This window comes from Castellaniella sp. (assembly GCF_034674885.1).
In the GTDB taxonomy this organism is placed as follows: domain Bacteria; phylum Pseudomonadota; class Gammaproteobacteria; order Burkholderiales; family Burkholderiaceae_B; genus Castellaniella.
Genome location: NZ_JAUCDS010000002.1, coordinates 1 through 55,931, shown reverse-complemented (window position 1 = coordinate 55,931; position 55,931 = coordinate 1). Strand labels below are relative to the sequence as shown.

Sequence of the window (55,931 nt, the reverse complement as noted above, 5' to 3'; positions counted from 1 at the left end):
TCGTAGCCGTCGGGTTGCTTCCGGGTAAAGGCATGGGATTTGTCGGCCCGCACGAAATAAGCCAGGTCCAGGCCAGCTTTTTCGGCGGCTTGCAGGAAGGGGACCGGTTCCTTTTGCGGCAACGCCAGCTTGATGGAAGCGGTGAGCCGCTGTTTGTCCTGCACCCACTGGGTGAGTTCACCGGCGTAGGTCCTGGCCAGGCGTTCGGTGCCGGCATCCAGAGAATCCAGCACGATGGACCGGACCACCACAAAAGCAGCGGCCGACAGGATGAGCAAGGACAAGGAAACAATCAGGACACTGACGCCGGTGAGACGGGCGCGCAAGCTGTCGAACATGATGAGGCTGCCTTTGAAAGGTTTTAGCAAGATTCAAAACCATTCTACTGAGCAGCCTAGATGCGAGATCAGGCAAATTGACGCCTGATCCCCCACCAATACACGGTTTTTGCCATCGTTTCCGGACGAAATCAGGCAGGCAGCGCGGCCATGGCCTGGGCGACGGCCGCCGTCAGGCGCTTTGCATAGGGCACGTGCAGGAACTCATTGGGGCCATGGGCGTTGGATTGCGGTCCCAGCACCCCGCACACCATGAACTGCGCCGTCGGAAAGCCCTGCAGCAGCAGATTCATCAGCGGGATGGTGCCGCCCTGCCCGATGTAGCCGCACGGCGCCCCGAAATACTGCTGCGACGCCGCATCCAGCGCCCCCGACAGCCAGGGGGCGGAAGCGGGCGCGTTCCAGCCGCCGGCCACGCCCGGATCAGGGCGAAACAACACCCGCGCCCTATAGGGGGCGTCCTGTTCCAGCAAGGATTTCAGCGCCTGAGCCGCCGCCGCCGCGTCCACCAGCGGCGGCAATCGCAAGGACAGCTTGAAGGCCGTGCGCGGCCGCAGCACATTGCCCGCGCTGGCCAGGGGCGGCAGGCCTTCGGCCCCCGTCACCGACAAGGCGGGCCGCCAGGTGCGATTCAACATCGCCTGCTGCGGGTCACGCGTCATGGGCAGGACAAAGCCCTGATCCGCGCCGCAGGCCCAGGGAAAACGTTTCCAGACCTCGTCCCCCAGAATGCCGGCAGCCAGTCGGGCCTGATCCTGGCGTTCCAGGGGAATCTCGCAATGAAAGCTGTCAGGCAGCACCTGGCCGGTACCGCTGTCTTCCAGGCGATCCAGCAGATGGCGCAATACCCGGAAACTGGACGGCACCACGCCGCTGGCGTCCCCGGAATGCACGCCCTCGTCCAGCACCTGGACTTCCAGCACCCCGGTGACCAGCCCGCGCAAGGAGGTCGTCATCCAGAGCTGATCGTAATTGCCCGCCCCGGAATCCAGGCAGACCACCAGCGCCGCGCGGCCCAGGCGATCCCGCACCGCATCGACATAGGGCAGCAGGTCGTAGCTGCCGGATTCCTCGCAGGTCTCGATCAGGCCCACACAGCGCGGGCGGGGCACACCCTGGCGGTCCAGGGCCTCGATGGCCGTCAGGGACGCATAGGCGGCATAGCCATCATCTGCGCCGCCACGCCCATAGAGCTTGCCGTCTCGCATGACCGGCTGCCAGGGACCCAGGCCCGCGCGCCAGCCAGAGAATTCAGGCTGTTTGTCCAGGTGGCCGTACATCAATACCGCATCGCCCTGATCGCGGCGCGTGGCCGGCGCCTCGAAGAACAATACCGGGGTGCGGCCCGGCAAGCGCAGGATTTCGACCTTCAGCCCCGCGACCGGCCGGGATTCCAGCCACTGCGCGGCATCGCGCACGACCTGGTCGATATGGCCGTGCTGCGCCCAATCCGGGTCGAAGGCCGGGCTTTTGGCCGGTATCTCGATATAGTGTTTCAGGGCGGGGACGATTTCCCGATCCCACTGCGCATCAACAAAATCCTGCAATGCGACAGGATCCAGGCCCAGGCTGACGGGGGCATCCATGACGGCTTCCCAATGATCTCGACAAACCTTCATTCTACGCCGCCCGCCCACGGAGAATGCCCCCACGCGCTGCGGTCCGATCCCTGCAGTCCCCCGGTTTTCGTGCCATCCTTATGGAACCATCACAACAGGAGGACAAGGACATGGCTGACACCTGGCTCACCACACTCATCACCCCCACCCCGCAGGCAGGATTCGAACTGGCCCTCAAACTGGCCCGCATGGGTGTGAAATACACGCAGCCCTCGGCCGAAGTGCGCGACAAACTGCGCCCGGTCTACGGCGAAGACGCCAATGCCCTGATTGCGTCATCTCAGGTTGTGGCCACGAACTTCCAGACGATCGCCGCCGCCAACGGCTACTGGAAATAATGGACGAACGGGTGCTGGCCGCCATGGCCCGCTGGCCCAACGTGCCGGCGGCCCATGGCTGGCTATCCCTGTCCCGGCGGGGACAATGGCTGCTGCACCCGCATGGCCAGGCTTGGGGCGGACCGAGCGAAGAGCCTGGCGAAGCCATCACCAACCCGCAGATCACGGCCTTCATGAGCCGCAACTACCAATCCGACGCGCAGGGCTGCTGGTTCTTCCAGAACGGCCCGCAGCGCGTCTACGTGCGCCTGGACGGCGCCCCCTGGATTCTGCGCACGGTGACCGACGACCGGGGGCGACTGCAACTGCACACGCATACGGACCAGGCCTACGGGCCGGTCACCCACTGGTGGCTGGACGACGATGGCTGCCTGTACACCCAGGCCGGCCAGGGGGCCGGCCTGATCACGGACAGGGACCTGGCCCAGGTGATCGAGGCCTTGCACACGACGGACGGCGAACCGCTCAGCGCCCGGCTGGAAACCTTCGAGACCCCGCGCGACATACAGGGCGCGGCCTTGAGCGTCTACCTGGCTGGCCAGACCGCTACCCCGGATATCCGCCGAACGGTCCCGCCGGACGCGGCGCCCATCGGCTGGCTGCAGTCCGCCGAGACGCATGCTGTCCTGGGCTTCGTCCGAAGCCCCCCGCGCCCCGACCAGCACGCTAAAATCAGCGCATGAACCCGTCCGACCCCGCCTTTTATCACCCTGCGCCCCGCACCCAGCAGTATTGCTCGCAATGCGGCCATGCGCTCACCCGCGACATCCCGCCGGACGACAACCGCATCCGGGATCTCTGCACCCATTGCGGGGCGGTTCATTACCAGAATCCGCGCAACGTGGTGGGGGTCGTGCCGATCCTGGGTGACCAGGTCCTGCTGTGCCGCCGCGCCATCGAACCCAGGCACGGCAAATGGACGCTGCCGGCCGGCTTCATGGAACTGGGCGAAACCACGGAACAGGGCGCCGCCCGCGAAAATCAGGAAGAATCCGGCGCGCGCATCCAGATCCAGTCCCTTTACACGGTGATCGACGTCCCCTCGGTCAACCAGGTCCATCTGTTCTACCTGGCCCAGGCCCTGGACGACCACCTGGCCCCGGGCCCCGAAACACTGGAAGCCGCATTTTTCGACCTGGACCGCATCCCCTGGCACGACCTGGCCTTCCGCACGGTCAGCACGACGCTGGAACACTACCTGAAAGACCGCGACCAGAGCCGGTTTCCTACCCGGCACTACGCCATCGATCTGCGCTTTCCGGACTGACCGGTCCGCCGCCAGCCGACAGCCATGCCGATCGCCTGGGTTGAACCGGACGCGCCCCTGCCCGACATCAGCCGGGCGTCTCCCGAAGGGCTGGTGGCGGCCGGGCTGGACCTGTCGCCCGCGCGGCTGCAGGAAGCCTACCGCAAAAGCCTGTTTCCCTGGTATGGCCCTGGCGACCCGGTGCTCTGGTGGAGTCCGGACCCGCGCATGGTGCTGCGCTGCCGGGACCTGCGTGTCAGCCGGTCCCTGGCCAAACGCATCCGCCAGTTCGACCACCTGCCGCAAACGGGGTCGACGCTGCACCGGGCAGCCGGCGCACTCTGCGTCACCCTGAACCTGGCCTTTCCGGACGTCATGGCCCACTGCGCCCAGCGCGGCACACCCCGGATCGGCCTCGGACAGGCGCGTTCAGGCAAACCATGGGCCGCCCCTGAACACCCGACGGGCCGGGATGCCACCTGGATCACGCCGGACATCGTCCAGGCCTATACGGCCTGGCATCAACGGGGACACGTCCACAGCGTCGAAACCTGGATCAACGGGCGCCTGGCGGGCGGCCTGTACGGCGTCAGCCTGGGGCAGTGTTTTTTCGGCGAATCGATGTTCAGCCTGGCCACCGACGCCAGCAAAGTGGCGTTGGTCTATCTGGTGCGCTACCTGCAGGCCCAGGCCGTCCCCTGGATCGACTGCCAGCAGGAAACCCCGCACCTGGCCAGCCTGGGCGCTCGCCCGATCTCCAGGGGACAGTTCCTGGGATTGCTGGCCGAAGGGCGCGATGCGCCTGCCCCAGCCTGGGGACGGGGGCGCCTGCTGGCCGATGGCCGACTGATTGCCGACGACACGATGCCCCTGGCGTCATCCCCGCCCGGATGAGCATCAGGCCACTGGCGTCAACAAGTGCCGCTGATCCTGCCAGGCAATCAGGTTATCGACCACCAGCTGCGACATTCTGCCGGCGGTGTCCCGGGTGCTGCTGGCCGCATGCGGCGTCAGCGCCACACGATCGACCGCCGCCAGGCCGGCGGGAACACCCGGCTCGTGCTCGAACACGTCCAGGCCGGCGCCTCCCAGGGCCCCTGATTGCAACATGGGGATCAGGGCCGACTCATCCACCACGGAACCCCTGGCGATATTGACCAACAGGCCCTGCGGCCCCAGGGCCTGCAGCACCGGAGCATCCACCAGATGCCGGGTCGCCGCGCCGCCAGGACAGGCGACCACCAGGAAGTCGGCCCACCGCGCCAGTTCGGCCAGAGACGGCTCGTAGCCATAGTCCGGCAGGTCTGTGCGCGGCCGGCGGTTATGGTAGCGCGTCGTCATGCCGAAGCCCTGTCCGCGCCGGGCGATGGCCTCGCCGATCCGGCCCATGCCCAGGATGCCCAACCGCCTGCCCCAGACGCGGGTGCTGAGCGGAAACTTTCCCTGCGCCACCCAGCTGCCCGACCGGGCGTAGCGGTCGCCCGCCGGAATCTGGCGAGCACTGGCCAGCAACAGCCCCCAGGCCATATCCGCCACGCATTCGGTCAGCACATCAGGTGTGTTGCTGACGACGATCTGCCGTTCTCGGGCGGCCTCCAGCGGCAAGGCATCGCACCCCACGCCCCAGCTGCAGATGGCCTGCAGGTGCGGCAACACCTGCAGCGTCTCGGCCCCTACGCCCACCCGGGCGGACGTGACCAGCAAACGGATGCCGGGTGCCAGGGACTTGAGTCGCGCCTCGGGCGCGTCTTCCCGAAACAAGGGCAGCACGCGCCAGCGGGCTGCCAGCTGCGCGTCGTAATCCGCCCCAAGGGACACCAATTGCGCCAGTTCTGCGCCCGCCTGTGTCATACCGTCCTCCGATGATCCGTTTCTCTCCGACCTATGTTGTACGACAACCGGCGCCGGGAACTCAAGCGGCAATCCACCCACTGGCCTTCACCGATGGCTGGTGTCACAATGAACCGACAGGAATCCCGGCCTTCGCCATGAGCAAACCCAGTGAATCGATTTTCCGCCGCCTGCAGTTCTACACCACGGCGGCCTACCCCTGCAGCTACCTGCCGGGGCGCATGGCCCGATCCGAAGTCGCCGCCCCCGCCCACCTGGTGGACGACGCCGCCTACTCACGCCTGATCGAACAGGGTTTTCGCCGCAGCGGCCTGTTCACCTACCGGCCTGCCTGCGACGGCTGCCAGGCCTGCATTCCGCTGCGCGTCGATGTGCGGCGGTTTGAACGCGACCGTACCCAGCGCAAGCTCTGGCAGCGCATGCAGGCAGAGCTGGCCGTTCAACTGTCTCCCCTGCACTGGGACGCCCGGCACTTCGATCTGTACCTGCGCTACCAGCAGCAGCGCCACCCTGGCGCCGGCATGGACCAGGACGATCAGGCGCAGTACACGCAATTCCTGCTGACCAGCCGCGTGCACACTGAAATGGCCGAATTCCACGACGCGCGAGGCGACCTGCGCATGGTGTCCATCATGGACCGCATCGACCAGGGCATCTCGGCGGTGTACACCTTCTACGACCCGGACTGGCATGGCAGCCTGGGCACCTACGGGATCCTGTGGCAGCTGGACTATTGCCTGCGCCTGGGCCTGCCCTGGCTGTACCTGGGCTACTGGATCTCCGAAAGCCGTAAAATGGCCTACAAATCGCGGTTCCGGCCGCATCAGATCCTGCAGAACGGCGCCTGGACCGAACCGGCGCCGCACGCATCCGATTGACTCGCCAGGCTCCACGCCTTCCCGATCCTCACGGAAATCCAGCCCAAGCCATGTCCCTGTTCTTCAACGCCTACCCGTTGGCCCGCGCCGCCTTGTTCTCCATGGACGCCGAACAGGCGCACGAATGGACCTTGAAGACGCTGCAGCGCGGCCACGACTGCACCCTGACGCGGCTGGCCACGGCGACACACCAGCCTACCCTGCCGCGCACCGTCATGGGGCTGCCCCTGCGCAATCCTGTCGGGCTGGCCGCCGGCCTGGACAAGAACGGCGCCCACATCGACGCGCTGGCGGCGCTGGGCTTCGGCTTCATCGAGGTCGGCACCGTCACGCCCCGCGCCCAGCCAGGCAATCCGAAGCCGCGCATGTTTCGCCTGCCCCGCGCCCGCTGCCTGATCAACCGCATGGGTTTCAACAACGAAGGCCTGGACACCTTCATCGCCAACGTGCGGCGCAGCCAATGGCGCCACGAGGGCGGCATCCTGGGGCTGAACATCGGCAAGAACGCCGCCACCCCCATCGAACACGCCGTGGACGACTACCTGCGCTGTCTGGACGGTGTCTATCCGCACGCCGATTACGTCACGGTAAATATCTCCTCGCCGAACACGAAGAACCTGCGCAGCCTGCAAAGCCATGACGCGCTGGACGCCCTGCTGGCCGCCCTGCAGGCTCGCCGCCTGGCGCTGGCCGACCAGTACGGGCGCCGCACTCCGCTGGTGGTGAAGATTGCTCCCGACCTGCAGCCCGAGGAAATCGACGCCGTCGCCGACCTGGTCCCGCGCCACGGCATCGATGGCATCATCGCCACCAACACCACCCTGTCGCGCGATGCCGTGCGCGGCCTGCCCCACGAAGAAGAGGCCGGCGGCCTGTCCGGCCCTCCGGTGCACGAACTGTCGCTGGCCGTGATCCGCCGGCTGCGCGAACACCTGGGCACCGACACGGCCATCATCGGCGTGGGCGGCATCGAATCCGGCCGCCAGGCCCGCGAAAAGATCCAGGCCGGCGCCGACGCCGTCCAGCTCTACACCGGCCTGATCTACCGGGGCCCCGCGCTGATCCGCGAATGCGTCCAGGCGCTGGAATGACGCAAGCCGACGCCCCCCGATCCAGACAGGGCCGGCCGTCTCCGAAAGCCGTCACCGCCAGCCAGACCCTGGTGCGCGGGCTGGACGTCATCGACGCCGTATCGCAGGACGGGGCGACCGACATCGGCGTGATCGCCGCCCGTACTGGCATGACCTACAGCACGGCGCACCGCATCGTGTCCGTGCTGCTGCAGCGCCAATACCTGAAGCGGGTGCCCGGAAAGGGCTACCGCCTGGGCCGGAAGCTGCTAGCCCTGGGCTTTCAGGCCCACAGCCAGATCGAACTGACCGCCATTGCCAGGCCTTTTCTGGAACGCCTGGCCACGCAGACCAGCGACACCGTGCACCTGGCCTGCGAGGAACTGGGCGCCGTCTTCTACCTGGAAAAAATCGCCAGCCGACGCCCTGTGGAAATCAGTTCCCGGGTCGGTGGCATCAAACCCCTGATTTCCACCGGCGTAGGCAAGGCCCTGCTGCTGGACGGCAACGTCGGTTCCTGGGGCACGCTCTACGACCAGCACGCGGCATCCTTGCAGCTGCCCCTGACGCGGGACCAATGGCTGGATCTCATGCAGGGCTACGCGCGCAGCGGCTATGCCTACGACCTGGGTGAAGACGAACCCTCCATCCGCTGTGTCGCCGCCCCGGTCCGGGATGCGCGCCACACCATCGTGGCCGCCATCAGCGTCACCAGCACCAGCGATTACATGTCGCCCAAACGCATGCGCGACCTGGTCCCCGTCGTGCTGGACGCCGCCCGGCGCATCAGCGCAGAAATGGGCAACTGAGTTCCCTCGAACCCTTCCCGCACGGCCGGCTGCATTCCCGCAGTCGGCCGTTTTGCCGCCCGGCGCGGCACGAGACTTCCGACCTTCCAGCAATCCCGACTCTCCAGGGATTCTCCCACCATTTTTAATTTCTCTCAACATATGAGACTAAATCTCATTCGTTGAAAAAAATCCAACACCCTTCTAGAATCTCCCAACGGCCCGCAAGAACAAGACCCGACCAAAACAACGGCTGCGCCACCTGCAGGCCATGACCCTATTTCACGCTCGAATACCAAGGAGTACGCCATGACAAAGAAGTTGCGGGCCGCCATCATCGGCCCTGGAAACATCGGCACCGACCTGCTGGCCAAGCTGATGCGCAGCGACTGGATCGAGCCGGTCTGGATGGTCGGCATCGACCCGGAATCCGACGGCCTGAAGCGCGCCCGCGAACTGGGCCTGAAAACCACCGACCAGGGCGTGGACGGCCTGCTGCCCCACGTACGGGAAGACGACATCCGCTTCGCCTTCGATGCCACCAGCGCCTATGTGCATCCCGCCAATTCAGAAAAACTGACCGCCCTGGGCGTGCGCATGATCGACCTGACCCCGGCGGCCATCGGCCCCTACTGCGTGCCCCCGGTCAACCTGGCGGCCCTGGCAGAACAGGACCAGGCCAACGTCAACATGGTGACCTGCGGCGGTCAGGCCACGATCCCCATGGTCTACGCGGTCTCGCGCGTGCAAGCCGTGTCATACGGTGAAATCGTCGCCACAGTGTCGTCACGGTCCGCCGGACCCGGCACCCGCAAGAACATCGACGAATTCACCCGCACCACATCCGGCGCGGTCGAAAAGATCGGCGGCGCCAAGAAAGGCAAGGCCATCATCATCCTGAATCCGGCGGATCCCCCGATGATCATGCGCGACACCGTGCATTGCCTGACGGAAACAGAACCCGACCAGGCCGCCATCACCGAATCGATCCACCAGATGCTGGAACAGGTGCGCAAATACGTGCCGGGCTACCGCCTCGTCAACGGTCCGGTCTTCGATGGAAAACGGGTTTCCATCTATCTGGAGATCGAGGGTCTGGGCGACTACCTGCCGAAATATTCCGGCAACCTGGACATCATGACGGCCGCCGCCGCCCGGACCGCCGAACTGATGGCAGAACACATGCTGCAACACGCAGCCCGCGCCGAATCGGCAGCCAGCTAAGGACACGACCATGACACAGACATCCCAGAAAATCACGCTGCACGACATGACGCTGCGCGACGGCATGCACCCCAAACAACACCAGATCACCCTGGAACAGATGCGAACCATCGCCCAGGGGCTGGACGAGGCCGGCATGCCCCTGATCGAAGTCACCCACGGCGACGGCCTGGGCGGCGCATCGGTCAACTACGGTTTTTCCGCCCATTCGGACGAGGACTACCTGAACGCCGTCCTGCCGATCCTCAAGCACAGCCGGGTCTCGGCCTTGCTGCTGCCGGGCATCGGCACGACGGACCACCTGCGCATGGCGCACGATCTCGGCGTCCACACCATCCGCGTCGCCACCCACTGCACCGAGGCCGACGTCTCGGAACAGCACATCACCGAAGCGCGGCGCCTGGAGATGGACACGGTCGGCTTCCTGATGATGAGCCACATGAACAGCCCGGCAGGCTTGGCCAAGCAGGCCAAACTGATGGAAGGCTACGGCGCCAACTGCATCTATGTAACGGATTCCGCCGGCCACCTGCTGCCTGCCACCGTGCGCGAACGCCTGCTGGCAGTCCGGGACGCCCTGAAGCCCGAGACCGAACTGGGATTCCACGGCCACCACAACCTGGCGATGGGGGTTGCCAACAGCATCGCCGCCATCGAGGCCGGCGCCACCCGCATCGACGCCGCCTGCGCGGGCCTGGGGGCCGGCGCGGGCAATACGCCCATGGAAGTCCTGGTCGCCGTCCTGGACCTGATGGGCATCGAGACCGGCGTCGACGTCTTCAAGATCCAGGACGTGGCTGAAGACCGGGTCGTACCCATGATGGATTTCCCCATCCGCATCGACCGGGACGCCCTGACCCTGGGCTATGCCGGGGTGTACGGGTCCTTCCTGCTGTTCGCGAAACGCGCCGAGAAAAAGTACGGCATCCCGGCCCGCGAGATCCTGGTGGAAATGGGCCGGCGCGGCATGGTGGGCGGCCAGGAAGACATGATCGAGGATACGGCGCTATCTCTGCTGAGCCAGCGATCCCGCCAAACTATCACGGCCTGAACCGCCGTCAGCGCATGTTCCGGCTGCACCGAGCCACGGTCCGGCCGGAACGGTGAATCTAAGGGTTTACCCTGGTTCACTGCGTCCCTATAAATCAAACGGCGTTACACTGGGCTACGATTTCATCGTGCGTGACGCGCCAGGTAGCCCGCGACCGCTACGCTGCTGCATATCCATTTGTTCAGGGTAGTGCCGCCAGTGAATTAGGTCTGACGACCTGCCCCTCATAGGAGGCAGGTCATGCTGTACACACGCTCCACCCTCACCCCGACTCACACGCTCCCCCGCCGGTCCGACTCCCCCGACTCGCCTACCCGACGCCACATCCTGCAGGCAGGCAGCCTGGCGGGGCTGGCAGTCCTGGGCGTGCCGTTCCTGCCCGCCCGCGCCTTCGCGGCCGACAAGACCCTGAAGATCCTGCAATGGAGCCACTTCGTCCCCAGCTACGACAAATGGTTCGACACCTTTGCCAAGGCCTGGGGCGACGCCCACGGAATACAGGTCACGGTCGATCACATCAACATCGGCGATCTCGTCACTGCCACCACGTCCGAACTCTCGGCCAGTTCGGGGCACGACATCATCGAGCTTGGCCCCGAGGCGGCCCAGTTCACCCCCAACGTGCTGGACATGGCCGACATCAACCAGCAGGCGGCCAAACAATTCGGCGACATCTTCCCCATCACCAAGCGCGTGTCCTACAACCCGGTGGTCAAGACCTGGTATGCCTTCTGTCACGGCTGGACCATCGACTGCGGCGACTACCGCAAATCACTCTGGGACAAGGCCGGCATGGCCAACGGTCCGGATACCTGGCAGCAGTTGCTCGACGTGGGCGAGAAAATCCGCAAGGACCAAGGCGTCCAGGTGGGTATCGGCATGTCCCAGGAACTGGACTCGAACATGGTGGCCCGGTCCATCCTGTGGTCCTGGGGAGCCTCTGTGCAGGACGCCGACGACAACGTCATCCTGGGGCAGGGCAACAACCGCGTCCTGGCCATCGAGGCCGTGAAATACATGGTGGATCTCTACCACCGCACCATGACGCCCGCCGTCTTTGCCTGGAACGCCGCATCCAACAACCAGGATCTCCTGGCCGGCAAGGCATCCTACATCGTCAATTCGATCTCGGCCTACCGTTCGGCTCAGGCCGCCAAGCCCGACATCGCCAAGGACGTGTTCTTCACCGGACCGCTGGCCGGCCCGAAGGGTGACCGCTGGGCCAACGTGCACGTGCTCTACAACTACATCATCCCGAAGTTCGCCAAGGCCCGCGAAGACCTGGCCAAGCAGTTCATCCTGCACCTGGCGGCCAACTATGACCAGGCCATGTACCAGAGCAAGCTCTACAACTCGCCCAGTTTCTTCGGCACGCCCGTGCCCAGCGGCGAACGGGGCTATCCGGCAATCAAGGACGCCAAGACGCTGAAGAACCTGAACGACGCCTGGTTCGCGCACGACCCGTTCAAGCTGGACGGCGAGGCCGACGGCAAGCTGGCGCCCTTGGTGCCGGCCCCCGAATGGACCACCAACCTGGGCCACCCGGGGTATTCCAACCCGGCCGTGGGCGAAGTCTTCAACACCTTCATCCTGCCCAACATGATGGCCAAGGCCGCGCGCGGCGACCTGACCCCGGAACAGGCCGTGGACGAAGCCGCCAAGCAATGCGCAAGCATCTACGCCCAATGGCGCGGTCGCGGCCTGATCGGCGGCAAGAAGGCCTGAACCGGCAAAAGGAAAACATCTCATGGCAAGCCTGAGCATCGAGCACCTGAGCACCACCTACGACCACGGCCGCGTCAAGGCAGTCGATGACGTCAGCCTGGATGTCCCCGACGGGGAATTCCTGGTGCTGCTGGGCGCCTCGGGCTCGGGAAAATCCACCCTGATGCGCACCATCGCGGGGCTGGAACACCCCAGCAGCGGCACCATCCGCATCGACGGGCGCGTGGCCAACGAGGAACCGCCGCGCCTGCGCAACATCGCGATGGTGTTTCAAAGTTACGCGCTCTACCCGCACAAGACGGTCGCCCGCAACATCGCCTTTCCACTGGAAGCCGTCAAGATGCCGGCCGACCAGATTCAGGACAAGGTCCGCTGGGCGGCCGACCTGTTCGGCATCGGCCAGTTGCTGGGCCGCCGCCCTCGGGAACTGTCGGGAGGTGAACGCCAGCGAGTTGCGCTGGCCCGCGCCCTGGTCCGCACGCCCACCCTGTTCCTGATGGACGAGCCTTTGTCCAACCTGGACGCGAAACTGCGCCATTCCGCTCGTCGGGAATTCAAGCGCCTGCACCAGCAAACCGGCATCACCACGCTGTACGTGACACACGACCAGGTCGAAGCCATGGGCCTGGGGCAGCGTATCGCCGTCATGAACCACGGCAAGATCCAGCAGATCGGCACGCCCTACGAGATCTACCACGAACCTGCCAACACCTTCGTGGCGCAATTCATGGGTTCCCCCCCCATGAACCTGATTCCCGCCGGCGACTGGCTGCTGGGCTTCCACCCGGAAGACGCCCGCCTGACCGAACAGGCCGACCTGCCGCAGCACCACATGCTGCCCATCGAGATCCAGCAAGTCGAGAACCTGGGGGCCGACGCCCTGGTCTACGGCATCTTCATACCCAACCGCAGCGACGTCATCCTGAAGTCGCCCGAACGACTGGCCGAAGGCCTGGCGGCGGGCCAGACCCGCACATTCTGCGTGCCCGACGCGCTGATGCGCCGCTTCGATCCGCGCACCGGCCTGCGGGCCCAGGACTGACGCCATGCGCCGCGCATCTACCCTGACACTGCACCAGCGCGACACTCTGCTGGCCATGGGCATGGTCCTGCCCGCCATCCTGTACATCACCCTGCTGCTGGGCATCCCCATCGTACTGGCCGTGATCTACAGCCTGAACGACGTCACCACCGGCAGCCCGGTGATGCGCTTCATCGGCCTGGAGAACTTCAGGGCCCTGCTGGACACGCCCGATTTCCTGCGGGCCATAGGCAACACCTTTCTCATCACGATCAGCACCCTGGTCGGCGTGCTGGTGCTGGGCACCATCCAGGCCGAGCTGCTGATGCGCCCGACGCGCGGCAAATGGCTGATCCGCTTCCTGATCCTGCTGCCCTGGACGGCGCCGGCATCGCTGAGCGCCATCGCCTGGCTGTGGATGCTGGACTCGACCTTCAGTCCGCTGGACTGGGTCCTGCGCGGACTGGGGCTGCTGGGCCACCCCGGCGCCCTGTTCGGGGACTTCGACAACACATTCTGGCTGGGACGCAGCGGCCTGGCTCTGTTTTCCATCATCCTGGTCAACGTCTGGCGCCTGCTGCCGCTGGCCACCGTCATCATCCTGGCAGGGCTGAACGGCGTGCCGCGCGACATCCTGGAACAATCGGAAATCGACGGGGCCGGCTACTTCCGGCGCCTGTTCCACATCGTCCTGCCCATGTTGATCCCGGTGTTCGGGGTCACGATCCTGTTCACCTTCGTCTTTGTATTCACGGACATCGTCACCGTCTTCATCCTGACGCGCGGCGGCCCCGCCAATGCCACCCAGGTCCTGCCGACTCTGGCGTTCTTCACTGGAGTCCAGGGAGGGTCGCTGGGGCGCGGCGCGGCCACGGCGCTATTCCTGCTGCCGGTACTGGCCGCCGTGTCGATCGTGATCCTGTCCATCATTCGCCGCCGGGAGATCTGAACCATGCAGAACGCGTCCCGATCCCCCGCCCGCATCAGCGGCCTCTACATCGCCACGCTGCTGTTCGTGGTGTTTTCCGCCCTGCCGTTCTACGTGATGCTGATCACCAGTTTCAAGACCCAGGGCGATATCTTCTCGCCGGCGGCCAACCCCTTCTGGTTTTCCGCACCGCCCACACTGGCCAACATCAAGCTGCTGTTCTTCCAGACTCAGTTCGTCCAATGGCTGATCAACACCGTCTGGGTGGGGCTGGCGGTGGTCGTCATCACGCTGGCGCTCTCGGTGCCGGCGGCCTACGGGCTGGCCCGCATCGCCGGTGGCTGGGGGGAGACCCTGGGCATCGGCATTTTCCTCAGCTACCTGGTGCCCCCCACTCTGCTGTTCATCCCATTTTCAAAGGTCATCGCCTTTCTGGGCCTGCAGAATTCGCTCTGGGCGCTGATCGTGGCCTACCCGACTTTTACCGTGCCGTTCTGCACCTGGCTGCTGATGGGGTTCTTCAAGGGCATTCCGCGCGACATCGAAGAGCAGGCCATGATCGACGGCCACAACCGCTTCAGCGCCTTTATCCATGTGGTACTGCCCCTGGCCCTGCCCGGCTTGATGACGGTGGTGGTCTTTGCCTTTACCCTGTCAACCAGCGAATTCATCTATGCCCTGGCCTTTGTCACGCACTCGGCCGACAAGACCATCAGCATCGCGGTGCCCACCGAACTGATACGCGGCGACGTCTACCACTGGGGGCCGCTGCTGGCCGGCGCGCTGATCGCCAGCATCCCGATCGCCGTGCTGTATACGTTTTTCATCGACCAGCTGGTGGCGGGGCTGACGTCGGTGGCGCGGAACTGATATCTGCCGCGCGAGCAGCCACCCGACGGCGGCGCAACCGCTGTGCCTGTTTCAGCGCCCGGCCGCGCACATAATGGTGATGCAGGCGATCCAGGTACAGATAGACGACGGGCGTGGTGTACAAGGTCAGGGCCTGCGACAGGATCAGGCCGCCCACCATGGTGTAGCCCAGGGGCTGACGCAGTTCCGAACCCGCCCCCGTGCCCAGCATCAGCGGCAGCCCTGCGAACAGGGCGCACAAGGTCGTCATCAGGATGGGGCGGAAACGCAGCAGACAGGCCTGGTAGATCGCCTCGCGCGATGACAGCCCCTGTTCGCGTTCGGCGACGATGGCGAAGTCGATCAGCAGAATGCCGTTTTTCTTCACGATGCCGATCAGCAGCAGGATGCCGATCAGGGCGATCACACTGAAATCCATGCCGCTGACCATCAGGATCAGCAAGGCGCCTACCCCGGCCGCCGGCAGGGTGGACAGGATCGTCAGCGGGTGGATATAGCTTTCGTACAGCAGGCCCAGCACGATGTAGACCGCCACCAGTGCGGCCGTAATCAGGTAGGGCTGCGTGGCCAGGGATTCCTGGAAGGCCTGGGCCGTGCCCTGGAAGGACCCCTGCACCGAAATCGGCACCGCCATCGCCGCCTGGGCCTGCTGGATGGCATCCACCGCCTGGCCCAGCGAATACCCGTGCGCCAGGTTGAAGGAAATCGTCACGGCGGGGAACTGCCCCTGGTGGTTGATGGACAGGTAGCCGGTCTTGGACGTATCTACCCGCACCAGGCTGGACAGAGGCACCTGCTGCCTCGTCAGCGGCGAGGTGATGTACAGGTGCGAGAACACATCCGGGTCGCGCTGCCATTCCGGCGTGATCTCCAGCACGACGTTGTAGCTGTTGATCTGGGTGAAATACTGGGCGACCTGCCGCTGGCCCAGCGCATCGTAGATGGTGTTGTCGATCATGGCCGGGGAAATGCCGAACATCGCGGCCCGCGCACGGTCGATCGTGACCACCGCCGTGTTGGCGCTGTTCTGCTGGTCGGTGGCCAGGTCGGTCAGGGGCGCCAATGTGCGGAACCGATCCAGCAAACGGGGCGCCCAGACGTTGAGCTCGTCCAGGTCGGCACTGGTCAGGGTGTACTGGTATTGCGTACGCGACAGGCGGCCGCCGACGTTGATGTCCTGGCCCGCCTGCATGAACAGCCGCACACCCGGGACTTTCGCCAGTTGCGGATTCAGGCGCCGGATCACGGCATCGGCCGAGGCCGTACGCCCGTGGTCCCTGGGCCGCAGGCTGATGAAGAAGCGGCCCGTGTTGAAGGTCGGCGCGTTGCTGGTCATGCCAAAGGAGGCGACGTCGGGGTCCTGGCGCAGCACGTCCGCCAAGGCCATCATGCGCTCGTTCATGGCCTCGAACGAGCTGTCCTGGGCGGATTCCGCCAGGCCAAAGATCGCGCCGGTGTCCTGCTGCGGGAAAAACCCCTTGGGAATCACCACCAGCAAAGCGACCGAGGCAGCCAGCGTGGCCAGGAACACGCACAACGTCAGGAAGGAGTGGTTCAGGACCACGTCCAGGCTGCGGCGATAGGCGTTCAACAGGACGTCGAAGCCGCGCTCGAACGCCAGGTAGACGCGTCCATGCCGCACGTGCTGCAGGTCGCGCAGGAATTTCGAACAGAGCATGGGGGTGAGCGTCAGCGTGACCAGGACCGACAGCCCGATGGTCATGACCACCGTCACGGCGAATTCCCGGAACAGGCGCCCCACGATCCCCCCCATCAGCAACAAGGGGATGAACACCGCCATCAGGGATACGGAGATCGACACGATGGTGAAACCGATTTCACGCGCTCCCCGCAGGGCGGCGTCCATGGGCCGCATGCCTTCTTCGACATGACGCCAGATGTTTTCCAGCATCACGACGGCGTCATCGACGATGAAACCGACCGAAATCGTCAGGGCCATCAGCGACAGATTGTCCAGACTGTAGCCCGCCAGGTACATCAGGGCGAACGTCCCCATCAGGGCCAGCGGCACCGTCACGCTGGCAATCAGGGTCCCTGCCACGCTGCGCAGGAACATGAAGATGACCAGGACGACCAGCGCGATGGATAGGACCAGGGTGAACTCGACCTCATGCACGGAGGCCTGGATGTTCTGGGTGCGGTCCATCAGGGTGCTGACGTGCACGCTGGCCGGCATGGCCGCCATCAGCTTGGGCAACTCGGCACGGATGCGGGCCACCGTGTCGATGACGTTGGCTCCCGGCTGCTTGGTGACGCCGACCACCAGGGAACGGCCGTCCAGGGCGACGTCGTGCGGCCCCGCCCCGCGTCCGGCGAACGCCCAGGCCGCCTGCTTGGCGTCCTCGGGCCCCGGCACCGCCTGGCCGATGTCCCGCACCCGCACGGGCGCACCGTTGCGCCAGGCAACGATCGCGTCATTCCACTGATCCACGTCCGTCAGCTGATCGTTGGTATAGATGGTGTAGCTTTGCCGCGATCCATCCACCGAGCCCTTGGGCTGGCTGACGGTGGTGGTGGCGATCACCCCCCTGATGGACTCCAGGTCCAGCCCCAGCGCGGCGATCTTGCGCGGATCGACCTGCACCCGGATGGCGGGTTTCTGCTGTCCGAAGATGTTGACCTGTCCCACGCCGTCCACCCGCGACAACTGCTGCGCCAGGATGTTGTCGGCATAGTCGTTCACGACGGTGATCGGCAGGACATCGGACTGCACGGACAGCAGCAGAATCGAGAAATCGGCGGGATTGACCTTGCGGAAGGTGGGCGGACTGGGCATGTTCGACGGCAGCTGGCGGGCCGCAGCGGCGATCGCCGTCTGCACGTCTAGGGCGGCGCCGTCGATATTGCGATCCAGATCGAACTGCAAGGTGATGCTGGACTGACCCAGGGCATTCTGGGAACTCATCTGCACCAGGCCGGGGATGGTGGAGAACTGCCGTTCCAGCGGCTGAGCCACGCTGGTCGCCATGGTCTCGGGACTGCCACCTGGCAGTTTGGCCGTGACCTGGATGGTGGGAAAGTCCACCTGCGGCAGCGGCGCGACCGGCAAGAGCGGAAACACCGCCAGCCCCACCAGGAACAGGGCCAGGGCCAGCAGCGAGGTGCCGATGGGGCGTTGGATGAAAAGGGTGGAGATATTCAAGATTCAATCTCGGCAATCCGGACGCCGGGCCGCAGACGGTACTGCCCATCCACCACAACCCGATCGCCGGCCGCCAGACCCTGGGAAATCACGCTGAGGCCGTCCTGCGAGACCAATACCTGCACCGGGCGCGGCTGGACGGCGTCGTTCTTGTCCACCACGTAGACGAACAGGCCTTGAGCCCCGCGCTGAACGGCCGAGTCGGGTACTACCAGCGCACCGCGCCGCACTCCCAGGATCAGCCGCACATCCACCGTCTGGCCTGGCCACAGGCTCTGGTCGGGGTTGGCAAATCTGGCCTTCAGCCGCAGCGTTCCGCTGGCGGCGTCGATCTGGTTGTCCACCAACACCAGGCTGCCCTGACCGAGCACCTGGGACTGCCCCTGGGACAGGACCTGGACATGGATCGCATCTGCAGCCGGCCCTGCTGCCTGGGCTCCTGGATATCCGGAGGCGTCGGGCCTGGATGCGTCCTTCCCCGCAGCCTGCAAGGCCGCGTGGATCTGCGCATATGCGGTATCCGGCACGGTAAAGCTGACGGCGATAGGATCGATCTGATTGATGACCACCAGCCCCTGGGCATCGGCGGCCCGCACCAGATTACCGGGGTCCACCAGCCGCGCCCCGGTGCGGCCGGCGAAAGGCGCCACGATCCGGGTGTAGGCCAGTTGCACCTGGGCGGCCTGGATCTGGGCCTCGTCCGATTGCACCGTAGCCTGCAAGGCAGCCACCTGGGCCCGCTGGGTATCGAGTGTCTGTCGATCGATGGCCGCGTGGCGGGCCAGCTCGACGTAACGTTTCAGGTCCTGGCGGGCATTGTCCAACTGCGCCTGATCGCGACTGCGCTGGGCCACGGCCTGCGCCAGCTGGGCCTTTGGTGCCCGGTCATCCAGTTGCGCAATCAGCTGCCCCTGCCGGACCATGTCGCCTTCCCGGAAACCGACGGATTCCAACTGGCCGTCGATGCGGGACCGCACGGTGACGGTTTTCCAGGCCTGCACAGCCCCCAGCCCCGGCAGGCGGACGGGCACATCCTGCGCCCGAACCAAGGTCGTGCGCACCAGAACCGGCCCGCCGGCCACAGCCTGGGGGGCCGGAGCGGCCGTCGAGCGGCTGAACCACCAGACCGCGGCCCCCAGCGCGATCAGGACCGGCAAACCAACCAGCAACAACGAACGACGCACAGCCGACATGCTTTGGGATCCCCGACAGGATGTGACGTAATGGAACAGGCGCCTACGGGCGCCCTGTGCGAGTATACGAGCAAGCCCGCCCGAAATGATGAAGGAATCTTGAAAAAGAAAGAGTGCCCCCACGCTGCGCAGGCTGCGCCCGCTTGCTGCCCCCCAAGGGGGCGCCTTTTGCCTTGGGGCGGCCCGGCGGCAAAAGAGTGCCCCCACGCTGCGCAGGCTGCGCCCGCTTGCTGCCGGGGCAATAAAAAAGCCAGGCGAGTGCCTGGCTTTGAAGACGGGGTCGACCGGCTACGGAACCGGCCGATACCGCTGCTGCAATCAGTTGGCCGAGCGGCGGGCGCGGGCGGGCTTGGAAGCCTTGCTCACGTCGGCGGCGGCCTTCAGGGTAGCGTTGGTCGCGGCGGCGAAGTTGGATTCAGCGGCGCTGGCGGCCTGGCGGGCGGCCTTGGCAGCGGATTCGTAGGCGTTCGTCGCAGTGGCCAGCGAGGACTTCAGCAGCGCCACGGCACCTTCGGAACCGGTGGGGGCGTTGCGGGAGAACTGTTCCACGGCGTCGGCGACGCGTTCCTGGCCCTGGGCCAGCTGGGCTTCAGCCAGCTTGCTCAGTTCGCCCTGCACGTCGGCCAGGATCTCGTAGACGTCCTTGCCGTAGGCCACGGCCTGTTCGGGGCGCACCAGCGCCGAGGTGAAGGCCAGCAGTTCCTGGGCGTCCTTCAGATCGGTGGCTTCTTGAGATTTCTGGGCGACTTCTTCCAGAGCGGCCTTGGTGGCCTTCAGGTTGAGATCGACCAGCTTTTCAAAGCCGCTGAAGAAAGTGCCCTGGACAGCCAGGAAATTGTCGATGACGGCTTTTTGCGAGGCCAGCAGGACTTGGGGGTTTGCGCTCATGATGACTCCTTGTCAGTAGATAGAAGGCTTCCTCAGAGGCATATCGCCCGGCACCTTCCCGGCTGCAACCGAAATGTTGCAGCGCACAATTGAAATTTTAAAGCAACTGATGGGGAAGTCAAGAGATTTTTGTTGCAACGCAACAAATAATTCCGAGCCCGCGTGCAACGCCCGATTCAGTGCGCGGTCGTCTCGTAACCCAGCGCTTCGGAAATGCTGGTAGTGGCCGACAGGAGCAGCGGAATCCAATCGTCGCGCATGCGTTCGGCCGGCGCGGACAGGGACAGCCCCGCCAGCAAGGTGCCGGTGTCGTCGTAGACCCCGGCCGCGATGCAGCGCACGCCCAGTTCCAGTTCCTCGTTGTCGCGCGAATAGCCATGGCGTCGCACCAGGGCCAGTTCACGTTCCAGCTGCTCCAGCTGAGTGATGCTGTTGCGCGTGTTGCCGGCCAGGCCGGTGCGCATGGCATAGCTGCGTACGCTGCGGGCATCCCAGGTCGCCAGGAACAGTTTGCCGGTAGATGTCAGGTGCAGGGGCGCGCGCCCGCCGATGGCCCGCACGACCTGCATGCCGGAGCGTTCGCTCCAGGCGCGTTCGATGTAGACGATTTCGTCTCCCTGGGCCAGGGACAGGTTGACGGTCTGGCCGGTCTGGCGATGCAATTCACGCATGGGCCCCATGGAAGCCGCGCGCACGTCCAGACGCCCCTTGACCAGGGACCCCAGTTCCAGCAGGCGCATGCCCAGGCGGTACAGGCCGCTGTCCACCCGTTCGACATAGCGCCCGACGGCCAGGTCGGCCAGGATGCGGTGGGTGGTCGAAGCATGCAGCCCCGTGGCGGCTGCCAGGTCCTTCAGGGCGACAGGGTCGCGCTGCCCCGCCAGCACGTCGAGGATGCGCATGGCCCGATCCAGCACCTGGATCGTGACGGAACTGTGCTCGGCGACCGTATCCCGCAGCGGCGGCTGGGGTGAGGACAGCAGAGAGGAGGAGTTGGAGGAACGCGCCATAAGGGGAAATTGTTGCAATGCCACAATTCCATACTATGAAAAATCATTCCATCTGGCAAGCCCTGAATTCCCTGAGTTTCCTGAATTCCAGATGGTCGCGATCCGCTGCCACAGGTATTCAGATCGGCGGATTCAGGCTGCCCCCAAGGGACTGGACCTCGGTCCGCAGCCAGGCCAGGGCCTGCGCAGCGGCGTCGGGTTCGCCCTTGACCCCCAGTTCGATGTGCGGGTGGCCGCCCGAGTCCCCGACATTGGGCAGGCTGAAGGCCCGGATCCCCGGCCAGCGCCGTTCCAGGGATTCCAGTGCGGGCGTGATGCGGGATTCGGGCATGCCGAAGACCAGGAAGGAGTGCTCGACCCGGGCTTCCTGGTGATGCCAGCGGGCATAGCGGGTGTCCAGGGTCCAGGCCATCATGGGATGAGCCATGACGGGAAAGCCGGGCATGAAGCTGTGGTTGCGGATGAAGAATCCGGGGATGCGGTTGTAGGTATTGGGGATGATGTCCGCACCCACCGGGAACACCCCCATCTGCAGCCGCTGCTGATTTTCCGGCGTGGACATGTCGGCGCTGCCCTGCCCCTTGGCCGCCATCTCTGCGCAGCGTTCGCCAATCAGCCGGGCCGCTTCCGGATGCAAGGCCAGGCCCACCCCCAGTGCGCGGGCGGCGGACTGTCGAGTCCGGTCGTCGGGCGTGGCCCCAATGCCGCCGCAGCAAAAGACCAGGTCGCTGGTCGCAAAGCTGCGTCGCAGACAGGCGGTGATGTCGTCCTCGTCGTCGGAAATGAATTCCGCCGCCTTGAGCCGCATGCCACGAGCTTGCAGCAATTCGATCAGCGTGGCGAAATGCTTGTCCTGGCGACGACCCGACAGGATTTCGTCGCCGATCGCGATCAGGCGCACCGAAGGCACGGGCTCGCCCGCCGCCCGGGACGGAGAATTGCTCGAGGAGGATGTCATCGCAGAGTTCTCGTTTGAGGATCAGGAATCAGGGGCAAAAGCTGGCGTCAGCGGCTCGGCATGTCGATCACGGTTTCTGCTCGCAGGCGGCCAATGGCGTCCAGGCAGAAATGGGCATAGACCAGCGCCGAGAACACCGGCATCACCAGCCAGAACAAGGGCACCAGATTGACCAGCGCCAGGATGCCGGCGATCAGCCACAACTGCCGGTTGTGGCGGCGCCACAGCAGACGCCGTTCAGCCGGGCTGGCATGCTCGATCATGGCGTCGACCCGCAGCATGCGGTTCAGCGCGAAGGCCCACCAGAAGATCGGCAGGACCAGCGCCATGGGCGGCATCAGCCACAGCGGCATGGTAAATATCCAGCCCAGGCAGAACAGCAACCCCACCCAGACAGCGTTCCAGACGCCCAGCACGGTGGCGTGCTGGCCCTGGCGGCTCAGCCCCGGGTAATCCCGTTTTTCCAGATGCTGCAGCACCAGGGGCATGACGAAGACGGCAGCAATGCCCAGGCCCAGGATGCCCGCCAATGGCAGCAGCAGGCCGGCAGCCATCAGGGGCACCAGCCAGAGTTTGAGCGAAAACAGCCCCACTGCCACCAGCCACCCGTCCACCGTGTTGAACATGCCCCAGGACGTGGCTTCCTGATCCAGCCAACCGGTCAAAGGCGCCCAGAAGAACCACAGCAGCACGACAGCCCCCATCACGGCGATCACGAAGGGCAGCAATAGCGCGACCAGCATGCGCGGATGCAACTGGCTGACCAGGGCGCGGCGAAACGCCTGCCCGACCAGCGATAGACCACGGGCGGACTGCGACCCGCGCAAAGCAAGATTCTGATGTGTCATGCGGCACACTGGGTGTGAAAAGGAAATGGAATTTTCATACTATATTGCCCTCATGAAAGTATTCAACCCCCACACCGACCTGCCCGCCCTGCGCGCGCAACTGGCCCAGGACGACGGGCGTCGTATCGTCTGCTATTGCGCGGCCTGGTGCCGCACCTGCGACGGCTACCAACCTGCCCTGGAAGCGCTGGCAGCGCGACACCCAGGCTGGACGTTCATCTGGGTAGACGTAGAAGACAGCCCCGATTGGCTGGGCGACGAGGACATCGAGAATTTCCCCACCGTGCTGGTGCAGGACCGCGCCGGTACGCGTTTCTGGGGAGTGCAACTGCCCTATGTCGAGCATTTGCAGCGGTTGCTGGAAGGCGCCGAGAGCCTGCCGGTGCTGGCAGGCGGCCCTGGCCGCATCGACGATCTGGCCGGCGCCTGAGGCGGCCGCATCGGGGCCAAGGCCTGCAAAACGGGCTGACGAATCAGTCGGATTTGCGGGTGCCGCCCAGCAGCACGCCCACCGTGCGCCGCGCGGGGGTAACCGACGGCCGGATGTCCTGCTCGGCAGCAGGCTGTTCGCCGGCAGCCGCCGGGACATAGGGTTTGGTGAAGAAATCATCCACCGGGGCCTCGGGCGCATGCCAGCCGGACCCTGAGCTGCGATGCGCCCCGACCGGACGGCGCCGGGACGGGCGCGGCAATTCCAGTTCCCCGCGAGGGATCTTGGTCTTGATGAGTTTTTCGATGTCCAGCAGATAGCGTTCTTCGTCGGGCGCGAACAGGGCGATGGCCTCGCCTTCTGCCCCGGCGCGGCCGGTGCGCCCGATGCGGTGCACGTAGTCTTCGGGATTGCGCGGCAGATCGTAGTTGATGACGCAGGGAATGCCGGCGACGTCCAGCCCCCGGGCGGCCACATCCGTGGCCACCAGGACTTCCAGGGTCCCGGCCTTGAAGGCGTCCAGGGCCTTCATGCGTTCGATCTGGGATTTGTTGCCGTGGATGGATTCGGCCCGGATGCCGTCCTGTTCGAGCTGCCGCGCCAGGCGGCTGCAACCGATTTTCGTGTTGGAGAACACGATCACCTGGTTGAGCTGGCGGGATTTCACCAGATGCACCACGGCGTGGCGTTTGGCGTCGCCTTCCAGGGGGTAGGCGATCTGCGTGACGGTGTCGGCCGTGGCATTGGGTCGGGCGACTTCGACTTCCACGGGAGTGCGTAGGAAGCTGCGGCCCAGCTTGCGGATTTCAGGACTGAACGTCGCGGAAAACAACAGGCCCTGACGCCCGGGGGGCAGCAGACGCATGATGCGGTCCAGATCAGGCAGGAAGCCCATGTCCAGCATACGGTCGGCCTCGTCCAGCACCAGAATGCCTACTTGGCTGAGGTTCACGTTGCGCTGTTCGACGTGATCCAGCAACCGTCCCGGCGTGGCGATCAGGATTTCGCAACCCCGCCGCAGCTGTTCTTTTTGCGGACGGATGTCCACGCCGCCGAAGACCACGGCCGCGCGCAAGGGCACGAACTGGCTGTAGCGCTGCACGTTTTCGTGAATCTGGTCGGCCAGTTCGCGCGTGGGGGTCAGGATCAGCGCCCGCACCGGATGACGGGCGGGTGATGCGCTGTTGCTGGCGAACGGCATCAGGCGATGCAGGATGGGCAGGGAAAACGCGGCGGTCTTGCCGGTGCCCGTCTGGGCAGCCCCCATGACGTCGCGCCCGGTCAGGGCAATCGGGATGGCCTTGGCCTGGATCGGCGTGGCGGACGTATAGCCCGTGGCCTCGATGGCCTGCATGATGCCTGGATGCAGGCCAAACTGGCCAAACGCGACGGGTTGTTCGGCAATGGGATCGGTGGGGGTGGATTCGGTCATTCGCAGCTAGGGGAACACAGGCGCCAGAATCGGCCCTGCGCAATCATGAACAGGCTATTTTAACGTGCATCTCCGAAAGGCGGGCAATTGGTACAATAAAACCCTATTCATCTGGGAGACGGCAATGTCCATGGCTGACCGCGATGGGGTGATCTGGTATGACGGCAAACTCGTGCCCTGGCGCGACGCCACCACCCACGTCCTGACACATTCGCTTCATTACGGCCTGTCCGTCTTCGAGGGCGTGCGCGCCTACAAGACCGACCACGGCACCGCCATCTTCCGCCTGGAAGACCACACCCGCCGCCTGTTCAATTCGGCGCACATCTACCAGATGAAGATCCCCTACACCCGCGAGGCGATCTCCAATGCCCACATCGAGGTCGTGCGCCGCAACGAACTGGAATCCTGCTACATCCGGCCCATCGTGTTCTACGGCTCCGAGAAAATGGGCGTATCGCCCAAGGGCGCGCAGGTGCACGTGGCCATCGCAGCCTGGCCCTGGGGTGCCTACCTGGGCGAAGAAGCCCTGAAACAGGGCATCCGCGTCAAGATCTCCTCCTATGCCCGTCAGCATGTGAACGTCACCATGCCTCGGGCCAAGATCGCCAGCACCTACGCCAATTCCATCCTGGCCAACACCGAGGCCCTGGAACACGGCTACGACGAGGCCATCCTGCTGGACACCAGCGGCTTCGTGGCGGAAGGCTCCGGCGAGAACCTGTTCATCGTGCGCGACGGCGTGCTCTACGAACCGGACATCGCCTGCGCCCTGACCGGCATCACGCGCGCCTCCATCCACCAGATCGCCGCCGACCTGGGCCTGCAGGTCGTGTCCCGCCGACTGACGCGCGACGACCTGTACATCGCCGACGAGGCCTTCTTCACCGGCACGGCCGCCGAAGTCACGCCCATCCGTGAAATCGACGGGCGCCAGATCGGTGCTGGCGAACGCGGCCCCATCACCGCCCAATTGCAAAAAGCCTTCTTCGAGGCCGTCTCGGGCAAGACCCCGAAATACCACCATTGGCTCTCGAAAGTCTGACAGGAACACTCATGAGCAGCACACCCGATTCTTCCCGGAAACCGGAACCCGTAGTCGTCGGCGCAGAAGACCTGCCCGTCTACTGCCCCGGCCCGAAATCCCCCCTCTGGTCCATGCATCCCCGCACCTACATCGAGGTCGTGAAAAATGGGGTTGCCAAATGTCAGTACTGCGGCACCGAATACGTTCTACGCGACGGCGACCACCCGCATGGCCACGAACAGGCCGGCATCCGCATCTGATCCGTCCGCCCGCCTCGACATCGGCCGCTGCCCCGTGCCGGCCTGGTTGCCGGGCGGGCATGCGCAAACGCTGTACGGCGCCTTCTGCGCGCAGCATCCCACGATCCACTTCGTGCGCGAGCGGGCCGACACGCCCGACGGCGACTTCGTGGACCTGGACTGGTGCGGTCCGGGCCTGGATCCGCACATCCGGCCAGACGGACACTCCACCCCTCATGAATCCGGCCTGGTCGGAACCGCAGCCAGCCGCTGGATCGAGCCGGCCGACTGGTTCAGACTGTCCCCGGACGCCCCCGCCCTGATCCTGTTCCACGGCCTGGAAGGCAGCAGCCTGAGCCCCTACATGCAGGCCATCGCCCATGCTTTCCGCAGCCGGGGCTGGACCGTGGTGGCTGCTCATTTCCGCAGCTGCTCAGGGGTGCCCAACCGCATGGCGCGGGCCTACTACAGCGGCGATTCCTCGGAAATCGCCTTCATGCTGGACCACGTCCGATCCCGCCTGCCGCAGGCCGCCTGGCACGCCGCCGGCATATCCCTGGGCGGCAATGCACTGCTGAAACATCTGGGCGAAGCCGGCCACGGCGCCCAGGGCCTGCGCGCTGCCGCCGCCATATCGGTACCCATGGACCTGGCCGCCTGCGGGCGCCGGCTGTCGGAGACCGTCTGGGGGCGACAGCTGTATTCCCGCTATTTCCTGCAAAGCATCCGCCGCAAGATCCTGGACAAAGCGCAGCAATTCCCTGGATCGGTGGACGTGCTGCGCACCCAGCACATGCGAAGCCTGCGCGAGTTCGACGATCTGTACACGGCCCCCATGCACGGCTACCGCAACGCACTGGACTATTGGACACGGGCCGCCAGCCTGCCTCTGCTGCCGGGCATCCGCGTGCCCACCCTGATCCTGAACGCCCGCAACGACCCTTTCGTGCCAGAAGCCTCCCTGCCGGGCAGCCGCAGCACGTCGTCCGACGTTCTGCTGCACCAACCCAGCCAGGGCGGCCACGCCAGCTTTGTCACCGGCATGTTCCCAGGTCATCTGGGCTGGTTGCCCACCCGGCTGCACAGGTTCTTCGACAGCGGGCGATAAGGTCCGGCTGCACCAGGCAGCCGATCATTTCTTATAGGGTTCCAGCAGGGCCCGCTGATTTTCCAGCCGGTCTCGCAGCGTACGGATGCGCATGTCCAGGCGCGACTGTTCGTAGAAATCCCGAGACAGGCTGCGCGCCTGCTGCAGGTGTTCCATGGCGGTCGGCAAGGCGCCGGTCTGCTCGAAGTAGGACGCCATGGCCTCGTGCGCCTGGACCTTGTCACCCAGACGATCCAGGCTGTCGGCCAGCAGGCGCTGGAAGTCCGGTGTGTCAGGCCATTGCGCAACGGCAGCCTTCAGAAAATCCACGGCGGCCGAGTCCTGGCCAGCCGCCTGCAGCGCGCGTGCACGCTCGTCGGCAACGCCCTGGCTGTGCGGCCAGCGTTTCCAGGCCTGGGCGGACGCATCTGCAGCCGCTGCGGGGCTGTGCATCCGCGCCAGACGCACGTCCAGCATGTCCAGCTGGGGAGCCGGCTGCACCGCCCGGGCAGCATCCACCTGCTGCTGGGCGGCCGCAACCTGGCCAGCCTTCCAGTCCATCCAGGCCAGGCCATACAGGGCGGCCGCCTGACGGCTGCCCTGATATTCGCGGGCTTCGCTCTTGAAGGTCTGCCGCAGGCGATCGTCGTTATCGCGCCCCTGGATCAGCGCCAGCCGCGCCCGCACGAACCAGAATTCGGGCTGAGGATGCACGGTGGCCGCCGGCAGTTCGGCAATCCGGTTCTCGATATCGGAAAGACGCCGGATCGACAGCGGGTGGGTCGAGGCATAACCGCCCCCAGTGCCTTCGTTCAGGCGCGAGGCATTCATCAGGCGCCGGAACATGTCCAGCATGCCTCGGGGGTCGAACCCCGCCTGGCGCATCATCTGGAAGCCGGCCCGGTCGGCTTCCTGTTCGGCGCTGCGGGAAAAACCCAGCTGACGATCGATCGTGGCGGCCTGTCCGAAAGTCGCCACCCCCATGGCCAGATCGCCCTGCCCGGCCAGGGCCGCGAGCAAGGCGCCGATCAGGCTGGCCACCATCAGCCCGGTGCCTTGCGACTGCTGGGCGATGCCTCGGGCGATGTGGCGCTGCATGACGTGGCCGATCTCATGCGCCAGCACCCCGGCCAGTTCGGACTCGCTCTGGGCGGCGACGACCAGACCGCTGTTGATGCCGATGTAGCCGCCCGGCAGGGCGAAGGCGTTGATGGCCGGATCACGCACCGCGAAGACGGTGATGGTCTGGGACAGGGCCTGCGGCGCATGCGCGGCGAGCTTGCGCCCCAGATCGGTCAGATACTGGTTGATGTCCAGATCGGCGATGTAGGTCGGGTCGTGGCGACCCTGCTCCATGATGGCCTGGCCCAGCGTGCGCTCCACCATGGGGGACAATTCCGCCGACGACGCGACCCCCATGGAGGGCAGCCCCATGGGCTGGCCCCAGGCCGGGAAGGCGCAGGACAGCGCCGCCGACAGGCAAAGGGCCCGTCCGATCCGATGCAAGCGGGCATTCATGGACATCCTACGAAACCGCAGAGGCCGAAGGGCGCGGCACCCGGCGTTTGGGCTGCGGCAGACGGCCGCGCGCCGACAGGCGCATCAAGGTCCCCAAGGCATACAGGAGGCCGAAGGTCTCGATCAGACCCGCAGGCACCCACATGATCAGCCCGCCGATCACCTGATCGTCCAGCGCGCTGAAACCAGGCAACGCCCGGCCGCACAGATCGAAGACCGGGTACAGATCATGTCCCGTAAAGGCGATGACCGCCCCGGCCACCATCTGTGGAACCATGGTAAACACCGGCGAAAAGATGCGTCCGCCCGCCGACAGGGCCGCAGGCGGATGCGGCCGTCGGTCCAGGATCAGGTTCCAGTAGAGCAGGCCGCTGATGACCACCGACCAGTTCATGAAGCGATAGATGCGCCAGTCCAGCATGGAATAGAACTGGACGGTGGGTTCCAGCCAGATCAGCACCAGCAGGACAAACAGAAAAGGGATCAGGAAGCGGTGCGTGGCCAGGACTTCCAGCTGCCGCACCGGGCCGCGCCGCCGCGCGCCCGCCAGCCACACGCGCCAGCGCAGGGGCAGGCCCGCCCGCATGACCTGGCCAGGATACGCCCCCATGATCAGCAAGGGGCCCAGGTGGTGCAGCACCAGATGCTGCACACGGTGGATGAAGAACATGCGTTCGGCGTAGTAGTCCACGCGGGTATGCAAGGACAGGTACAGCAGCACCATGCCGATCCAGAATAGCGCCTGGCGGACCCGGCCCACGTGATGGACGCGCAGTCCGCGCAGGAACAGCCAGGCCGAGGCCAGAAAGGCCAGCACCAGAGTGGGAGAGAATTCCCAGGGCTGCAGCCAGGCAAGCAGATCCATGAGACGGGACTATGGCTCGGAAAAACGCAACCCGCCTAGTTTAAAGCATTCTGGAATACACCCACACGCCGCGCGGCATGGGTTTTTCAGGCTCGGGGCGGCCCTGAGCCTAAAATGAGCGTTTCCCCATCACCTGCTCCGCCCATGTCCGACCCGACCTACGACATCATGATTCTAGGCTCCGGCCCGGTCGGCTGCGTACTGGCCCTGGACCTGGCCCGCAGCGCACCGCGCCCGGACCGCATCGCCCTGATGGGCCCCGATCCGGCCCCGCACGCGCCCGACCAGGCCATCGATCCCCGCGCACTGGCCTTGAACCACGGCAGCCGCCAGCTGTTGCAGCACCTGGAAGCCTGGCCAAATCACGCTGCCGACATCCTGACCGTGCACGTGTCCCAGGCGGGGCACCTGGGCCGCACCCTGATCGATCAGGCAGAACTGGGCGTGCCCCGCCTGGGCTGTGTCGTTGCCTACGACGCGCTGCTGGAATCCCTGCATGCGGCGGTCGGGCGCAGCGGCGTGCAGCGGATCACCGAACGGCCTGCCCGGCCACGCGCCGGCCAGCCGGTCACCCTGCAGCTGGCCGACGGCCCCGTCACCAGCCGCCTGGCGCTGATGTCCGACGGCGCCCGCCCCCAGGGCCTGCACCGAGAATACGATCAGACTGCCGTGCTGGCCACGGTTCGCGCCGCCCAGCCCATCGCCGGACGGGCCTTTGAACGATTTACCCGCACCGGTCCGCTGGCCCTGCTGCCTCATCCCGCCGGCCGGGATCTGTACAGCCTGGTCTGGTGCGTCCGGCCCGCACAGTCGCGCGCCCTGGCCGATCTGACGCCGGATGCCTTCAACCAGGCCCTGCAGACCGCCTTCGGCGAGCGGCTGGGCGCCCTGGAGCGAACAGGCGGCGTCCATACCTTTCCACTGTCCCTGCATGCGGGCCCCAGCCTGCAGGGCACGGGCATCGTCGCCGTGGGCAACGCAGCCCAGACGCTGCACCCGGTGGCCGGCCAGGGGCTGAACCTGGGGCTGCGCGATGCCGCCCAGCTGGCGCACGCCCTGCTGCCCTGGCTGGCCGATCCCGAACAGCCGCTGCAGCCACTGCTGGAACAGCACGCCCGCCGACGCCGCCTGGATCGGGGGCTGACGCTGGGCATCACCGACCTGCTGCCGCGCGTCTTCGCCACACCCAACCCGGTGCTGCGCCATCTGGCCGGCCTGGGCCTGATCGCGCTGGACGTGCTGCCGGCCCTGCGCAAACCCCTGGCCCGCCATCTGTTGCAGGGCCAGCGCCTGTAGCCGGATGCCTGCTTCTACAATACCGGCCATGCGTATCGGAACCTGGACCCTGCCCCACCCTGTCTGCGCGGCCCCCATGGCGGGGGTCACGGACCGTCCCTACCGGCGCCTGTGCAAGGCGCTGGGAGCAGCCTATGCCGTGTCGGAAATGGCGGCCAGCAACCCGCGCCTGTGGGATAGCGTGAAGACCTCGCGCCGCCTGAACCACGAAGGCGAACCCGATCCCATCGCCATCCAGATCGCCGGGGCCGACCCCGACATGCTGGCCGAGGCCGCCGTGTTCAACATCCGCAAGGGCGCGCGCATCATCGACATCAACATGGGCTGTCCGGTGAAAAAGGTCTGCAACGTCGCCTCGGGCTCAGCCCTGCTGCGCGACGAGGCCCTGGTGGCCCGCATCCTGCAAAGCGTGGTGGACGCCTGCACCCCCCTGGGCGTCCCGGTCACCCTGAAAACCCGCACAGGCTGGGACCGCGACAGCCGCAATGCCGTGCGCATCGCCCGCCTGGCCGAAGACTGCGGCATCGCAGCGCTGACCCTGCACGGCCGCACGCGCTGCGACCTGTACACCGGCCACGCCGAATACGACACCATCCGTGAAGTCCGGCAGGCCATCCGCATCCCCCTGATCGCCAACGGCGACATCGACAGTCCTGAAAAAGCCCGCGCCGTTCTGGACTACACTGGGGCCGATGCGATCATGGTCGGACGCGCTGCCCAAGGCCGCCCCTGGATCTTCCGCGAAATCGCCCACTACCTGGCGCACGGCACCCACCTGCCGCCGCCCACGTACGGTGAACTGCGCGAACATCTGCTCAGCCACCTCGAAGACCATTACAGCTTTTACGGTGAAACCACCGGTGTGCGAACGGCTCGCAAGCACATCGGCTGGTACCTGACGGATCTGCCGGGGGCTGATGCCCTGCTGCCTGCCATCATGACGCTCGACAGCACGGCGCAGCAGTCCCTGGCGCTGCGACGCTGGCTGGACGAGCAGCCTGCCGGCGCGCCCGCCATCCCGGCTCCGGCCCTATTGCACTGACACTTTTCACCCAAGACCTTTTCCTGACTCCTGTTATCCCATGCCTACCACGACGCCCCTGGAACAAGCCGTTCGCGACCAGCTTGATCGCTATTTCGAAGATCTCGGGGATTCCGCGCCCAACGACATGCTGGCCATGGTGAACCTGTGCGTTGAACGCGCCGTGCTGCAGGTGGCGCTGGAGCGCACCGAAGGCAACCAGACACGCGCCGCCGACATGCTGGGCATCACCCGCGGCACTCTGCGCAAGAAACTCCAGGTCCACCAGCTGACCGCCTGATTTCCTTTTCGTCCTTTCCCCGCTGCCATGACCATACAGACTGCTTTGATCTCCGTGTCCGATAAATCGGGCGTCGTCGAATTCGCCCAGGCGCTGTCCCAGCGCGGCGTCGCCCTGCTGTCGACCGGCGGCACCGCCCGCCTGCTGCGCGACGCCGGCCTGACCGTGACGGAAGTCGCCACCCACACGGGGTCCCCCGAAATCCTGGATGGCCGCGTCAAGACCCTGCACCCGCGCATCCACGGCGGCCTGCTGGCCCGGCGCGACGACCCGCAGCACATGCAGACCCTGAAGGACCAGAACATCCCGACCATCGACCTGCTGGTGGTCAATCTGTACCCCTTCCAGCAGACGATCAGCAAACCCGACTGCATCCTGGCCGACGCGATCGAGAACATCGACATCGGCGGCCCGGCCATGCTGCGTTCCGCTGCGAAGAATCACGGTTCGGAACAAGGTGGCGTCACGGTGGTCATCGACCCGGCCGACTATCCCCGTGTGCTGGCCGACATGGACGGCCCGGCACACCAGCCGTCCTACGGCCTGCGGCTGGAACTCGCCGCCAAGGTCTACGCCCACACGGCCGCCTATGACGGCGCCATCGCGGGGTACCTCAGCAGCCTGGCCGACCGCGAACCCGCCCCCGCGCAGGTGCCAGCGCGCGAAGCCTGGCCGCGCGTGCTGACCGTGCAGATGGAACGCCAGCAGGCCCTGCGCTACGGCGAGAACCCGCACCAGGGCGCGGCCTTCTACCACGACAAGCCCATCGGCGAAGGCCTGCTGGCCGGCTACCGCCAGATCCAGGGCAAGGAACTGTCCTACAACAACATCGCCGACGCCGATGCCGCCTGGGAATGCGTGCGCAGCTTCCAGACCGGCGCCTGCGTCATCGTCAAGCACGCCAACCCCTGCGGCGTGGCGCTGGGCGCCGACGCGCTGACGGCCTACCAGCAGGCTTTCAAGACCGATCCGACCTCGGCCTTCGGCGGCATCATCGCCTTCAACACGGCAGTGGACGAAGCGACCGCCCACGCCGTCAGCGAACAGTTCCTGGAAGTCCTGATCGCCCCGGTCTATACCGGCGCGGCGCTGGCCGTACTGGCGACGAAAAAGAACGTGCGGGTGCTGGAAGTCCCGCCGGGCGCCGCCCGCAACCCCTACGACGTCAAACGCGTAGGCGGCGGCTGGCTGGTGCAGGACCCGGACGGCCACCCCGCCGGTGAATCCGACGTCAAGGTCGTCACCCGGCTGGCGCCCACTGCCGACCAGATGCGCGACCTGCTGTTCGCCTGGAACGTGGCCCAATACGTGAAGTCCAACGCCATCGTCTTCTGCGGCCAGGGCATGACCCTGGGCGTGGGCGCGGGCCAGATGAGCCGCATCGATTCGGCCCGCATCGCGTCGATCAAGGCGGAAAAGGCCGGTCTGTCGCTGCAGGGCGCAGCCGTGGCTTCGGATGCCTTCTTTCCGTTCCGCGATGGCCTGGACGTGGTGGCCGATGCGGGCGCGACCTGCGTGATCCAGCCGGGCGGCAGCATCCGCGACGACGAGGTCATCGCGGCCGCCGACGAACGCGGCATCGCCATGGTTCTCACCGGCACCCGCCACTTCCGCCACTGATGCGCATCCTGGGGGTCGATCCGGGCTTGCGCCGCACGGGCTTCGGTGTCATCGAAGTCCACGGCTCCAGCCTGCGCTACGTGGCCAGCGGCACCATCGTCGTGCCGTCCGCCTTGCCCCTGCATGCCCGCCTGAAGGTCATCCTGGACAATCTGCGGGAAGTCGCCCGGGATGCCCATGCCGACCAGGCCGCGCTGGAAAAGGTATTCCTGAACGCCAACCCGGCCTCGACCCTGCTGCTGGGCCAGGCCCGAGGCGCAGCCCTGTGCGCGCTGGCCGACAGCGGCCTGGCCGTGCAGGAATACACGGCGCTGCAGATCAAGAAGGCCGTCGTCGGCACTGGCCGCGCCAGCAAGGAACAGATCCAGGTCATGGTGCGCCACTTGCTGGCGCTGGACGGAGAACCGGCACCGGATGCCGCCGATGCCCTGGCCTGCGCCATCTGCCACGCACACTGCGCGCCGCTGGCGGGCCGATTGCAGGCCCTGGCGCCCGACACCTTATCGTCTCGCAGCCGGCGCCTGCGCACCGGCCGTCTGGTATCCTGAACGCCGGCCACGCCCGTCCCGCACCACCCGCTTTCCAGGAATCCAACATGATTGGCCGCATCACCGGCACCCTGATCGAACTGAGTCCCCCGACCGTCTGCATTCAGACCGGCGGCCTGGGTTACGAACTCGACGTGCCCATGAGCACGCTCTACAAGCTGCCCGCCGTGGGCCAGACCGTCAGCCTGCACACGCATCTGGCGATCCGCGAAGACGCGCACGTCCTGTATGGCTTTGCGACCGCCACCGAACGCAGCGCCTTCAGGGCGCTGATCAAGGTCACGGGCATCGGCGCGCGCACTGCCCTGGCCGTGCTGTCGGGCCTCAGCGTCGAAGACCTGGCCGATGCCGTGGATCGCCAGGAATCCGGCAGGCTCGTCAAAGTCCCCGGCATCGGCAAAAAGACGGCCGAGCGCCTGCTGCTGGAACTGCGCGACAAGCTCACTCCTCTGGCAGGCGCGCCCCGCGCAGACGGCGCCCCGGCGAGCGCCAGCGACAGCGACGTCCTGAATGCCCTGCAGGCCCTGGGCTATTCCAACGCCGAGGCGCGGCGCGCCATCGGCACGCTACCGGATGGCCTGAACGTCTCCGAGAGCATCCGCCAGGCCCTGAAAGCGTTGTCCCGGGGATGAGTCCGGATATTCATACCAACATGCCGATGCACGACGAGGACGGGTTGCGTTTCTGGGACGAGGACGGCGAACCGGTGCAGACCCTGGCCCCGGACGATGTCCCCGCCCCCACCCGCTATGGATCGGCTCTGGAGGCGCTGCGCGAGGTCTTCGGCTACGAGGCCTTCCGGGGTGAACAGCAGGCCATCATCGAGCGCATCATCGCAGGGGGCGACGCCCTGGTGCTGATGCCCACCGGCGGCGGAAAATCGCTGTGCTACCAGATTCCAGCCCTGGTGCGACCCGGCGTCGGCGTAGTGATTTCACCGCTGATCGCCCTGATGCAGGACCAGGTCGACGCCCTGCAGGAACTGGGGGTGCGCGCCGCCTTCCTGAATTCCACCCAGACACCGGGCCAGGCCCGCGAGGTCGAACGCGCCTTCCTGCGCGGTGAACTCGACTTGCTGTATGTCGCCCCGGAACGGCTGCTGGCCCCGCGCTGCCTGGACCTCCTGGACCGGGGCCGCATCGCGCTGTTCGCCATCGACGAAGCCCACTGCGTCTCGCAATGGGGGCACGACTTCCGTCCCGAATACCAGGGCCTGAGCCTGCTGGCCGAGCGCTGGCCCGGCATCCCCAGGGTGGCGCTGACGGCCACCGCCACGGCGGCCACCCGCAGCGACATCGTGGCCTGCCTGTCGCTGGACGAAGCCCCGCAGTTCATCGCCAGCTTCGACCGGCCCAACATCCGCTACAGCATCGTCGAAAAACAGGAAGTCCGCCGTCAACTGCTGGATTTCATCCGCGCGGAACACGCAGGGGAATGCGGCATCGTCTATGCCCTGTCGCGCACCCGCGTAGAACAGACGGCGGAATTCCTGACACGCAACGGCATCGCGGCCCTGCCCTACCATGCGGGACTGGATGCGCGCACCCGCGCCGATCACCAGGCCCGTTTCCTGCGCGAAGACGGCATCGTCATGGTCGCCACCATCGCCTTCGGCATGGGGGTGAACAAACCCGACGTGCGTTTCGTGGCCCACATCGACCTGCCCAAATCCATCGAGGGTTACTACCAGGAAACCGGCCGTGCAGGCCGCGATGGCCTGCCGGCCGATGCCTGGCTGGCCTATGGCCTGCAGGACGTGGTGCAGCAGCGCCGCATGATCGACGATTCGGACGGCGATTCCCTGCACCAGCGGCGCCAGGTCCGACAACTGGACGCCATGCTGGCCCTGTGCGAAACCGTCACCTGCCGGCGCCAGGACCTGCTGGCCTATTTCGGCCAGACCATCAAGCCCTGCGGCAACTGCGACACCTGCCTGGAACCGCCCGCCGCCTGGGACGGCACGGTGGCCGTGCAGAAGCTGCTGTCGGCCGTCTACCGACTGATGCGCGAACGCGGCCAGCGCTTCGGCGGCGGCCACCTGATCGACATCCTGCGCGGCCAGATGACCGACCGGGTGAAACAGCACGGGCACGACACGCTCAGCGTCTTCGGCGTGGGCGCGGACCTGACGGCGGACGCCTGGCGCGGCATCCTGCGCCAGGCCCTGGCCCTGGGCCTGCTGACGGTGGACCTGGAAGGCTACGGCACCCTGGCCCTGACCGAAGCCAGCCGTGCCGTGCTGAAGGGCGAACGCACCCTGATGCTGCGCCCGGTGGCCGTCAAGCGGGCCAAGGCCGGCCGCCAACGCACCACCACGGCGGCACAGCTCGACACCCTGCCGCCCGAGGCTCTGGCGCGCTTCGAACACCTGCGGGCCTGGCGCGCGCGCACTGCGCGCGAACACAATGTGCCCGCCTACGTAATTTTTCACGACGCTACGCTACGCGAAATCGCCCTGCGCAACCCCGACAGCCTGGACGCCCTGGCCGGCGTCAGCGGCGTGGGCGCCCGCAAGCTGGAAACCTACGGCACCGACGTAGTGGCCTGCGTGCAGGAAATCTGCGACTGATTCCCAAGAGACTGGCCGTTCGATGCTCCCGAGCTGCCCAGCGCTGCCTCCGAACCCCCTGGGAAAACCCGCAATTCAAGCAAATTTCCTTCATTCGAAGGATGCGCGGCTTTCCGCTCTTGTCTAGCCTGCAGGCTGGAAGGCGGAACATCCATCCCGCCAACAACAAAAATCGGGGGCATCCATGACATCCATCCGCTTGCGGCCTTGCGCCGCCGCACTAGCCTGCCTGGCCACATCCGCCAGTCCCGCATGGGCGGCCAACAGCGGGGGCAGCACGGGCACCGCGTGCGGTACCACCACCTATATCGGCGCATGCGCCACGCAGGGTGACGCCACCGGTGGCCGGATCACCCTCGATACAGATCCGGGGGCTATCACCGAAGGCGGTAACGCGATCAACGGCACGGCCTACGGCAATATCGTCACAGTGGGCGGCAGCAATACCTTTCCCCAGATAATCTTCGGAGGCCATGGTTATCAGGCCCATTCCAACACCATCACGATCGGCGACAACAGCAATCTGACGGCAAGCAAGCTCTATGGCGGCTACAGCATCGGCGGCAGCGCCAGCGGCAACGCCATTGCCATCCAGGGCAACGCACATGTCGGCAGCACTCTCTACGGCGGCTACAGCAAAGTCAAAGGCGACGCATCGGGCAATCAGCTCACCTTCAGCGGCAACAGCGACACAACACTCTCCAACCCTGGCGGCTTTGGCGGCTACAGTCAGGATGGCAATGCCAACGGCAATACCATCCTAGTCACGGATCAGGCAAGAACCCTTGGATTTCTGACGGGCGGCATGGCAAACACAAACGGCAATGCCAACGGCAATATCATTCTGATCACAGGTCACGCAAGCATCGCTAGCTCTCTGACGGGGGGCAATGTGGTGATGAGCGGCAATGCCATCGGCAATCACATCATCCTCAGCGGCAACATCGTGTTTTCGGCCCCCACCATCACAGCCGGTTCTACGCAGGACGGCAACGCCATGAACAATACGGTCTCCATCCTGGACAAGGCATGGATTGCCTCCGGCAAGATCTATGCCGGCCAGTCCCAACACGGCACCGTCCAAGGCAACCGCATCATCCTGGCCGGCACGCCCAACCTCAGCAATGCAGAACTGTTCGGCGGCTATAGCATCGTCGGCGCCCCCATCGTCATCCGCGACAACACCCTGGAAGTCCGCTCCGCAGGATTGACCGCCAAGAGCGTGGCCGCCTTCGACACCTACCAATTCCTGCTGCCCAAAGGCGTGTCGGCCACCACGACCATGCTGACGATCGGCGGCGGCGCCGCCACGGACCTCGGCAGCGCCGGCACATTGATCGACGTCGCAAACGATGCGGGCATCCTGGCGACGGGCACCCAGGCGACTCTGTTGAGCAATGCAGCAGGCCTGAGCTCCAGCACCTATTCCGCCACCCCTACCCAGGTCATCGGCCATCAGGGTTTCGCCCTGGACTATCAGTTCGACGTGGTGAACGACGGCACGGCCCTGATCGCCACCGTGCAGGGCGCGAACGCCAGCGCAGCCAGCAAGGCCCCCGTCGAGAGCCGCGCAAGCACGCTTGCCCTGGCCAACCAGGGCGCCGATCTGGCCGCAGGACTGGGCATGAGCCGCGCCCGCAGCGCCGCCGCATCGGGCGACTGGGCCGCCTTCGGCGCGATCGCAGGCGGGCATTCGCGCTATGAATCGGGTTCGCACGTCACAGTCGATGGCGTGTCGCTGATGGCCGGGGTCGCCCGGCGCTTCGCCCCCGGTACCGGTGAACTGACGGTCGGCCCCTTCATCGAGGCCGGCTACGGCAGCCACGACAGCGACAACGACTTCTCCGGCCAGTCCGTGCGCGGCAGCGGCAACAGCCATTACGTCGGCGCCGGCGTGCTGGCGCACTACGATTTCGACCGCGCCACTCCCGACCTGGGGGCCTACGCCGAGGCATCCCTGCGCGCCGGCCGGCTGGACAGCGACTGGCGCAGCAACGACCTGGCGGGTGCCAACGGCCAATCGGCGTCCTATGACGGCAACGCCACCTACATCGGCGCGCACCTGGGCGCAGGCTGGCGCCTGCCTCTGGGCGAGCGATCCAGCGCCGACCTCTACGCCCAGTATTTCTGGACCCGCCTGGGCAGCGACAGCGCCGACGTGGCGGGCGCCCCCTATGACTTCAAGGCCACCGATTCCAGCCGCACCCGCCTGGGCGCGCGGTTCATCCACGCCTATAGCGACCAGACCCGCGTCTGGGCCGGCGCTGCCTGGGAACACGAATTCGATAGCGTCGCCCGCGCCACCGTCTACGGCTTCGACACCCCCAGCCCCAGCCTCAAGGGCGACACCGGCGTCTTCGAGCTGGGCGTGACCCTGACTCCCACCAGCCGCAAGGCCCTGAGCATCGATATCGGCCTGCAGGCCTACATCGGCCAGCGCCAGGGCGTCGGCGGCGGGGCAGCGCTGAAGTACGCGTTTTGAGAATACAGCGTCCAGACAGGCCCCATTGATGCCACGCCCGGATCCTCACCCGTTCGTCTCCGCGCCGGCCAGCCTGCTGGCGGCCGCGTGGCTCGCCCTGCTGCCCGGCCCGGCCCTGGCGACCTTGATGCAAGTGGACACGCCCCAAGGCAGGTTCACATGCGAATCCAGCGCGGACACGGACTACCGCCAGGTGCTGAAACTGGGCGACAAGATCCTGTACCGACAGCCCCGTGGCCCCGACGCCCCCCAGGAAACCGACCTGCTGAAGGACGGCATCATCGACCGCGACCTGGGCTGCCCGTCGGTGGTGGGCCACAACGGCGGCCACATCGTCCTGCGTCGCGCCCTGCAGCCCCCCCAATACCAAGTGGACGGATACCTGCTCGTCGACTTCACGCAGGACGATCCGGCCTTGATCGACCTGGGCACCGGCCACCGACCCGCCAGGAACGAAGACGTCCCCGCAGACCAAGGACTGCGCATCACCGACGGCGGCCTGGTGCTGCGCTACTACGGCGATCTGCCCGACATGCTGATCCAGGGCGACCCACCGGTCGACCCGGCGCCTGCCGCGCGCGCCGTCCTGTACAGCTTTTCATCAGGCGCGCTGCAGGACCTGAACACCTGCCTGCCCTTGAAAGAAGTTCCCCTGTTTGGCGATCTGGGTTTTCTGGCTGACGCGCCGGATCCGGCACGCTACCTGCCTGCAGGCGTCAGGATCGGCGTGCCCAGGGCCGATGTCGTGGCGACGCTGCGGCGCTACGGCACGCTCTACGATCCCGACGACACCGACGGCGGTTCGACGCAGACGTCGCCGCAACTGACCATTCCCCTGTGCGGCGACGCCAACAGTGCCGTCATGCCGCTGTTCCTGTTTGAATCGGACCGCCTGAAGACCGTCCGGTTCGAGGGGCTTGAAGGCTGAGCCCGAACTTGGACGGCGAGACAGCCTGCATGACGGCCAATCAGTGGTGCTGCCAGAGTGTGCCCTGCACGTAGGTCGGCGCCTGCGAATAAGGCGCGGGCGGTTCCCAGTCCACGGCCACATACCAGACGGACCAGGCGACAATCACCAGAGACAGCACCCAGAGCCAGACGGGAATGGGGGATGGCGACTCGGCCCGGTGCGGTTCGAACGGCTCTTCAGCCCCAAAGGCGTTGACCGTGAAATTCACACTGCCGTGCACGATGGCATCCGCCCGAATCCCGGTCAGCGTGATGCCCGGCCCGTTGCGCACCTGGAACGGAACTTCGCGCACGCCCACCTGGCCATCGTGGCCACGCGCCTCGATACGCAGGCGGTGCCGGCCATCGGGCAAGGCCCGCGTGTCGAGGTTCACTGCCACCGGCGGTGCATACTCCACGAGTGGCTCGAGTTGCTCGTCGAGATAGATGCGGATACGCGATTCGTCTCCCATGCCCCTGGCTCCTTTACCGATCATCCCGCAAGATCCCATATTTGGGATGATGCGCTTCCTGTTCGCCCGGATGAATCAGCATCCGCAGCGCTACGACGAAACAAGCGATGGTTCCCAGGCCGAACACCACCAGAATCACCAGATTGCCCACCCAATGGTCAGTCCAGGCTTCCATCATCATGGCTGTTCTCCCTTGGCCCGGATCGCCGCCACCTGTTTGGCCGTCACGGTAGGCGCGTGATTGCCCCACGACGTTCGTTCATGGCCGATGATGTCGGCAACCTGGGCATCACTCAGTTGTCCCGCAAAGGACGGCATCTGCGCGGCGTAGGTCGTGCCGTCAATGGTCTTGCCGTGCAGGCCGTGCAGCACCACACGGACGTGTTCGCTGGGGTCCTTGTCGTTCACCACGGGATTGCCGGCCAGCGGCGGAAAGACACCCGGAACCCCCGCGCCCTGGGCGCCATGACAGGCCGCGCAGGTCGACGCAAAGAGCCGGGCCCCGTCCGCCGCATCAAACGCAAGGGCCGCTCCCGCCGAGGTCGCGCCGCCGCCCGCAGGAGCCGCACCACCGCCCGCAGACGCCGAGGTCGCCGACGGCGCGGCGGCCGGCGCCGCCATCGGCGAGCCCCCGGATTCTCCCTTGGGCAACGCAGGCTGCTTCAGCGACAGCAGATAGGCCACGAGGGCCTTGGCATCGGCGCTTGGCACCACCACGCCGTGCGCGGGGGCATAGGCCTTGGGGACAGGCACCGCCTGCTCTCCTGCAGGAGCTTGGTCCCGAACCTCGAACAATGCCCTGAACGAGGGCATGACCGACTGCGGCACCACCGCGCGCGGATCGTACAGGTGGATGTACTGCCAGATGGCGCTGGACTGGCGCTGGCCCACATTGGTCAGGTCGGGTCCGGTTCGTTCCGACCCCAGCAGTTCCGGCGTCTGGTAGGCAAAGTCCCCAGGTGCGGACGGACGCCCGAAGATCTGATCCACCGGCAAAGGCCGGACCTGCTGGGTATGGCAGTAAGCACACCCTTCACTGACATAGACATCCCGACCATGCTGCTGCAGCAGGGTCAATTGATCCACCCCGGCGCCAGGCGGCACCGCCGCCAGCTCGAAACCGGGCAAGACCGCCATCATGGCAGACCAGACGGCATACATCAGGGCGGAACCCCCGGCAATCGCCAACAACTTGACCATGATTCACGCTCCCGTCCCGACCACCGCAGGCATCGGCACCGCTCTCGGCGCATGACGATAGGTCATGTCCCATACGTTCCAGGCGAATACCAGGTGGCTCAGGAACATCAGCAGGCCGCCCACGGACCGCCACAACCAATACGGCGCCATGTCCACCACCGACTGGATGAAGGGCTTGCCGGTCACCCAGTCAAAACCCTGAATCGTGCCGCCGATGGACAGCGCCATCACATAGACCACGATGCCCACCGTGGCCAGCCAGAAATGGATGCCCAACAGCAGATTGTTGGGCTTGTGGCCCGTCGCGCGCGGCAACAGCTCATAGATGCCGCCCCAGATCGCGAAGGTCACGAAACCGTACATGGTCAGGTGCGAGTGTCCCACCGCATAATTGGTGAAGTGCCAGATGGCCTGCATGGAGCGGAAGGCCTCGAACGTGCCCTGAGTGGAGCCGATCAGGTAGCCCAGCACACCCACCAGGATGAACATGGCCGGCGCCCGATACAGGCGCTCTGGTCGCCCGCGCATGGTCAGCAGGTAATTGGCGCTGCCCCCCCAGACAGGGACGAACATGGCCACGCTTGCAATGATGGCCGTCGTCTGCAGCCACCAGGGCAGCGGACTGAACAGGAAATGATGCGCTCCCAGCAACGGATAGAACGCCAGGTTGGTCCAGAACGCGAAAATGCCCAGCGAATATGAATAGATGGGCCGGTTCATGGCCTTGGGCAGCGCGTAGTAGAAAATCCCCAGGCACAGCGGCGTGAACCACATGCCCACGGCATTGTGCATGTAGTAGCCCTGCACGGCGACCTGCCCGAGGCCGCGCTGGTACCAGGGCGCGAGCGTGACGAGCACGATGATGATCGTCCACAAGGTCCCGCCGATGGTGTACCAGTTGGACAGGTAGATGTCCTTGCCGGTCCGGCGGGCCACCGTGCCGATCAGGTTCCACGCGGTCAGCACCAGCGCCGCCCCCAGGATCACACGGATCCACCACAGCCATTCGCGGTATTCCTGGGCGCCATTGTTGAAGCCCAAGTCCAGCGCCACCGTGCCGGCCAGCGCTGCGACGTTCAGCAGGATCAGGGCGATCCAGGCAAGACGCGCGCTGTACAACCGCGCCCCGGAGCTTTTTGCCGCGATGTAGAGCGCCAGCCCGATCATCGCCGGGCTGGCCCAGGCGTAGAAGGTGTCATTGGTATGAATCGGCCTCAAGCGCCCGAACGTCAGCGGCAGGGCTGTACCGGCCAATTCCGGATAGACCAGCTTGAAGGCCAGGAGCACGCCAACCGCCGTTGCAAACACCAGCCAGATCGTCGCGCAGACGGTGTAGACGCTGAAGATGCGCGTCAGTTCGGCATCCGGCCCGACAGGTGCCGCCGCACGCGACGCCACAGCGAGGTTTTCTTCAATCACGGTCTACCTCCACCAGGAAATCACTTTCATGGTACGCCGCTGAAATCCCCCAAAGCGCCAATTCATGCAAAACCGATAGTGTTTAAAGGAAAATGTCAAGTATTTTTCAGATATGTGTAAGAGGTGGCTTATACACTGAAAAGTATCTGCCTTCCGCGACAGCTCCGTCGCGGTGGTGGGGATTTTCGAGAGCGAAGTGGGACTCGCCCTGATGCCCTGGGCTTCCCGCCTGAAGACTCCACTGCTGGTGACTGCCACGGCCTCACCCGAAATCCCAGGCCGCACGCACGCACAGCCGGACCGCTTCAAGTACACGTTCTCGTTCTGGTTCAACTCCGAGATCCAGGCTCGGCAGATCTGCCAGATCGGCCACGACACGCTGACCCAGAACCCGCAACTGGCGGGCTTCAACCGCGCCGCTATCCTGAGCGAGGATGCCGACTGGACCACTGATTTCACCCCGATCTACAGCAAGATCAAGAACGACAAGGCCAACGTCATCATGGCGGGGGTCGCCCACGTGAGCGTGCCGCCCGTCGTGCAATGGCATCAGCAGCAAGTACCCGCGCTCTTCGACGGCATCAATGCGTCGGCAAGCTCGTCTGACTTCTGGTCAGCCACCAATGGGGCCAAAGCGCTGGAAGGCACCCACATCGAAGGCGTGATGGGCCAGATCCGCTTCTACGGCCTCGACAGCCCGTTCGCCCACGAACTGGTGGCCGACCCCGATCCGGCCAAGGGCGCATCGGTCGTGGCCTTTCAGTGGCAGAACGGCAAGCAGATGATCATCTGGCCATCACGGCTGGCAACCGGAAAGATCGAAGTCCCGAGCTTCGTCCCCCCCCCAAGTCCTGATGGCAGGCTGCCACGCTCTGGGCCATGGATCTTCTCATCCAAATCCTGATCAGCGGCTTCATCATCGGTGCGATCTACGCACTGGGGGCCGCCGGCGAGATCCTGGGCCTGATCGGACCCAATGGCTCGGGGAAGTCCACGACACTCCTGCTCAACATGGGCATCACGCACCCGGACAGTGGCATGATCCGGCTGTGCGGGCTCGACCTCTCGGGGCTGCCGACCCATGCCATCACCAAGGCAGGCATGACCATGGTCTTCCAGCACTCGCGTCCACTGCGGCGCCAGACGGTACTGGAGAACATCCAACTGGCGCTGCTGCCCGACTCGCTCCTGCAGTGGCGCATCCCGCCGCAACTCGACCAGAGGGCCCACGAGGTGGCGCACCAAGTGGGCCTGAGCCAGGCCCTGCACCAGCATCCGGACTCCCTGCCCTTTGCCGACCTGCGCAGGCTCGAGATCGCCAAGGCCCTGGCCTCCAGTCCGCGCGTGCTGCTACTGGACGAGCCATTTGCCGGGCTCGCTCCGCGCGAAACCGGTGAATTCTCGGAACTGTTCCTGGCCATGCGCGACGCGGGATGCGCCATCGTGCTGGTGGATCACAACGTCAAGGCCGTCGCACGGCTGGTGGACCGGATCGCCGTCATGCACGCGGGCAGCAAGATCTTCGAAGGCTCTTCGTCCGAAGCCACAGGCAATCAACGGGTCAAGGAAGTCTACTTCGGAAAATCCCTGGATGCGGCCCAGCCGCCCCGAGGCGCGACCACGCGCACCGCACCGTCGGGGAACCTGCTGTAGGACGGAGCGCCTAGTCCTGAAACAGGTCTGGCCCTGCCCTGTCCCCTGCGGTGGGGGCCTTCAGCCCCAGGTGTTCCCAGCAGCGGCGCGTGGCCATGCGGCCCCGGGGGGTGCGCTGCAGGTAGCCGTGCTGGATCAGGTAGGGTTCGATGACGTCTTCGATGGTGTCGCGTTCCTCGCCGATGGCAGCCGCCAGGCTGTCTACCCCCACGGGGCCGCCGTCGAATTTGTGGATGATGGCTTCCAGCAGTTTGCGGTCCATCAGGTCCAGGCCCTGGGGGTCGACCTCGAGCATGGCCAGGGCCGCCTGCGCGGTGGCGGTGTCGATGCGCCCGTGAGCGCGGACCTCGGCGTAGTCGCGCACGCGGCGCAACAGGCGATTGGCGATGCGCGGCGTGCCCCGCGACCGGCAGGCGATTTCAGCGGCGCCGTCAGGGGTGGCATCCGCCCCCAGCAGGCCGGCGCTGCGCCGCACGATGTGGGTGAGGTCTTCGGCCGAATAGAATTCCAGCCGCGAGACGATGCCGAAGCGGTCGCGCAGCGGATTGGTCAGCATGCCGGCGCGGGTGGTCGCCCCCACCAGGGTGAACGGCTGAAGATCGATTTTCACGCTGCGGGCGGCCGGGCCTTCGCCGATCAGGATGTCGATCTGGAAATCTTCCAGGGCGGGATAGAGGATTTCTTCCACCACGGGCGACAGGCGGTGGATTTCGTCGATGAACAGGACGTCGTTGCGTTCCAGGTTGGTCAGCATCGCAGCCAGGTCGCCGGGACGTTCCAGCACCGGGCCGGAGGTCTGCCGCAGTTGCACGCCCATTTCATGGGCCACGATGTGCGCCAGGGTGGTCTTGCCCAGCCCCGGCGGGCCGAACAGCAGCACGTGGTCCAGCGATTCGCCGCGCTTGCGGGCCGCAGCGATGAAAATATCCAGCTGTTCGCGCACCCGCTGCTGGCCCACGTAATCGCCCAATGATTTGGGCCGCAGGGCGCGTTCGATGGAGTCTTCGGCGTGCGAAGCCACGTCGGGCGCCACCAGCCGGGGTTCGGGGGCGCCGGAAGACAGGGAATCGGGTTGTATCGCCATGAAATGCTATGCCGCAAAAAGCCTGCGTTGAACAGAAGGTCTGCTGTGCAAAACCACAGTATATCGTAAGGGCCGTCACCATCCGCCGGGAAGGACGTGCGGCATCAACGGCGCCGGGGCGTCAGCACGAAGGCGTCTTCGCTGTCCACGGCCCGCTTCAACTGCGAATAGCGTTCCAGAAGATCCGATTTGTAGACCACTCCCAGCAGGCGCGCCGGCCGGTCGCGGCTGACGACGGGCAAGCGCTCGCCCTGGAAGGCGCTGAACCGCGTCTGGGCCTCGTCCAGGCTCAGGTCCGGATACAGGGGCGTGACGAAATCCAGGCGCAGCACCTCGCCGCAGGTCTTGGCCGCCACGTCGATTTCCCCCAGCATCATGCGAGTCAGGTCCTGCTGGGCGATCACGCCCTGCCAGCTGTTTTCCTCGTCCACCACGTACAGATACTTGACCGGATAATCCAGAAACATCTCCTGGGCCTGGCGCACCGGCTGGGTCGTGCGCACCACGGTTTCCGCCGGCCGCAGCAGGCTGTCCAGCCGCGCCTGACGCAGGCGCTGGCGCAGCGCCTGATTGTCCTCGTGGTGCAGCGTGACCTCGTACATGACGGCCTGCGCCAGTCCGCGCGAAACGAAATACGCCACGACGCAGGCCAGCACCAGCGGCAGCACGACCTGGTAGCTGAGCGTCATTTCGAAGATCATCAGGATCGCCATGAAAGGCGCGCTGGTGGCCGCTGCCAGAAAGGCCCCCATGCCCACCAGGGCGAAGACCGCCCCATGCCCGGCCAGCAGCGGCCAGACATCGCCCAGCGCCTGGCCGAACAGCACTCCCAGTGCGCCGCCTACGAACAATGTCGGGGTGAAGACCCCGCCCACGGCCCCCGACCCGGCCGTCAGCGCGGTTGCCAGCACCTTGCACAGCAGCATCAGCAGCACGGTCTGCCAGGCCCAGTCGTCGTGCAGCAAGGACAGCACCACCCGGTTGCCGTTGCCCGCCATGTCGGGCAACTGGGTCAGCAGGGCCCCCAGCAGCAGGCCGCCCAGCGCCAGGCGCCAGGGCAGGCCCAGCCCGGTGCGGGCGAACAGGGTCTTGACCCCATGGATGCACCGCAGGAACTGGGCGGCACCTACACCGGCCAGCACTCCCAGGGCCAGGCAAGGCAGCAGCAACTCGACAGGCGCCGCCTGCAGATCCGGCAACGGATAACGGGGTTCGTAGTGGCCGGTCAGGTGCATGACCAGGCTGGAGACCGCTGCCGCCACCAGCAGCGGGCCGAAATTCTGGAACGACATCGAACCCAGGATGATCTCGCCGACGAAGACGGCTCCCGCCAATGGCGCCCCGTACGCGGCCGACACCCCGGCGGCCGCGCCGCAGGCCGCCAGCAGCCTCAGGTGCGCTGCGTCCACGCGCAGCAAGCGCCCCAGTCCCGAGGACCAGAGGGCCGCCAGATGCACCATGGCGCCTTCGCGGCCGATCGAACCACCCGTAGCCACCGTGCACAGGGACGACAGCGAGCGCAGCAACCCCTGCCCCAGGGACATGCGGCCATCGCCGATCGCCACGGCCTCCATGTAGCTGGAATGCTTGTCGCGCGACACCCGGCGGGCCGCCACCAGCAAGGCGCCTGCGCACAGGCCGCCCACGGCGGGCACCAGCAGGCGCAAGGGCCAGGACAGACTGCCCATGACCTGCGTGATCAGGCCCGGCTGTTCGGCGAACAGTCGCTGGATGGCATGGATGCCGGCATGAAAGGCGATCGTGACGAGCGCCCCGCCCAGGCCGGCCAGCGCGGCCCAGCACAACATGGCCGTCACGCCGTCCGCTTGAATGCGCAGATCAGGTCCCCGCATGATTCAGGCGCGAAAATCCGGCTGACTGGGGGGACGCGAGCGTCCCAACATGCGCCAGTACACCCAGAGATTGAAGATCAGCGCCACGGGGAAGGCAATGACCGTGGCCGACAGGACCAGGCGCAGCGTCGCCGCCGGCGCCGCCGCATCCCATAACGTGACCTCGTCGAGCACCACGTAAGGGAAGAAGCTGTAGGCCAGCCCGCCCAGCAACACCAGCACGATCATCAGCACCAGCGCATACGGCAGCGCAGAGGCCCGGTAGCTGTGCGCGATCATGCGCTGCAGGGTCATTTCCGTCAGTACGAAACACAGCAGCAGCCCCCCCCACACCAGGCTGACAATCCACCAGTGGTCGCCATCGCCCCACTTCAGGAAGACGCCGGCATTGGAAAAATCCAGCACGACCGAAATGCCGACCGCGCCCACGACGCTCCAGCGTAGAGTACGCCGCGCCCAGCCGACCGCCCGTGCCCGCAGTTCTCCCGCCTCGCGCATCATCAGCCAGGCTGCGCCGAGCAGGCTGTAGATGGCCACGGAACAGATGCCCATGAGCACGGCAAAACCGGTGTAGCCCGCCCCGGCCTCGTAGGCGACCACCACCCGGGCCAGCAGATAGCCGTGGGAAAACGCCACCAGCACCGCGCCCGCCCCAAAGCCGAATTGCCACCGCCCCTGCTGCTCTTCCGGTGCCCGCAAACGCCATTCGAAGCAGACCGAACGCAGCAGCGTCCCCAGGCCCAGCAGGGACAGGGGCAGGTACAGGCGTCCCAGGGTCTGCGACCAGGCATAAGGAAACGCCGCAGCCAGCAGGCCGATGCCCAGGAACAGCCAGAACTCATTGGCATCCCGCCAGGGGCCCAGCAAAGACAGCATGCGCGGCCGCAGGGGAGCCGGCGCCACCAGGGACACGCAGCCCACGCCGATGTCGAAGCCATCGAGCAGCACGCCGGCCACCAGCACCGCGAAAAAGATGCCCATCAGGGCCAGGGGCATCCAGAAGGCGGGGTCCTGCGCCCCCAGGCCCACCAAAGCAGCGAGAGAATCGATCATGCACGCCCCCGATGACGGCCCACCGGCACCACGCCGTAACGCAAGGTATGGCCCAGCAGCTGGCGAAACCCCAGAGCCAGACCGCCGTACACCAGAATCTGCAATCCCAGGACCAGCCACAACGTGTCCAGCGCCTGAACGGTACCGATCTCCCGGAGCGTCACCGTACCGTAGACGGCATACGGCAGGCTGCCCACCAACAGGTGGCCCCATCCCGCAACCTGCAACCCCAGCGCCACCCAGGCCATCGTGCGCAGCCCGATCCGGCCGGAGGCGCTGAGGCCGTCAGGTTCGAAGCCCAAACGCCGACCCCGCCACCAGGCGGCCAGCGCCATCACGGCCAGCAAGCCTGCCAACAGGATCGCCAGGCGCGAACTGGCGTAGGTCAGCCATACGGGCGGGCGCATGCCCATCAGATCATTCAAGCCCTGGACCTCGTTCGCCGTGCCGCCCGCAGCGGACGGCGCCTTGGGCAGCCAATCCCGAGGCATGGGCGGACCGGTCAGCACCCAGGCGTTGCGGCTTGCGGACACGTCCAGCCAGGCCAGCAGCGACAGACGTTCGGCCGGGCCGCTGTGCCACTGCGGCATCACGGCGGCTGCCCGGGCCGGCTGGACCGGCAGCAACTGGCGCCCCAGCCAGCCAGCCATGCCGATCTGCAGGATCAACGCCACCAGCAGCAGCCAGGCGCCGCCCGAGTACACCGTGCGATCGCCCTCGTCGCTGGGCCGCGCGCGCGTGCGCTGGGCGGTGATCGACAGCATCAGCGTGGCCGCCAGCATCAGACCGCCGGACACCAGCACCCCGAACAGCGCCGGCGCGACCCCGCCCAGCAGTTCTGGCCAGCTGGTGATCTGATAATGGTTGTCGGTCAGCGTCGTGCCTACCGGCCACTGCAGCCAGGCCAGCAACACCACGATCCACCAGGCCGTCAGGGACGTGCCCAGCGCGACCATGCCCACGACCGCCGTATGCGCCCGATCGGACAGCGAACGCTGACCATACAGCATGGCCCCCAGGAAACAGGATTTGAAGAGGAAGGTGGTCAGGATGGCCATGGCCAGCAGCGGCCCGGCGACTTCGCCGGCGCGGTCCATGAAGCCCGGCCAGAGCGTGCCCAACTGCAGCAGCAGCGGCAGGCTGGCTGCAAAACCGATGATCAGGGCCAGCGCATAGATGCGCGCCCAGAACCGATAGGCCAGCAGCGGAGCGCCTGCGCGACGGGCGCGCAGGCGCAGGACGAACAGCACCCACGCCAGGCCAAGTTCCAGCGCCAGGAAGAACAACATGAAACCCAGCCCAAGATAGAACTGGGTCAGCGACAGAACCCATGCGGTTTGAGTCATAATGTGCGCTAGTTTATTATGCACCGGACAGTATGACCACCGACGCCGCGCCTGTTTCCAATTTTCTGCGCACCATCATCGACAACGACCTGAAATCAGGCCGCTATCAAGACCGGCGCTGGGCGCTTCCGCCCAGCACTGCCAGCAAGCGCCTCGCCGGGGCAGTCGATCCCGCTCGCATCCGCACCCGTTTTCCGCCCGAACCCAATGGCTATCTGCACATCGGCCACGCCAAAAGCATCTGCCTGAATTTCGGGCTGGCGCGCGACTACCAGGGCATCTGCCACCTGCGTTTCGACGACACCAACCCCGAAAAGGAAGAAGACGAATACGTCCAGGCCATCATAGAAATGGTCCGCTGGCTGGGCTTCGACTGGTCGGCCGACGGCACCGAACACTGCTTCTACGCCAGCGACTATTTCGAAACGCTCTATCAGTTCGCCGAGGCCCTGATCCAGGCCGGGCACGCCTACGTCGACCAGCAATCGGCCGACGACATGCGCGCCACCCGAGGCACCCTGACCGAACCCGGCACGGATTCCCCCTGGCGCAACCGCCCGGCGGCCGAATCCCTGGCCCTGCTGCGCGACATGCGCGACGGCAAATATCCGGACGGCGCCATGGCCCTGCGGGCGCGCATCGACATGGCGTCGCCCAACATCAACCTGCGCGATCCGGTGCTCTACCGCATTCGCCACGCCAGCCACCACCGCACTGGCGACACCTGGTGCATCTACCCCATGTATACCTGGGCGCACCCTGTGGAAGACGCCCTGGAAGGCATCACGCACAGCATCTGCACCCTGGAATTCGAAGACCAGCGCCCGTTCTACGACTGGATCCTCGAACGCCTGGCCGAACTGGGCCAGCTGGCGGCGCCGCTGCCACGCCAGTATGAATTCGCCCGGCTGAACCTCAGCTACGTCGTGACCAGCAAACGCAAGCTACGCCAGCTGGTCGTCGAAAATCACGTGCATGGCTGGGACGACCCGCGCCTGCCCACCCTGGCGGGCCTGCGCCGGCGCGGCTACACCCCCGGCGCCATCCGCCTGTTCTGCGACCGCATCGGCGTGTCCAAGGCCGACTCCCGCATCGACTACAGCGTGCTGGAACAGGCCCTGCGCGACGACCTGGACCCGATCGCCGCACGCGCCGTGGCGGTGCTGGACCCGGTGAAGCTCGTCATCACGAACTTCCCCGCCGACCATGCCGAACCCTGCTCCGCCCCCGTGAACCCCCACGAACCGGACGGCGCGCGGCGGGAATTCCCGCTGACCCGCGAACTCTGGATCGAACGCGACGACTTCCGCGAAGACCCCCCGAAGAAATACTTCCGCCTGTTCCCCGGCAACCTGGTGCGCCTGAAATACGGCTATGTAGTGCGCTGCACCGGCTGCGTGAAGAACGATCACGGCGACGTCGTCGAAGTCCATTGCGAATACCTGCCCGACACGCGCAGCGGCACCCCGGGCGCAGATGCCGTCAAGGTCAAGGGCGCCATCACCTGGGTCAGCGCCGCCCATGCCGTCGCGGCCGAGATCCGTCTGTACGACCGGCTGTTCCGCGAGGCTCACCCCGATCGCGGCGACCAGGACTTCCTGCAAGCCATCAATCCCGATTCCTGCCATGTCACGCAGGCCTGGCTGGAACCGGGCACCCGTGCCGAACCCGGCGCCTGCTGGCAGTTCGAGCGCCTGGGTTATTTCGTGGCCGACCGCCACGACTCCACCCCGGACCACCCCGTGATCAACCGCACCGTGACGCTGCGCGACACCTGGGCCTGACACAGACCATGGCTACCCGACCCAACTCGCTGGACTTCAAGAGCGCGACCCTCTACACCCTGCGCGCCGTGCTGCACACGGCCGACACCAGCGCCCTGCTGCAGGCGCTGGACGACCGCATGCGCGAGGCAGGCGCCTTCTACGAAAACGAACCCGTCATCCTGGACGCGATGGGCCTGGATCAGGCCCCGGACTGGAAGGTCCTCACGGCCGCCCTGCGCAAGCACCACCTGCATCCCATCGGAGTGCAGATCGACCCGGCCCTGCAGACATCGGCCCTGAAGGCCGGCCTGGCGCCGCTGGACGTCTCGGCCAGCCGGCCCGCTGTCGGCACCGCCGAGCCACCCGGCACGCAGGACCTGCCACCCGCTGCCCCCGCTGCCGCAGCGGCGCCATCCGCACTGCCGGAAATCCCGCGCACCTCGGAACCCGCCTCCAGCCAGACCCTGGTGATTCGCCACCCCTTGAGATCCGGCCAGCGCATCTACGCCAAGGGCGGCGACCTGATCGTCATGGGCGTGGTCAGCCAGGGGGCCGAAGTCATCGCCGACGGCAACATCCACGTCTACGGCCCCCTGCGCGGCAAGGCCATGGCCGGCGCCCAGGGGCGCTCCGATGCCATGATCCTGACCACCCAGCTGGACCCGGAACTGCTGGCCATCGCCGGCGTCTACCGGGTGGTCGAAACCCGTTTGCCGGAAACACTGCATAATCAGGCTGCTCAGGTCCTGCTCGACGGCGATACGCTGCGGATCCGGGCGCTGTAAAAGAAATCGTCAAATACGGATACGTTCGGCCACTACCCGCCCTATATACTGCCGTGTTTTGCTTTACGATGTCATGAACTTTGAAAACAGGGGAATACCAACACTATGGCGCGCATCGTTGTAGTCACTTCCGGCAAGGGGGGCGTGGGCAAGACCACCACCAGCGCGAGTTTTTCGGCCGGACTGGCCATGCGCGGCCACAAGACCGTCGTCATCGACTTCGACGTCGGCCTGCGCAACCTGGACCTGATCATGGGTTGCGAACGACGGGTCGTGTATGACTTCGTCAACGTCATCCAGGGCGAGGCCACGCTGAATCAAGCCATGATCCGCGACAAGCAGCTGGACAATCTCTACATCCTGCCGGCCTCGCAGACGCGCGACAAGGAAGCCCTGACCCGCGAAGGCGTGGAAAAGGTCCTGAACGACCTGCAGACCATGGACTTCGAGTACATCGTCTGCGATTCGCCCGCCGGGATCGAAACCGGCGCCATCATGGCCTCGTATTTCGCCGACGACGCCCTGGTCGTCACCAATCCCGAAGTCTCTTCCGTCCGCGACTCCGACCGCATCCTGGGGATACTGTCCGCCAAATCGCGCCGCGCCGAAAAAGGCGAGGAACCCATCAAGGAACACCTGCTGCTCACCCGCTACAACGCAAAACGGGTGGCCGACGGCGAAATGCTGTCGCTGGGCGACATCGAGGACATTCTGCGCATCCGCCTGATCGGCGTAATCCCGGAATCCGAAATCGTGCTGCAGGCTTCCAACGAGGGCGTCCCCGCCATCCACAAAGGCGATACCGACGTGGCCCTGGCCTACCAGGATGTGGTCGCCCGCTATCTGGGCGAGGAAAAACCGCTGCGTTTCGTCGACTACGAAAAACCGGGCCTGTTCAAACGGCTTTTCGGGGGTAAATAAGCATGTCGTTTCTGGATTTCCTGCGCGGGGAAAAGAAAAAATCGGCGAGCATCGCCAAAGACCGCCTGCAACTCATCCTGATCAATGAACGCAGCAGCGGCCGCAGCCCGGATTTCCTGCAGCAGATGCAGCAGGAACTGATCGCGGTCATCTCGAAATACGTCAAGATCAACCCGGACGACATCAAGGTCAACCTGGACCGCCAGGATTCCCTGGAAGTCCTGGAAGTCAAGATCGAAATGCCTCAGGCAGAGGCCCGCAACTAAACGCAGGACTTCCCCGTTTCGGGCCGGAGGGGTGCAGCCTGCTGGAAGCGAACTTCGAGCCGGCCAAGGGAAACGGCATCAGCGGGGAGGCAAGCGAGCCACCGTTCAAGCGTGACGCTTGTGGTTCGTCCAGTGGACGAACCACCCCGCGCGTTTGGCGAGCGCCCCGATGATGCCGTTTCCCTTGGGAAGTCCCGGCAAAGCCGGGACCGGGCGAGGTGAGCGCCCAGCAGGCTGCACCCCTCCGGCTCGAAACGTGCGCCCCCTTCAGATCCAGCTCAACGTCGCCCAGACCACTAGCGGGATCACCCCCACGGACAGCAGATTGCCCAGCAGCACCACGCTGGCCACCGTCTTGGGTTCCACGTCGTACTGTTCCGACAACAGATAGTTCAGCACGGCGGGCGGCAGCATCACCGACAAGGCCACCAGACGCGTCCATTCCGGCGTCAGCGGCAGCAGCCACAGCACCAACGGCAGCGTCAACAGCCCCGCCAGCAGATACAGCGCATTGATGCGCAAGGCCAGTCCCAGCTTCTCGATGCGATCCTGAGACAGCCGCACACCCAGGGCGAACAACATCAGGGGAATGGCGATCTGCCCCGTCAGTTCGATGGAGGTCGTCACGAACGCCGGGATCCAGTCCCGGTGCGGCGCCAGGACAACTCCCAGGACGGCCGCCCAGATGTTCGGATTACGCAGCCACAACCAGCGATTGCGGCCGCGCGACAGCAGGAACAGGCCCAGGGAAAATTGCAGCAGGTTCGACAACACGAACAGCACGACGATGTCGCCCAGCAAGCCCTTGCCGTACGCCAGCATCATCAGTGGAATGCCGATATTGCCGGTATTGCGAAACATGCCCGGCACCAGAAAGGCCGTGCGCGATACCCCTCGGCAGCGCACGCAGGCCAGCAGCAGCCCCGGCACGATGATGATCAGCACGCCCGCCGCCACCAGCGGCCATCCCTGAGCCAGATCGACGGGATTGTCCAGCAGGGCCGAGAACACCAGTGCCGGACAGAACACCATCACATTGGCATGGTTGATGAAACCCATGTCGGGCGTGCGGGCCTGCCGGCGGCCGAAGACATAGCCCAGGGCCGCCACGGCAAACACCGGCAGGACGATGTTCAGCAGAGTCAACAGCATGTCGAGGTCGTAGACGGAGCAAAGCGCCCAGTGTACAGCGGCCGCATGCCGAGCCCGCTGCAGCGTCAGCGATCAGTACCCCAGGGCGAAATCCTCGGCCGGCAGATCCAGCAGCACGGCAGGCCCGGCCTTCATGGCTTCCGCATGCGCCAGGGTGCGCGGCAGGATGCGGGTGAAGTAGAAGCGCGCCGTGTGCAGCTTGGCCTGGTAGAAAGCCTTGTCGCCTTCGCCGGATTTCAGCTTCTCGGCCGCGACCCGTGCCATGTCGGCCCAGAAATACGCCAGCGTCACATAGCCGGAATACATCAGGTAGTCGACGGACGCCGCTCCTACTGCTTCGCGGTTGGTCATGGCCGACATGCCGATCTTCATGGTCAGGCCGCCCCATTCCTTGTTCAGTTCGGCCAGCGGTTTCACGAATTCGGAAATGGCCCGATTGCCGCTGTGCGCCTTGCAGAACTTGTGCACGACCTTGGTGAAGGCGCGCAGGGTCTCTCCCTGGGTCATCAGCACCTTGCGGCCCAGCAGGTCCAGCGCCTGCACGCCGGTGGTGCCCTCGTACAGCATGGA

The 55,931-nt window shown here is 65.8% G+C and carries 54 protein-coding genes (1 of these 54 running past the window's edge); 32 read left to right on the top strand and 22 right to left on the bottom strand.

What is annotated here, in order from left to right:
* Positions 1 to 338: the beginning of a methyl-accepting chemotaxis protein gene (locus VDP74_RS01765; protein ID WP_322997898.1), read on the bottom strand. 1,531 nt of this gene lie to the left of the window's left edge; the window shows 338 of its 1,869 coding nt (coding positions 1–338); it begins with the start codon at positions 336 to 338; its stop codon lies beyond the left edge, outside the window.
* A 131-nt stretch (positions 339 to 469) separates the two neighbouring features.
* The gene (locus VDP74_RS01760; protein WP_322997897.1) at positions 470 to 1,924 is read right to left on the bottom strand and encodes a M20 family metallopeptidase; all 1,455 of its coding nucleotides are present in this window, start codon (positions 1,922 to 1,924) and stop codon (positions 470 to 472) included.
* 143 nt (positions 1,925 to 2,067) lie between these two features.
* Here VDP74_RS01760 and VDP74_RS01755 point away from each other — a divergent pair, with 143 nt between their 5' ends.
* The 4 genes from VDP74_RS01755 to aat are packed head-to-tail and all read left to right on the top strand — an operon-like array spanning position 2,068 to position 4,435.
* Positions 2,068 to 2,295 (top strand): hexameric tyrosine-coordinated heme protein, encoded by a 228-nt coding sequence (locus tag VDP74_RS01755; RefSeq protein ID WP_322997896.1) that lies wholly within the window; start codon positions 2,068 to 2,070, stop codon positions 2,293 to 2,295.
* The gene (locus VDP74_RS01750; protein ID WP_322997895.1) at positions 2,295 to 2,978 is read left to right on the top strand and encodes a DUF2946 family protein; all 684 of its coding nucleotides are present in this window, start codon (positions 2,295 to 2,297) and stop codon (positions 2,976 to 2,978) included. Before VDP74_RS01755 ends, VDP74_RS01750 begins: the two co-directional genes overlap by 1 nt.
* Positions 2,975 to 3,562, top strand: coding sequence for an NUDIX hydrolase (locus VDP74_RS01745; protein WP_322997894.1), 588 nt, complete (start codon positions 2,975 to 2,977; stop codon positions 3,560 to 3,562). Before VDP74_RS01750 ends, VDP74_RS01745 begins: the two co-directional genes overlap by 4 nt.
* 24 nt (positions 3,563 to 3,586) lie before the next feature.
* Complete coding sequence (gene aat / locus VDP74_RS01740; RefSeq protein WP_322997893.1) at positions 3,587 to 4,435, top strand: leucyl/phenylalanyl-tRNA--protein transferase; 849 nt, start codon at positions 3,587 to 3,589, stop codon at positions 4,433 to 4,435.
* Between the two features lie 3 nt (positions 4,436 to 4,438).
* Here aat and VDP74_RS01735 read toward each other — a convergent pair whose 3' ends face one another.
* Positions 4,439 to 5,392, bottom strand: coding sequence for a 2-hydroxyacid dehydrogenase (locus tag VDP74_RS01735; protein ID WP_322997892.1), 954 nt, complete (start codon positions 5,390 to 5,392; stop codon positions 4,439 to 4,441).
* Between the two features lie 137 nt (positions 5,393 to 5,529).
* Between VDP74_RS01735 and VDP74_RS01730 the strand changes: the two genes are divergently transcribed.
* The 9 genes from VDP74_RS01730 to VDP74_RS01690 all read left to right on the top strand — a co-directional run bounded on the left by VDP74_RS01730 (position 5,530) and on the right by VDP74_RS01690 (position 14,947).
* On the top strand, positions 5,530 to 6,270 hold the full coding sequence (locus VDP74_RS01730) for an arginyltransferase (RefSeq protein WP_322997891.1): 741 nt from the start codon (positions 5,530 to 5,532) through the stop codon (positions 6,268 to 6,270).
* A gap of 50 nt (positions 6,271 to 6,320) precedes the next feature.
* Positions 6,321 to 7,361, top strand: a complete 1,041-nt coding sequence (locus tag VDP74_RS01725; protein ID WP_322997890.1) for a quinone-dependent dihydroorotate dehydrogenase — start codon at positions 6,321 to 6,323, stop codon at positions 7,359 to 7,361.
* Positions 7,358 to 8,149, top strand: a complete 792-nt coding sequence (locus VDP74_RS01720; protein ID WP_322997889.1) for an IclR family transcriptional regulator — start codon at positions 7,358 to 7,360, stop codon at positions 8,147 to 8,149. The genes VDP74_RS01725 and VDP74_RS01720 overlap by 4 nt, the downstream gene beginning before the upstream one ends.
* A 288-nt stretch (positions 8,150 to 8,437) precedes the next feature.
* Positions 8,438 to 9,352, top strand: a complete 915-nt coding sequence (locus VDP74_RS01715) for an acetaldehyde dehydrogenase (acetylating) (protein ID WP_322997888.1) — start codon at positions 8,438 to 8,440, stop codon at positions 9,350 to 9,352.
* Between the two features lie 10 nt (positions 9,353 to 9,362).
* Entirely contained in the window at positions 9,363 to 10,403 is a 1,041-nt protein-coding gene (gene dmpG, locus VDP74_RS01710; RefSeq protein WP_322997887.1) for a 4-hydroxy-2-oxovalerate aldolase, read from the top strand.
* A 240-nt stretch (positions 10,404 to 10,643) separates the two neighbouring features.
* Complete coding sequence (locus VDP74_RS01705) at positions 10,644 to 12,128, top strand: ABC transporter substrate-binding protein (protein WP_322997886.1); 1,485 nt, start codon at positions 10,644 to 10,646, stop codon at positions 12,126 to 12,128.
* A 22-nt stretch (positions 12,129 to 12,150) separates the two neighbouring features.
* On the top strand, positions 12,151 to 13,170 hold the full coding sequence (locus VDP74_RS01700) for an ABC transporter ATP-binding protein (RefSeq protein ID WP_322997885.1): 1,020 nt from the start codon (positions 12,151 to 12,153) through the stop codon (positions 13,168 to 13,170).
* A 4-nt stretch (positions 13,171 to 13,174) separates the two neighbouring features.
* The gene (locus tag VDP74_RS01695) at positions 13,175 to 14,098 is read left to right on the top strand and encodes a sugar ABC transporter permease (protein WP_322997884.1); all 924 of its coding nucleotides are present in this window, start codon (positions 13,175 to 13,177) and stop codon (positions 14,096 to 14,098) included.
* A 3-nt stretch (positions 14,099 to 14,101) separates the two neighbouring features.
* On the top strand, positions 14,102 to 14,947 hold the full coding sequence (locus tag VDP74_RS01690) for a carbohydrate ABC transporter permease (protein ID WP_322997883.1): 846 nt from the start codon (positions 14,102 to 14,104) through the stop codon (positions 14,945 to 14,947).
* Here the strand turns inward: VDP74_RS01690 and VDP74_RS01685 are convergent.
* From VDP74_RS01685 to VDP74_RS01660, 6 genes are all read right to left on the bottom strand, one after another.
* The gene (locus VDP74_RS01685; protein ID WP_322997882.1) at positions 14,901 to 18,110 is read right to left on the bottom strand and encodes an efflux RND transporter permease subunit; all 3,210 of its coding nucleotides are present in this window, start codon (positions 18,108 to 18,110) and stop codon (positions 14,901 to 14,903) included. The two genes, VDP74_RS01690 and VDP74_RS01685, sit on opposite strands and share 47 nt — an antisense overlap.
* The gene (locus tag VDP74_RS01680) at positions 18,107 to 19,303 is read right to left on the bottom strand and encodes an efflux RND transporter periplasmic adaptor subunit (RefSeq protein ID WP_322997881.1); all 1,197 of its coding nucleotides are present in this window, start codon (positions 19,301 to 19,303) and stop codon (positions 18,107 to 18,109) included. Before VDP74_RS01680 ends, VDP74_RS01685 begins: the two co-directional genes overlap by 4 nt.
* 318 nt (positions 19,304 to 19,621) lie before the next feature.
* Positions 19,622 to 20,191 (bottom strand): TIGR01841 family phasin, encoded by a 570-nt coding sequence (gene phaP, locus VDP74_RS01675; protein ID WP_322997880.1) that lies wholly within the window; start codon positions 20,189 to 20,191, stop codon positions 19,622 to 19,624.
* 176 nt (positions 20,192 to 20,367) lie between these two features.
* The gene (locus tag VDP74_RS01670) at positions 20,368 to 21,093 is read right to left on the bottom strand and encodes an IclR family transcriptional regulator (protein ID WP_416232917.1); all 726 of its coding nucleotides are present in this window, start codon (positions 21,091 to 21,093) and stop codon (positions 20,368 to 20,370) included.
* Positions 21,094 to 21,319: 226 nt separating this feature from the next.
* Positions 21,320 to 22,159, bottom strand: coding sequence for a competence/damage-inducible protein A (locus VDP74_RS01665; RefSeq protein ID WP_322997878.1), 840 nt, complete (start codon positions 22,157 to 22,159; stop codon positions 21,320 to 21,322).
* 47 nt (positions 22,160 to 22,206) lie between these two features.
* Positions 22,207 to 23,007, bottom strand: a complete 801-nt coding sequence (locus tag VDP74_RS01660) for an EI24 domain-containing protein (protein ID WP_322997877.1) — start codon at positions 23,005 to 23,007, stop codon at positions 22,207 to 22,209.
* 52 nt (positions 23,008 to 23,059) lie between these two features.
* Here VDP74_RS01660 and VDP74_RS01655 point away from each other — a divergent pair, with 52 nt between their 5' ends.
* The gene (locus VDP74_RS01655) at positions 23,060 to 23,437 is read left to right on the top strand and encodes a thioredoxin family protein (RefSeq protein WP_322997876.1); all 378 of its coding nucleotides are present in this window, start codon (positions 23,060 to 23,062) and stop codon (positions 23,435 to 23,437) included.
* A gap of 43 nt (positions 23,438 to 23,480) precedes the next feature.
* On the opposite strand, the gene VDP74_RS01650 is transcribed toward VDP74_RS01655, so the two are convergent.
* Positions 23,481 to 24,869, bottom strand: a complete 1,389-nt coding sequence (locus VDP74_RS01650) for a DEAD/DEAH box helicase (RefSeq protein ID WP_322997875.1) — start codon at positions 24,867 to 24,869, stop codon at positions 23,481 to 23,483.
* Positions 24,870 to 24,993: 124 nt separating this feature from the next.
* Between VDP74_RS01650 and VDP74_RS01645 the strand changes: the two genes are divergently transcribed.
* From VDP74_RS01645 to VDP74_RS01635, 3 genes are read left to right on the top strand one after another with little or no spacing between them, the layout of a single operon-like run.
* Positions 24,994 to 25,914 carry a branched-chain amino acid transaminase gene (locus VDP74_RS01645; protein WP_322997874.1) on the top strand — a complete coding sequence of 307 codons (921 nt, stop codon included), beginning with the start codon at positions 24,994 to 24,996 and terminating at the stop codon, positions 25,912 to 25,914.
* An 11-nt stretch (positions 25,915 to 25,925) separates the two neighbouring features.
* Positions 25,926 to 26,156 carry a zinc-finger domain-containing protein gene (locus VDP74_RS01640; protein ID WP_322997873.1) on the top strand — a complete coding sequence of 77 codons (231 nt, stop codon included), beginning with the start codon at positions 25,926 to 25,928 and terminating at the stop codon, positions 26,154 to 26,156.
* The gene (locus VDP74_RS01635; RefSeq protein WP_322997872.1) at positions 26,125 to 27,243 is read left to right on the top strand and encodes a YheT family hydrolase; all 1,119 of its coding nucleotides are present in this window, start codon (positions 26,125 to 26,127) and stop codon (positions 27,241 to 27,243) included. Before VDP74_RS01640 ends, VDP74_RS01635 begins: the two co-directional genes overlap by 32 nt.
* 24 nt (positions 27,244 to 27,267) lie before the next feature.
* Here VDP74_RS01635 and VDP74_RS01630 read toward each other — a convergent pair whose 3' ends face one another.
* Positions 27,268 to 28,746, bottom strand: a complete 1,479-nt coding sequence (locus VDP74_RS01630) for a M48 family metalloprotease (RefSeq protein ID WP_416232914.1) — start codon at positions 28,744 to 28,746, stop codon at positions 27,268 to 27,270.
* A gap of 1 nt (position 28,747) precedes the next feature.
* Complete coding sequence (locus VDP74_RS01625) at positions 28,748 to 29,605, bottom strand: cytochrome c oxidase assembly protein (RefSeq protein WP_322997870.1); 858 nt, start codon at positions 29,603 to 29,605, stop codon at positions 28,748 to 28,750.
* A gap of 144 nt (positions 29,606 to 29,749) precedes the next feature.
* Between VDP74_RS01625 and VDP74_RS01620 the strand changes: the two genes are divergently transcribed.
* The 9 genes from VDP74_RS01620 (at position 29,750) to VDP74_RS01580 (ending at position 40,370) form a co-directional block, all read left to right on the top strand.
* A complete protein-coding gene (locus VDP74_RS01620) occupies positions 29,750 to 30,901 on the top strand; it encodes an FAD-dependent monooxygenase (protein ID WP_322998149.1) in 1,152 nt (383 codons plus the stop codon).
* Positions 30,902 to 30,929: 28 nt separating this feature from the next.
* Complete coding sequence (dusB, locus tag VDP74_RS01615; protein ID WP_322997869.1) at positions 30,930 to 31,943, top strand: tRNA dihydrouridine synthase DusB; 1,014 nt, start codon at positions 30,930 to 30,932, stop codon at positions 31,941 to 31,943.
* A 40-nt stretch (positions 31,944 to 31,983) separates the two neighbouring features.
* Positions 31,984 to 32,223 (top strand): helix-turn-helix domain-containing protein, encoded by a 240-nt coding sequence (locus VDP74_RS01610; protein WP_298014028.1) that lies wholly within the window; start codon positions 31,984 to 31,986, stop codon positions 32,221 to 32,223.
* A 27-nt stretch (positions 32,224 to 32,250) separates the two neighbouring features.
* Positions 32,251 to 33,843, top strand: a complete 1,593-nt coding sequence (purH, locus tag VDP74_RS01605) for a bifunctional phosphoribosylaminoimidazolecarboxamide formyltransferase/IMP cyclohydrolase (RefSeq protein WP_322997868.1) — start codon at positions 32,251 to 32,253, stop codon at positions 33,841 to 33,843.
* Positions 33,843 to 34,391: a crossover junction endodeoxyribonuclease RuvC gene (ruvC, locus tag VDP74_RS01600; RefSeq protein ID WP_322997867.1), complete on the top strand. Its 549-nt coding sequence runs from the start codon at positions 33,843 to 33,845 to the stop codon at positions 34,389 to 34,391. Before purH ends, ruvC begins: the two co-directional genes overlap by 1 nt.
* A gap of 47 nt (positions 34,392 to 34,438) precedes the next feature.
* Complete coding sequence (gene ruvA, locus VDP74_RS01595; RefSeq protein WP_322997866.1) at positions 34,439 to 35,023, top strand: Holliday junction branch migration protein RuvA; 585 nt, start codon at positions 34,439 to 34,441, stop codon at positions 35,021 to 35,023.
* A gap of 20 nt (positions 35,024 to 35,043) precedes the next feature.
* Positions 35,044 to 36,960, top strand: a complete 1,917-nt coding sequence (recQ, locus tag VDP74_RS01590) for a DNA helicase RecQ (RefSeq protein WP_322997865.1) — start codon at positions 35,044 to 35,046, stop codon at positions 36,958 to 36,960.
* 184 nt (positions 36,961 to 37,144) lie between these two features.
* The gene (locus VDP74_RS01585) at positions 37,145 to 39,442 is read left to right on the top strand and encodes an autotransporter outer membrane beta-barrel domain-containing protein (RefSeq protein ID WP_322997864.1); all 2,298 of its coding nucleotides are present in this window, start codon (positions 37,145 to 37,147) and stop codon (positions 39,440 to 39,442) included.
* Between the two features lie 28 nt (positions 39,443 to 39,470).
* Positions 39,471 to 40,370, top strand: a complete 900-nt coding sequence (locus VDP74_RS01580; RefSeq protein ID WP_322997863.1) for a hypothetical protein — start codon at positions 39,471 to 39,473, stop codon at positions 40,368 to 40,370.
* A 40-nt stretch (positions 40,371 to 40,410) separates the two neighbouring features.
* Here VDP74_RS01580 and VDP74_RS01575 read toward each other — a convergent pair whose 3' ends face one another.
* From VDP74_RS01575 to VDP74_RS01560, 4 genes are read right to left on the bottom strand one after another with little or no spacing between them, the layout of a single operon-like run.
* Positions 40,411 to 40,863: a hypothetical protein gene (locus tag VDP74_RS01575; RefSeq protein ID WP_322997862.1), complete on the bottom strand. Its 453-nt coding sequence runs from the start codon at positions 40,861 to 40,863 to the stop codon at positions 40,411 to 40,413.
* Between the two features lie 13 nt (positions 40,864 to 40,876).
* Complete coding sequence (locus tag VDP74_RS01570; protein ID WP_322997861.1) at positions 40,877 to 41,044, bottom strand: hypothetical protein; 168 nt, start codon at positions 41,042 to 41,044, stop codon at positions 40,877 to 40,879.
* On the bottom strand, positions 41,041 to 42,063 hold the full coding sequence (locus VDP74_RS01565) for a cbb3-type cytochrome c oxidase subunit II (RefSeq protein WP_322997860.1): 1,023 nt from the start codon (positions 42,061 to 42,063) through the stop codon (positions 41,041 to 41,043). Before VDP74_RS01565 ends, VDP74_RS01570 begins: the two co-directional genes overlap by 4 nt.
* A gap of 3 nt (positions 42,064 to 42,066) precedes the next feature.
* Entirely contained in the window at positions 42,067 to 43,482 is a 1,416-nt protein-coding gene (locus VDP74_RS01560; RefSeq protein WP_322997859.1) for a cbb3-type cytochrome c oxidase subunit I, read from the bottom strand.
* A gap of 211 nt (positions 43,483 to 43,693) precedes the next feature.
* On the opposite strand from VDP74_RS01560, the gene VDP74_RS01555 reads away from it, so the two are divergent.
* Positions 43,694 to 44,386: a hypothetical protein gene (locus VDP74_RS01555; RefSeq protein WP_322997858.1), complete on the top strand. Its 693-nt coding sequence runs from the start codon at positions 43,694 to 43,696 to the stop codon at positions 44,384 to 44,386.
* The gene (locus VDP74_RS01550; protein ID WP_322997857.1) at positions 44,362 to 45,135 is read left to right on the top strand and encodes an ABC transporter ATP-binding protein; all 774 of its coding nucleotides are present in this window, start codon (positions 44,362 to 44,364) and stop codon (positions 45,133 to 45,135) included. Before VDP74_RS01555 ends, VDP74_RS01550 begins: the two co-directional genes overlap by 25 nt.
* A gap of 10 nt (positions 45,136 to 45,145) precedes the next feature.
* Here VDP74_RS01550 and ruvB read toward each other — a convergent pair whose 3' ends face one another.
* The 4 genes from ruvB to VDP74_RS01530 all read right to left on the bottom strand — a co-directional run bounded on the left by ruvB (position 45,146) and on the right by VDP74_RS01530 (position 50,471).
* On the bottom strand, positions 45,146 to 46,219 hold the full coding sequence (ruvB, locus tag VDP74_RS01545; protein ID WP_322997856.1) for a Holliday junction branch migration DNA helicase RuvB: 1,074 nt from the start codon (positions 46,217 to 46,219) through the stop codon (positions 45,146 to 45,148).
* A 104-nt stretch (positions 46,220 to 46,323) separates the two neighbouring features.
* Positions 46,324 to 48,072: a ClcB-like voltage-gated chloride channel protein gene (locus VDP74_RS01540; protein ID WP_322997855.1), complete on the bottom strand. Its 1,749-nt coding sequence runs from the start codon at positions 48,070 to 48,072 to the stop codon at positions 46,324 to 46,326.
* A gap of 3 nt (positions 48,073 to 48,075) precedes the next feature.
* Positions 48,076 to 49,125, bottom strand: a complete 1,050-nt coding sequence (locus VDP74_RS01535) for a cytochrome d ubiquinol oxidase subunit II (RefSeq protein WP_322997854.1) — start codon at positions 49,123 to 49,125, stop codon at positions 48,076 to 48,078.
* Positions 49,122 to 50,471, bottom strand: coding sequence for a cytochrome ubiquinol oxidase subunit I (locus VDP74_RS01530; protein ID WP_322997853.1), 1,350 nt, complete (start codon positions 50,469 to 50,471; stop codon positions 49,122 to 49,124). The genes VDP74_RS01535 and VDP74_RS01530 overlap by 4 nt, the downstream gene beginning before the upstream one ends.
* A gap of 32 nt (positions 50,472 to 50,503) precedes the next feature.
* Between VDP74_RS01530 and VDP74_RS01525 the strand changes: the two genes are divergently transcribed.
* The 4 genes from VDP74_RS01525 (at position 50,504) to minE (ending at position 54,209) form a co-directional block, all read left to right on the top strand.
* Positions 50,504 to 52,255, top strand: coding sequence for a glutamine--tRNA ligase/YqeY domain fusion protein (locus VDP74_RS01525; RefSeq protein ID WP_322997852.1), 1,752 nt, complete (start codon positions 50,504 to 50,506; stop codon positions 52,253 to 52,255).
* 8 nt (positions 52,256 to 52,263) lie between these two features.
* Positions 52,264 to 53,022 (top strand): septum site-determining protein MinC, encoded by a 759-nt coding sequence (minC, locus tag VDP74_RS01520; RefSeq protein WP_322997851.1) that lies wholly within the window; start codon positions 52,264 to 52,266, stop codon positions 53,020 to 53,022.
* Positions 53,023 to 53,127: 105 nt separating this feature from the next.
* Positions 53,128 to 53,943, top strand: a complete 816-nt coding sequence (minD, locus tag VDP74_RS01515; protein WP_322997850.1) for a septum site-determining protein MinD — start codon at positions 53,128 to 53,130, stop codon at positions 53,941 to 53,943.
* Positions 53,944 to 53,945: 2 nt separating this feature from the next.
* Positions 53,946 to 54,209 carry a cell division topological specificity factor MinE gene (gene minE / locus VDP74_RS01510; RefSeq protein WP_322997849.1) on the top strand — a complete coding sequence of 88 codons (264 nt, stop codon included), beginning with the start codon at positions 53,946 to 53,948 and terminating at the stop codon, positions 54,207 to 54,209.
* Between the two features lie 267 nt (positions 54,210 to 54,476).
* On the opposite strand, the gene VDP74_RS01505 is transcribed toward minE, so the two are convergent.
* Complete coding sequence (locus VDP74_RS01505; protein WP_322997848.1) at positions 54,477 to 55,361, bottom strand: AEC family transporter; 885 nt, start codon at positions 55,359 to 55,361, stop codon at positions 54,477 to 54,479.
* Between the two features lie 72 nt (positions 55,362 to 55,433).
* Positions 55,434 to 55,931, bottom strand: a 498-nt coding sequence (locus tag VDP74_RS01500; protein WP_322997847.1) for an acyl-CoA dehydrogenase C-terminal domain-containing protein, incomplete at its 5' end; no start/stop codon positions are given.

What these genes read in the sequence shown, in the direction of transcription:
- VDP74_RS01760 (WP_322997897.1), bottom strand. Translation starts at nt 1,924, where the DNA reads ATGGATGCCCCCGTCAGCCTGGGCCTGGATCCTGTCGCATTGCAGGAT.
- VDP74_RS01755 (WP_322997896.1), top strand. Translation starts at nt 2,068, where the DNA reads ATGGCTGACACCTGGCTCACCACACTCATCACCCCCACCCCGCAGGCA.
- VDP74_RS01750 (WP_322997895.1), top strand. Translation starts at nt 2,295, where the DNA reads ATGGACGAACGGGTGCTGGCCGCCATGGCCCGCTGGCCCAACGTGCCG.
- VDP74_RS01745 (WP_322997894.1), top strand. Translation starts at nt 2,975, where the DNA reads ATGAACCCGTCCGACCCCGCCTTTTATCACCCTGCGCCCCGCACCCAG.
- aat (WP_322997893.1), top strand. Translation starts at nt 3,587, where the DNA reads ATGCCGATCGCCTGGGTTGAACCGGACGCGCCCCTGCCCGACATCAGC.
- VDP74_RS01735 (WP_322997892.1), bottom strand. Translation starts at nt 5,392, where the DNA reads ATGACACAGGCGGGCGCAGAACTGGCGCAATTGGTGTCCCTTGGGGCG.
- VDP74_RS01730 (WP_322997891.1), top strand. Translation starts at nt 5,530, where the DNA reads ATGAGCAAACCCAGTGAATCGATTTTCCGCCGCCTGCAGTTCTACACC.
- VDP74_RS01725 (WP_322997890.1), top strand. Translation starts at nt 6,321, where the DNA reads ATGTCCCTGTTCTTCAACGCCTACCCGTTGGCCCGCGCCGCCTTGTTC.
- VDP74_RS01720 (WP_322997889.1), top strand. Translation starts at nt 7,358, where the DNA reads ATGACGCAAGCCGACGCCCCCCGATCCAGACAGGGCCGGCCGTCTCCG.
- VDP74_RS01715 (WP_322997888.1), top strand. Translation starts at nt 8,438, where the DNA reads ATGACAAAGAAGTTGCGGGCCGCCATCATCGGCCCTGGAAACATCGGC.
- dmpG (WP_322997887.1), top strand. Translation starts at nt 9,363, where the DNA reads ATGACACAGACATCCCAGAAAATCACGCTGCACGACATGACGCTGCGC.
- VDP74_RS01705 (WP_322997886.1), top strand. Translation starts at nt 10,644, where the DNA reads ATGCTGTACACACGCTCCACCCTCACCCCGACTCACACGCTCCCCCGC.
- VDP74_RS01700 (WP_322997885.1), top strand. Translation starts at nt 12,151, where the DNA reads ATGGCAAGCCTGAGCATCGAGCACCTGAGCACCACCTACGACCACGGC.
- VDP74_RS01695 (WP_322997884.1), top strand. Translation starts at nt 13,175, where the DNA reads ATGCGCCGCGCATCTACCCTGACACTGCACCAGCGCGACACTCTGCTG.
- VDP74_RS01690 (WP_322997883.1), top strand. Translation starts at nt 14,102, where the DNA reads ATGCAGAACGCGTCCCGATCCCCCGCCCGCATCAGCGGCCTCTACATC.
- VDP74_RS01680 (WP_322997881.1), bottom strand. Translation starts at nt 19,303, where the DNA reads ATGTCGGCTGTGCGTCGTTCGTTGTTGCTGGTTGGTTTGCCGGTCCTG.
- phaP (WP_322997880.1), bottom strand. Translation starts at nt 20,191, where the DNA reads ATGAGCGCAAACCCCCAAGTCCTGCTGGCCTCGCAAAAAGCCGTCATC.
- VDP74_RS01670 (WP_416232917.1), bottom strand. Translation starts at nt 21,093, where the DNA reads ATGCGCATCCTCGACGTGCTGGCGGGGCAGCGCGACCCTGTCGCCCTG.
- VDP74_RS01665 (WP_322997878.1), bottom strand. Translation starts at nt 22,159, where the DNA reads ATGACATCCTCCTCGAGCAATTCTCCGTCCCGGGCGGCGGGCGAGCCC.
- VDP74_RS01660 (WP_322997877.1), bottom strand. Translation starts at nt 23,007, where the DNA reads ATGACACATCAGAATCTTGCTTTGCGCGGGTCGCAGTCCGCCCGTGGT.
- VDP74_RS01655 (WP_322997876.1), top strand. Translation starts at nt 23,060, where the DNA reads ATGAAAGTATTCAACCCCCACACCGACCTGCCCGCCCTGCGCGCGCAA.
- VDP74_RS01650 (WP_322997875.1), bottom strand. Translation starts at nt 24,869, where the DNA reads ATGACCGAATCCACCCCCACCGATCCCATTGCCGAACAACCCGTCGCG.
- VDP74_RS01645 (WP_322997874.1), top strand. Translation starts at nt 24,994, where the DNA reads ATGTCCATGGCTGACCGCGATGGGGTGATCTGGTATGACGGCAAACTC.
- VDP74_RS01640 (WP_322997873.1), top strand. Translation starts at nt 25,926, where the DNA reads ATGAGCAGCACACCCGATTCTTCCCGGAAACCGGAACCCGTAGTCGTC.
- VDP74_RS01635 (WP_322997872.1), top strand. Translation starts at nt 26,125, where the DNA reads ATGGCCACGAACAGGCCGGCATCCGCATCTGATCCGTCCGCCCGCCTC.
- VDP74_RS01630 (WP_416232914.1), bottom strand. Translation starts at nt 28,746, where the DNA reads ATGTCCATGAATGCCCGCTTGCATCGGATCGGACGGGCCCTTTGCCTG.
- VDP74_RS01625 (WP_322997870.1), bottom strand. Translation starts at nt 29,605, where the DNA reads ATGGATCTGCTTGCCTGGCTGCAGCCCTGGGAATTCTCTCCCACTCTG.
- VDP74_RS01620 (WP_322998149.1), top strand. Translation starts at nt 29,750, where the DNA reads ATGTCCGACCCGACCTACGACATCATGATTCTAGGCTCCGGCCCGGTC.
- dusB (WP_322997869.1), top strand. Translation starts at nt 30,930, where the DNA reads ATGCGTATCGGAACCTGGACCCTGCCCCACCCTGTCTGCGCGGCCCCC.
- VDP74_RS01610 (WP_298014028.1), top strand. Translation starts at nt 31,984, where the DNA reads ATGCCTACCACGACGCCCCTGGAACAAGCCGTTCGCGACCAGCTTGAT.
- purH (WP_322997868.1), top strand. Translation starts at nt 32,251, where the DNA reads ATGACCATACAGACTGCTTTGATCTCCGTGTCCGATAAATCGGGCGTC.
- ruvC (WP_322997867.1), top strand. Translation starts at nt 33,843, where the DNA reads ATGCGCATCCTGGGGGTCGATCCGGGCTTGCGCCGCACGGGCTTCGGT.
- ruvA (WP_322997866.1), top strand. Translation starts at nt 34,439, where the DNA reads ATGATTGGCCGCATCACCGGCACCCTGATCGAACTGAGTCCCCCGACC.
- recQ (WP_322997865.1), top strand. Translation starts at nt 35,044, where the DNA reads ATGCCGATGCACGACGAGGACGGGTTGCGTTTCTGGGACGAGGACGGC.
- VDP74_RS01585 (WP_322997864.1), top strand. Translation starts at nt 37,145, where the DNA reads ATGACATCCATCCGCTTGCGGCCTTGCGCCGCCGCACTAGCCTGCCTG.
- VDP74_RS01580 (WP_322997863.1), top strand. Translation starts at nt 39,471, where the DNA reads ATGCCACGCCCGGATCCTCACCCGTTCGTCTCCGCGCCGGCCAGCCTG.
- VDP74_RS01575 (WP_322997862.1), bottom strand. Translation starts at nt 40,863, where the DNA reads ATGGGAGACGAATCGCGTATCCGCATCTATCTCGACGAGCAACTCGAG.
- VDP74_RS01570 (WP_322997861.1), bottom strand. Translation starts at nt 41,044, where the DNA reads ATGATGATGGAAGCCTGGACTGACCATTGGGTGGGCAATCTGGTGATT.
- VDP74_RS01565 (WP_322997860.1), bottom strand. Translation starts at nt 42,063, where the DNA reads ATGGTCAAGTTGTTGGCGATTGCCGGGGGTTCCGCCCTGATGTATGCC.
- VDP74_RS01555 (WP_322997858.1), top strand. Translation starts at nt 43,694, where the DNA reads ATGCCCTGGGCTTCCCGCCTGAAGACTCCACTGCTGGTGACTGCCACG.
- VDP74_RS01550 (WP_322997857.1), top strand. Translation starts at nt 44,362, where the DNA reads ATGGATCTTCTCATCCAAATCCTGATCAGCGGCTTCATCATCGGTGCG.
- ruvB (WP_322997856.1), bottom strand. Translation starts at nt 46,219, where the DNA reads ATGGCGATACAACCCGATTCCCTGTCTTCCGGCGCCCCCGAACCCCGG.
- VDP74_RS01540 (WP_322997855.1), bottom strand. Translation starts at nt 48,072, where the DNA reads ATGCGGGGACCTGATCTGCGCATTCAAGCGGACGGCGTGACGGCCATG.
- VDP74_RS01535 (WP_322997854.1), bottom strand. Translation starts at nt 49,125, where the DNA reads ATGATCGATTCTCTCGCTGCTTTGGTGGGCCTGGGGGCGCAGGACCCC.
- VDP74_RS01530 (WP_322997853.1), bottom strand. Translation starts at nt 50,471, where the DNA reads ATGACTCAAACCGCATGGGTTCTGTCGCTGACCCAGTTCTATCTTGGG.
- VDP74_RS01525 (WP_322997852.1), top strand. Translation starts at nt 50,504, where the DNA reads ATGACCACCGACGCCGCGCCTGTTTCCAATTTTCTGCGCACCATCATC.
- minC (WP_322997851.1), top strand. Translation starts at nt 52,264, where the DNA reads ATGGCTACCCGACCCAACTCGCTGGACTTCAAGAGCGCGACCCTCTAC.
- minD (WP_322997850.1), top strand. Translation starts at nt 53,128, where the DNA reads ATGGCGCGCATCGTTGTAGTCACTTCCGGCAAGGGGGGCGTGGGCAAG.
- minE (WP_322997849.1), top strand. Translation starts at nt 53,946, where the DNA reads ATGTCGTTTCTGGATTTCCTGCGCGGGGAAAAGAAAAAATCGGCGAGC.
- VDP74_RS01505 (WP_322997848.1), bottom strand. Translation starts at nt 55,361, where the DNA reads ATGCTGTTGACTCTGCTGAACATCGTCCTGCCGGTGTTTGCCGTGGCG.